Origin of the sequence: Halalkalibacter okhensis (assembly GCF_000787375.1) — a bacterium.
Lineage (GTDB): Bacteria > Bacillota > Bacilli > Bacillales > Bacillaceae_D > Halalkalibacter > Halalkalibacter okhensis.
In genome coordinates, this window is the sequence record NZ_JRJU01000007.1 from 1 (window position 1) to 57,671 (window position 57,671).

Annotated in this window: 56 protein-coding genes and 2 pseudogenes (1 of these 58 running past the window's edge); 10 read left to right on the plus strand and 48 right to left on the minus strand. The window is 37.3% G+C overall.

All coding sequences use genetic code 11. The features are described 5' to 3' along the window. Positions 1-73: 73 nt before the first annotated feature. The 4 genes from LQ50_RS24255 to LQ50_RS24260 all read right to left on the minus strand — a co-directional run bounded on the left by LQ50_RS24255 (position 74) and on the right by LQ50_RS24260 (position 4,638). Positions 74-925 carry a CsxC family protein gene (locus LQ50_RS24255; RefSeq protein ID WP_052144622.1) on the minus strand — a complete coding sequence of 284 codons (852 nt, stop codon included), beginning with the start codon at positions 923-925 and terminating at the stop codon, positions 74-76. A 303-nt stretch (positions 926-1,228) separates the two neighbouring features. Continuing rightward, positions 1,229-1,888 (minus strand): CAP domain-containing protein, encoded by a 660-nt coding sequence (locus LQ50_RS06920; RefSeq protein ID WP_034627524.1) that lies wholly within the window; start codon positions 1,886-1,888, stop codon positions 1,229-1,231. Between the two features lie 505 nt (positions 1,889-2,393). Continuing rightward, positions 2,394-4,070: a GMC family oxidoreductase gene (locus tag LQ50_RS06925; protein WP_034627525.1), complete on the minus strand. Its 1,677-nt coding sequence runs from the start codon at positions 4,068-4,070 to the stop codon at positions 2,394-2,396. Continuing rightward, positions 4,054-4,638, minus strand: coding sequence for a gluconate 2-dehydrogenase subunit 3 family protein (locus LQ50_RS24260; RefSeq protein WP_052144623.1), 585 nt, complete (start codon positions 4,636-4,638; stop codon positions 4,054-4,056). The genes LQ50_RS06925 and LQ50_RS24260 overlap by 17 nt, the downstream gene beginning before the upstream one ends. 189 nt (positions 4,639-4,827) lie before the next feature. Here LQ50_RS24260 and LQ50_RS06935 point away from each other — a divergent pair, with 189 nt between their 5' ends. Further along, the gene (locus LQ50_RS06935; protein WP_052144624.1) at positions 4,828-5,517 is read left to right on the plus strand and encodes a DUF421 domain-containing protein; all 690 of its coding nucleotides are present in this window, start codon (positions 4,828-4,830) and stop codon (positions 5,515-5,517) included. 146 nt (positions 5,518-5,663) lie between these two features. Here the strand turns inward: LQ50_RS06935 and dcd are convergent, their stop codons facing one another. The 10 genes from dcd to LQ50_RS06985 form a co-directional block, all read right to left on the minus strand. Next, entirely contained in the window at positions 5,664-6,197 is a 534-nt protein-coding gene (gene dcd, locus LQ50_RS06940) for a dCTP deaminase (RefSeq protein WP_034627527.1), read from the minus strand. Between the two features lie 18 nt (positions 6,198-6,215). After that, entirely contained in the window at positions 6,216-7,415 is a 1,200-nt protein-coding gene (locus LQ50_RS06945) for a GTP-binding protein (protein ID WP_034627528.1), read from the minus strand. A gap of 329 nt (positions 7,416-7,744) precedes the next feature. Continuing rightward, positions 7,745-8,512, minus strand: a complete 768-nt coding sequence (locus LQ50_RS06950) for an ABC transporter permease (RefSeq protein ID WP_034627530.1) — start codon at positions 8,510-8,512, stop codon at positions 7,745-7,747. A gap of 32 nt (positions 8,513-8,544) precedes the next feature. Continuing rightward, positions 8,545-9,465, minus strand: a complete 921-nt coding sequence (locus LQ50_RS06955) for an ABC transporter ATP-binding protein (protein WP_034627531.1) — start codon at positions 9,463-9,465, stop codon at positions 8,545-8,547. A gap of 33 nt (positions 9,466-9,498) precedes the next feature. Beyond that, the gene (locus LQ50_RS06960) at positions 9,499-11,487 is read right to left on the minus strand and encodes an FtsX-like permease family protein (RefSeq protein WP_034627532.1); all 1,989 of its coding nucleotides are present in this window, start codon (positions 11,485-11,487) and stop codon (positions 9,499-9,501) included. Then, positions 11,477-12,241: an ABC transporter ATP-binding protein gene (locus tag LQ50_RS06965; RefSeq protein WP_034627534.1), complete on the minus strand. Its 765-nt coding sequence runs from the start codon at positions 12,239-12,241 to the stop codon at positions 11,477-11,479. Before LQ50_RS06965 ends, LQ50_RS06960 begins: the two co-directional genes overlap by 11 nt. A gap of 83 nt (positions 12,242-12,324) precedes the next feature. Beyond that, on the minus strand, positions 12,325-13,350 hold the full coding sequence (locus tag LQ50_RS06970) for a sensor histidine kinase (RefSeq protein ID WP_034627536.1): 1,026 nt from the start codon (positions 13,348-13,350) through the stop codon (positions 12,325-12,327). After that, positions 13,343-14,044, minus strand: coding sequence for a response regulator transcription factor (locus LQ50_RS06975; RefSeq protein WP_034627538.1), 702 nt, complete (start codon positions 14,042-14,044; stop codon positions 13,343-13,345). The genes LQ50_RS06970 and LQ50_RS06975 overlap by 8 nt, the downstream gene beginning before the upstream one ends. A 294-nt stretch (positions 14,045-14,338) precedes the next feature. Beyond that, positions 14,339-15,178, minus strand: coding sequence for an aldo/keto reductase (locus LQ50_RS06980; protein ID WP_034627540.1), 840 nt, complete (start codon positions 15,176-15,178; stop codon positions 14,339-14,341). 51 nt (positions 15,179-15,229) lie between these two features. Then, positions 15,230-16,444, minus strand: a complete 1,215-nt coding sequence (locus LQ50_RS06985) for an MFS transporter (protein ID WP_034627542.1) — start codon at positions 16,442-16,444, stop codon at positions 15,230-15,232. Between the two features lie 151 nt (positions 16,445-16,595). Between LQ50_RS06985 and LQ50_RS06990 the strand changes: the two genes are divergently transcribed. Continuing rightward, positions 16,596-16,958 carry a winged helix-turn-helix transcriptional regulator gene (locus tag LQ50_RS06990; RefSeq protein ID WP_034627543.1) on the plus strand — a complete coding sequence of 121 codons (363 nt, stop codon included), beginning with the start codon at positions 16,596-16,598 and terminating at the stop codon, positions 16,956-16,958. Between the two features lie 115 nt (positions 16,959-17,073). Continuing rightward, positions 17,074-17,868 carry a zeta toxin family protein gene (locus LQ50_RS06995; RefSeq protein WP_034627544.1) on the plus strand — a complete coding sequence of 265 codons (795 nt, stop codon included), beginning with the start codon at positions 17,074-17,076 and terminating at the stop codon, positions 17,866-17,868. Positions 17,869-17,886: 18 nt separating this feature from the next. Here the strand turns inward: LQ50_RS06995 and LQ50_RS07000 are convergent, their stop codons facing one another. Then, positions 17,887-18,744 (minus strand): DUF3990 domain-containing protein, encoded by an 858-nt coding sequence (locus LQ50_RS07000; protein WP_034627547.1) that lies wholly within the window; start codon positions 18,742-18,744, stop codon positions 17,887-17,889. Between the two features lie 452 nt (positions 18,745-19,196). Continuing rightward, the gene (locus LQ50_RS07005) at positions 19,197-19,901 is read right to left on the minus strand and encodes a MerR family transcriptional regulator (protein ID WP_052144625.1); all 705 of its coding nucleotides are present in this window, start codon (positions 19,899-19,901) and stop codon (positions 19,197-19,199) included. A 143-nt stretch (positions 19,902-20,044) separates the two neighbouring features. Between LQ50_RS07005 and uvrA the strand changes: the two genes are divergently transcribed. Both uvrA and LQ50_RS07015 read left to right on the plus strand, forming a co-directional pair. Then, the gene (uvrA, locus tag LQ50_RS07010) at positions 20,045-22,513 is read left to right on the plus strand and encodes an excinuclease ABC subunit UvrA (protein WP_034627549.1); all 2,469 of its coding nucleotides are present in this window, start codon (positions 20,045-20,047) and stop codon (positions 22,511-22,513) included. A gap of 72 nt (positions 22,514-22,585) precedes the next feature. After that, the gene (locus tag LQ50_RS07015; protein ID WP_034627552.1) at positions 22,586-24,322 is read left to right on the plus strand and encodes an ABC transporter ATP-binding protein; all 1,737 of its coding nucleotides are present in this window, start codon (positions 22,586-22,588) and stop codon (positions 24,320-24,322) included. Positions 24,323-24,546: 224 nt separating this feature from the next. Here the strand turns inward: LQ50_RS07015 and LQ50_RS07020 are convergent, their stop codons facing one another. From LQ50_RS07020 to LQ50_RS07030, 3 genes are all read right to left on the minus strand, one after another. Further along, a complete protein-coding gene (locus tag LQ50_RS07020; protein WP_084138645.1) occupies positions 24,547-24,726 on the minus strand; it encodes a hypothetical protein in 180 nt (59 codons plus the stop codon). A gap of 70 nt (positions 24,727-24,796) precedes the next feature. Continuing rightward, a complete protein-coding gene (locus LQ50_RS07025; protein ID WP_052144626.1) occupies positions 24,797-25,069 on the minus strand; it encodes a hypothetical protein in 273 nt (90 codons plus the stop codon). 61 nt (positions 25,070-25,130) lie between these two features. Then, positions 25,131-25,403 carry a hypothetical protein gene (locus LQ50_RS07030; RefSeq protein ID WP_034627555.1) on the minus strand — a complete coding sequence of 91 codons (273 nt, stop codon included), beginning with the start codon at positions 25,401-25,403 and terminating at the stop codon, positions 25,131-25,133. Between the two features lie 120 nt (positions 25,404-25,523). On the opposite strand from LQ50_RS07030, the gene LQ50_RS07035 reads away from it, so the two are divergent. Beyond that, positions 25,524-25,967, plus strand: a complete 444-nt coding sequence (locus tag LQ50_RS07035; RefSeq protein ID WP_034627557.1) for a DUF5391 family protein — start codon at positions 25,524-25,526, stop codon at positions 25,965-25,967. Between the two features lie 75 nt (positions 25,968-26,042). On the opposite strand, the gene LQ50_RS07040 is transcribed toward LQ50_RS07035, so the two are convergent. The 4 genes from LQ50_RS07040 to LQ50_RS07055 all read right to left on the minus strand — a co-directional run bounded on the left by LQ50_RS07040 (position 26,043) and on the right by LQ50_RS07055 (position 28,672). Next, entirely contained in the window at positions 26,043-26,417 is a 375-nt protein-coding gene (locus LQ50_RS07040) for an SH3 domain-containing protein (RefSeq protein ID WP_052144627.1), read from the minus strand. An 82-nt stretch (positions 26,418-26,499) separates the two neighbouring features. Continuing rightward, on the minus strand, positions 26,500-26,790 hold the full coding sequence (locus tag LQ50_RS25725) for a hypothetical protein (RefSeq protein WP_052144628.1): 291 nt from the start codon (positions 26,788-26,790) through the stop codon (positions 26,500-26,502). 212 nt (positions 26,791-27,002) lie between these two features. Beyond that, a complete protein-coding gene (locus LQ50_RS07050) occupies positions 27,003-27,578 on the minus strand; it encodes a GNAT family N-acetyltransferase (RefSeq protein ID WP_034627560.1) in 576 nt (191 codons plus the stop codon). A gap of 2 nt (positions 27,579-27,580) precedes the next feature. After that, complete coding sequence (locus tag LQ50_RS07055) at positions 27,581-28,672, minus strand: NAD(P)H-dependent flavin oxidoreductase (protein WP_034627563.1); 1,092 nt, start codon at positions 28,670-28,672, stop codon at positions 27,581-27,583. A gap of 264 nt (positions 28,673-28,936) precedes the next feature. Here LQ50_RS07055 and LQ50_RS07060 point away from each other — a divergent pair, with 264 nt between their 5' ends. Both LQ50_RS07060 and LQ50_RS07065 read left to right on the plus strand, forming a co-directional pair. Beyond that, the gene (locus tag LQ50_RS07060) at positions 28,937-29,773 is read left to right on the plus strand and encodes a quinone oxidoreductase family protein (protein WP_308417917.1); all 837 of its coding nucleotides are present in this window, start codon (positions 28,937-28,939) and stop codon (positions 29,771-29,773) included. 153 nt (positions 29,774-29,926) lie between these two features. After that, a complete protein-coding gene (locus LQ50_RS07065; RefSeq protein WP_034627566.1) occupies positions 29,927-30,394 on the plus strand; it encodes a YusW family protein in 468 nt (155 codons plus the stop codon). A gap of 440 nt (positions 30,395-30,834) precedes the next feature. Here LQ50_RS07065 and LQ50_RS07075 read toward each other — a convergent pair whose 3' ends face one another. The 4 genes from LQ50_RS07075 to LQ50_RS07090 form a co-directional block, all read right to left on the minus strand. Next, positions 30,835-31,554, minus strand: a complete 720-nt coding sequence (locus tag LQ50_RS07075) for a YybI family spore inner coat protein (protein WP_034627570.1) — start codon at positions 31,552-31,554, stop codon at positions 30,835-30,837. 179 nt (positions 31,555-31,733) lie between these two features. After that, positions 31,734-32,171: a hypothetical protein gene (locus tag LQ50_RS07080; RefSeq protein WP_034627573.1), complete on the minus strand. Its 438-nt coding sequence runs from the start codon at positions 32,169-32,171 to the stop codon at positions 31,734-31,736. A gap of 141 nt (positions 32,172-32,312) precedes the next feature. Further along, positions 32,313-32,972, minus strand: a complete 660-nt coding sequence (locus tag LQ50_RS07085) for a CoA transferase subunit B (RefSeq protein ID WP_034627576.1) — start codon at positions 32,970-32,972, stop codon at positions 32,313-32,315. 27 nt (positions 32,973-32,999) lie between these two features. Beyond that, the gene (locus LQ50_RS07090; protein ID WP_034627579.1) at positions 33,000-33,689 is read right to left on the minus strand and encodes a CoA transferase subunit A; all 690 of its coding nucleotides are present in this window, start codon (positions 33,687-33,689) and stop codon (positions 33,000-33,002) included. 269 nt (positions 33,690-33,958) lie between these two features. Between LQ50_RS07090 and LQ50_RS07095 the strand changes: the two genes are divergently transcribed. Then, positions 33,959-34,852 (plus strand): LysR family transcriptional regulator, encoded by an 894-nt coding sequence (locus tag LQ50_RS07095; protein WP_034627582.1) that lies wholly within the window; start codon positions 33,959-33,961, stop codon positions 34,850-34,852. A gap of 158 nt (positions 34,853-35,010) precedes the next feature. On the opposite strand, the gene LQ50_RS07100 is transcribed toward LQ50_RS07095, so the two are convergent. The 15 genes and pseudogenes from LQ50_RS07100 to nikA form a co-directional block, all read right to left on the minus strand. After that, entirely contained in the window at positions 35,011-35,730 is a 720-nt protein-coding gene (locus LQ50_RS07100) for a LutC/YkgG family protein (RefSeq protein WP_034627585.1), read from the minus strand. Next, entirely contained in the window at positions 35,727-37,157 is a 1,431-nt protein-coding gene (locus tag LQ50_RS07105; protein ID WP_034627588.1) for a LutB/LldF family L-lactate oxidation iron-sulfur protein, read from the minus strand. The genes LQ50_RS07100 and LQ50_RS07105 overlap by 4 nt, the downstream gene beginning before the upstream one ends. A gap of 16 nt (positions 37,158-37,173) precedes the next feature. Further along, positions 37,174-37,893: a (Fe-S)-binding protein gene (locus LQ50_RS07110; RefSeq protein WP_034627590.1), complete on the minus strand. Its 720-nt coding sequence runs from the start codon at positions 37,891-37,893 to the stop codon at positions 37,174-37,176. Between the two features lie 71 nt (positions 37,894-37,964). Next, positions 37,965-38,723 carry a DeoR/GlpR family DNA-binding transcription regulator gene (locus LQ50_RS07115; protein ID WP_034627826.1) on the minus strand — a complete coding sequence of 253 codons (759 nt, stop codon included), beginning with the start codon at positions 38,721-38,723 and terminating at the stop codon, positions 37,965-37,967. A 130-nt stretch (positions 38,724-38,853) separates the two neighbouring features. Continuing rightward, positions 38,854-40,115: pseudogene (gene rhaA / locus LQ50_RS07120) on the minus strand (L-rhamnose isomerase). Then, positions 40,093-40,428 carry an FGGY-family carbohydrate kinase gene (locus LQ50_RS26415; protein ID WP_308417915.1) on the minus strand — a complete coding sequence of 112 codons (336 nt, stop codon included), beginning with the start codon at positions 40,426-40,428 and terminating at the stop codon, positions 40,093-40,095. The pseudogene rhaA and the gene LQ50_RS26415 overlap by 23 nt, the downstream one beginning before the upstream one ends. Before the next feature lie 69 nt (positions 40,429-40,497). Next, positions 40,498-41,267, minus strand: a pseudogene (locus tag LQ50_RS26420) (FGGY family carbohydrate kinase). 353 nt (positions 41,268-41,620) lie between these two features. Further along, the gene (locus LQ50_RS07130; RefSeq protein WP_034627592.1) at positions 41,621-43,690 is read right to left on the minus strand and encodes a bifunctional rhamnulose-1-phosphate aldolase/short-chain dehydrogenase; all 2,070 of its coding nucleotides are present in this window, start codon (positions 43,688-43,690) and stop codon (positions 41,621-41,623) included. Between the two features lie 397 nt (positions 43,691-44,087). Beyond that, complete coding sequence (locus LQ50_RS24880) at positions 44,088-44,240, minus strand: Fur-regulated basic protein FbpA (protein WP_202595361.1); 153 nt, start codon at positions 44,238-44,240, stop codon at positions 44,088-44,090. 316 nt (positions 44,241-44,556) lie between these two features. Beyond that, a complete protein-coding gene (locus tag LQ50_RS07135) occupies positions 44,557-45,903 on the minus strand; it encodes an MATE family efflux transporter (protein ID WP_052144629.1) in 1,347 nt (448 codons plus the stop codon). A 44-nt stretch (positions 45,904-45,947) separates the two neighbouring features. Beyond that, on the minus strand, positions 45,948-46,715 hold the full coding sequence (locus LQ50_RS07140; RefSeq protein ID WP_034627593.1) for an ABC transporter ATP-binding protein: 768 nt from the start codon (positions 46,713-46,715) through the stop codon (positions 45,948-45,950). Beyond that, positions 46,712-47,527, minus strand: a complete 816-nt coding sequence (locus LQ50_RS07145; RefSeq protein WP_070808121.1) for an ATP-binding cassette domain-containing protein — start codon at positions 47,525-47,527, stop codon at positions 46,712-46,714. Before LQ50_RS07145 ends, LQ50_RS07140 begins: the two co-directional genes overlap by 4 nt. Continuing rightward, positions 47,524-48,375 carry a nickel transporter permease gene (nikC, locus tag LQ50_RS07150; protein WP_084138649.1) on the minus strand — a complete coding sequence of 284 codons (852 nt, stop codon included), beginning with the start codon at positions 48,373-48,375 and terminating at the stop codon, positions 47,524-47,526. Before nikC ends, LQ50_RS07145 begins: the two co-directional genes overlap by 4 nt. Beyond that, on the minus strand, positions 48,375-49,322 hold the full coding sequence (nikB, locus tag LQ50_RS07155) for a nickel ABC transporter permease (RefSeq protein WP_052144630.1): 948 nt from the start codon (positions 49,320-49,322) through the stop codon (positions 48,375-48,377). Before nikB ends, nikC begins: the two co-directional genes overlap by 1 nt. Before the next feature lie 138 nt (positions 49,323-49,460). Continuing rightward, entirely contained in the window at positions 49,461-51,005 is a 1,545-nt protein-coding gene (gene nikA / locus LQ50_RS07160) for a nickel ABC transporter substrate-binding protein (protein WP_034627597.1), read from the minus strand. Between the two features lie 309 nt (positions 51,006-51,314). Here nikA and LQ50_RS24265 point away from each other — a divergent pair, with 309 nt between their 5' ends. Then, positions 51,315-51,974: a phosphatase PAP2 family protein gene (locus LQ50_RS24265; protein ID WP_052144631.1), complete on the plus strand. Its 660-nt coding sequence runs from the start codon at positions 51,315-51,317 to the stop codon at positions 51,972-51,974. Positions 51,975-52,339: 365 nt separating this feature from the next. Here the strand turns inward: LQ50_RS24265 and LQ50_RS25175 are convergent, their stop codons facing one another. The 6 genes from LQ50_RS25175 to LQ50_RS07190 all read right to left on the minus strand — a co-directional run. Beyond that, a complete protein-coding gene (locus tag LQ50_RS25175; protein WP_152608173.1) occupies positions 52,340-52,519 on the minus strand; it encodes a hypothetical protein in 180 nt (59 codons plus the stop codon). 152 nt (positions 52,520-52,671) lie between these two features. After that, complete coding sequence (locus tag LQ50_RS07170; RefSeq protein ID WP_034627598.1) at positions 52,672-54,720, minus strand: penicillin-binding transpeptidase domain-containing protein; 2,049 nt, start codon at positions 54,718-54,720, stop codon at positions 52,672-52,674. A gap of 103 nt (positions 54,721-54,823) precedes the next feature. Beyond that, positions 54,824-55,822 (minus strand): methyl-accepting chemotaxis protein, encoded by a 999-nt coding sequence (locus LQ50_RS07175; RefSeq protein WP_034627600.1) that lies wholly within the window; start codon positions 55,820-55,822, stop codon positions 54,824-54,826. A gap of 223 nt (positions 55,823-56,045) precedes the next feature. Further along, positions 56,046-56,549, minus strand: coding sequence for a hypothetical protein (locus LQ50_RS07180; protein WP_034627602.1), 504 nt, complete (start codon positions 56,547-56,549; stop codon positions 56,046-56,048). Beyond that, complete coding sequence (locus LQ50_RS07185) at positions 56,539-56,919, minus strand: hypothetical protein (protein WP_237563664.1); 381 nt, start codon at positions 56,917-56,919, stop codon at positions 56,539-56,541. Before LQ50_RS07185 ends, LQ50_RS07180 begins: the two co-directional genes overlap by 11 nt. 546 nt (positions 56,920-57,465) lie before the next feature. Beyond that, on the minus strand, positions 57,466-57,671 hold the 3' end of the coding sequence (locus LQ50_RS07190) for a TraB/GumN family protein (RefSeq protein WP_034627604.1). The gene runs 970 nt beyond the window's last position; the window shows 206 of its 1,176 coding nt (coding positions 971-1,176); its start codon lies off the right edge, out of view; its stop codon occupies positions 57,466-57,468.

Here is a 57,671-nt window from a genome sequence, read left to right on the forward strand (position 1 = left end):
TTTTATAAGTAAGCTCGTGTAGGCTCAATTGAAACAGGGTATTCCAATCAAGGAATACCCCTATATTCTTCAATTATTCAAAACTTCCTCTTAACTGTTGGTATCTAGCTTTTGCAGTTAAGCCAGTAAACCCATTATCATCGTCATCATCAGCATCTAAAGCTACTTGTTGAGTTTGTAATAATTTCAAGAAAAGTACAACTTCCATTTTCTCTGTGATCTTATCGAAACGTCCCCACTTATCAAAATCCTTTAAGAGATCCACTTCGTTAATAAATGACGCTAGAAGCTTACATTTGATTGGCTCATTAAAGAATTCAAAGTTAATTTGAGAATGTGCACAACGATTAGCACCATGTTTATCCTTCGCTAGTTCTCTTCTTTCTAAGACCGTATTTTTAATACTTGGGAATGCAAAATCGGTTGGATTCTCTAGTGCCACTGTTTGATTACAATGAATCGGCACATCGACAGAGTAGTCACGAATATAGCCGCTTCCATCCGTATACTGAATATTTTTGTGAATGAAACCAGAGACAAATAGGCTTACAAATTCTGGGCCTCTAAGTGATGGAACTGCTTTACACTGCGTTAAATATACATTCTTTCGGATGTTTTTGATTTCTTTTGCAGGTGTAGGAAGCTTAATGTGAGCCTCAACATTCGTTGCTAATTCAATTTCTGCTAAAGCGACAGGTGTATCAATAACAGGGACTTCTAATTGATTTCCTACTACTTCTAAATTAGCTGAAGTACAATCGGAAGCTGATACTTTGGCTTCGTCACCTGGTTTTGGCGAAGGACACTTTTCATGATGACCATCATGCTTTTGAGGTTTTGGTGACTTCGCGTGAGGTTTTTGCTTATGCTTTGGACTGAATAAGAAGCCACACGGGCTTTTTGTAACATGTTTCTTATTTTTCATAACCATCTCTCCTAATTTATATTATCAAAAAGGAAAAGCAGATCACCTTTTGATTTACTACTGTATATGTAAGTTAGAGAAATAAGGGTGGACGAACATAGTAGACTTTGACACATTTAAAATAGAAAGAATAAAAAACAGCCATAACCTATCAGCTAAGGCATAAATTCGATCCTTTTAACTCTCAAACCGCTTAACTCTTGTTCCGCTCCTTTCTCCTTTTCCCTCTCCTGTAGACACTCAAAAAAAGAGGACTCATCCTTGAGCCCTCTTTTATCATTTCATTGTTCTCTTCAATAATTCTTAATCCTTAAACAACTGAACAAACATTTTTCCGTAAGGACCACCATCGATAATCCCGATACCTACTTCCCCATATTCTGCATTTAGGATATTAGCTCGGTGTCCGTCAGAATTCATTAATGATTGATGGGCAGCTTCGACTGTTTGATTTCCTGCTAAGTTTTCTCCAGCTGTACGATAGCTCACATCAAATTGATTTAACATATCAAAAGGCGAACCGTATGTTGGCGATTGATGAGAGAAATATTGATGATCTATCATATCTTGTGCTTTCACTCTAGCAACTTCCGTTAGTTGTTCGTTAATTTCCAATGGAGCTAATCCACGATCCGCTCTTTCTTGATTAACTAAATCAACCATTTGCTGTTCGTCCTGTGTTAGGTTATTTTGCTCTTCTTCAGTAGAAGGATTCTTTACTTCATTTTCATTACTAGGTTCAGGTTGTACTTCTTCAACTTTGTTTTGGTCCTTTTCAACTTGGTTAAACTGGCTTACGTATGATTCATAGATTTCTTTATACCAGTTTTGTAACGATTCTTGATTAAACTCATTTACATGAATCGTTTTAACTTGAACGTTCTCACTTGCATCAACTTGTCCACTAAAACTAGTAGCAATGAATGCTGTAGCAAGACAAGCTGTGACCATTAATTTTTTCATTTCTTTCCCTCCTAAGGAATGTTTTGTTGATCGGTCGTTCTCTTAAAATGTAACATGTCCATTCTGCAATCTCATTGGTAAAAACTAGATGAATAGGAAATCTAAAAATGTTGATTTACTTTAACCCTAATGTGACAAAACTGTTGGTATAAACGCAATTCCTTCTCCATGAATGGGACAAACCTTCAAATATACAATTTCCAAATTTCATTAGTAATCGCTAATCTTATAGATTTCTTCATAGTTGGTTACAAAACTGTAAAAGAACGTACCCCGCCTTACTCTGCCAGAGCATCTGGACTTCTCTACATAACCGAAAGACCAGATAGAAAGGCCGAAGCCATTTAACGAATCGATTTAATAGAGTTTGAATAAGAACGGTGAATATAACAATGACATTACCGAATACCTTGGTTGATGGAAATTAGTTGAGATGAACGAAAAAAGGAATGTGCTAGTAGCATCACTCCTTTTTGCTGATTATTTTAAAAACTACAAGGTAGCTTTACTCAATAATTACCCGCCCTACCTTAGCTTCTGTCTTAATAAATTCTGCTACCCAGTATGCCAATGCTCCTACGGTTTCCCCAGGATTATAAGCCCCGATCGTGGGAAATGATGAAGAGCCAACAACAAAGAGATTCTCAACTTCATGAGTTTGACAGTAGCGATTGACAACTGATTTATCGGGATCCTCCCCCATTCTCGTCGTTCCACCTGCATGACTGTTTAATACCCACGGGTCCCCCATTTCACCTCCCCAAATGTGAAGTGCACCAGCCTCTTTATAAATTTCATAGGCTCGCTGACGTAAAAAGGCAAGCTGCTTTTTCGTTTGAGGATGCCAGTTGAAGGTAACTCGAGGTATTGGCAAACCAAAAGAATCTTTTACCTTAGGATCTAAATCAATATGTTTGTCGTCTTGAGGGGGTTCTGTTAAGTAGATCCGGGAGTTGTAATGGTGGGTATATGCCTTTGATAAAAACTTCTTATATTCCTCCCCCCAGTTTGGAATTCCTTCTGGAGTTGGGGCACCAGTAAATTCTATCGGTTGACCTGCAAAGCCGTGGGGATCGGCTCCAGTAATATTTCCGCCCATCACAAAATCTTCTCCATAGTCTTCTGGTGAAAAATTATCGTCTGCAAATCTGTTTACAGCCCACCTCGGAGTAGGTCCAATAAATGAGTTCATTGGTTCATCAAAGAGACCAATCAATTGCGTAATATCTCTCATATGAAAATAACGTCCTACCTGACCACCATTGTTTGCAATACCGTTTGGAAATTGTGCAGATTTTGATAAGAGCATTAAATGAGTCGATTCTAAGTAATTAGCAGCAATGATGACTATCTTCCCCGTCACATGCTGTACGTCCTTATTTTTATCAAAGTACTTTACCCCTTTTGCATGTCCGTGTTTATCAACCGTTATTTCAAATGCACGGCTATGAAAACGCAGCTCAAAATTAGGGTTCTGTCTAGCTTTACGAATTTCCGTTAGTCCAACATCGCCCTTTGCTTCTACGGTACATCCATAACTCTGACAAAAGCCACAATAACCACAAGCAAGGCGACCATCATAATCAATGGAGTTAATGGCACCTGGTACCGGAAACGGATCGTATCCCTTAGCTTTGGCTGCCGTCACAAAATGACGTGTGGCATAGCTTGGTACCGTTGGAGGCATTGGATAAGGTTTTGTTCGTGGTGGATGGTATGGATCCTTTGTATGGTCTCCGCTAACACCTATTCTCTCTTCAAATTTTTGATAGTACGGTTCCAAATCGGTATAGGATATTGGCCAATCAATGATTGCTCCATTCTCAACTTGACCAAATACACTCCTCGCTTTAAAAGTAGCAGGTTGAAACCTCCATGATTGGGCCCCCCAATGAAGATGATCACCACCTGGTCCCCATCCACTCCATCCTGTAATCACTCGTTCGGTAGGTTTGCTATTTTCAGATCTCCAGGTAAATCGCGGTTCATCCTGGGGACCCCACAACACTTTATTCCGAATAGGGAATTTCAATTCATCCATTGAGTATTCATCGGAACCAATGTCTGGTCCTCGTTCTAGTGAGATGACATATAGACCAGCATCTGTAAGCTCCCTTGCTAAAATTCCTCCCGCACAACCGCAACCGACAATAACGACATCTGCATCAGTTTTTTTGCCCATTGTTTTTCCTAACATCTCCTCTCAAGCTAACGATATCGTCGGTTTCCCAATTCTTACTTGTGTGGGTAATTGGATGAAACCTGGAACCTGGGTAGTCTATTATCTTCCAGCCGATCATTTTATGATTTCCTCCATACTTAGGATCTGCAAACATCCCTTGCATGGTATGCTCCCTTAAGAGATCAAAAAATTCAGTGCCTTCTAACTCTTGTAGAATGGCAGTTCTTTTTTTCTTAGAAAGCTTTTTAAATGACTTGCCATACTTTTTTTTCGAAAGTTGCTTCAATGTATCTAGCCCTTCTTCATAGGTTGTAAGATCCTGGCGATTGTCCGCTTTCAATGATTGTAAAATAAACCGTGCCACTCCCGCTTGTTTGGCACCAGGAAAAATCGTGTTAACAGCTTCAAGAAGAATGGGTATAAATTCTTTCTTAAATTCAGGTACTTGACAGCCAGCTCTTTGATGTCGAATTAATTCATCCCATTCCTTTTCTGTGTAACAGATTTGCGCTCTGCCATCTAATGGCCGAGAGCGGATATATGCTGCTCTCATTTTTTTCTTTGCCATTAACACTTCCTCCTCATAGAAAGTAATTACAACTCATTTTACTTTAAGAGGCTTATCCTTATTACTATCAATTACAGAAATCTGCACTGCCTGCTATCCTGCACTTAGATTGGAATACTTTGGGCCATTCTGGTTAAATTAAAATATCTCCTATAAAACGATTGAACATAAAAGGTGGTACATATAGAAATGACATTATATGAAATGCTTATACGCACAACCATTGGATTTATCATTCTTTATGTATTATGTCGTATGTTAAACAAAAAACTAATTGCTCAAATGACGTTCTTTGATTTTGTTGCAGGGATCACAATTGGATCGGTTGTGGCAAGTTCTATGCTCATGAAAGATGTTCCTGTTTTAATTGGGATGTTCGGGCTGATTTTATTTTGTTTTTATACATTTCTGAGCAGTCTTGGTGCGATTAAAAGTTTACTTGGGAGAAAAGTATTAGAGGATGAACCTACTTATTTAATTAAAAATGGACAGGTCTGTGAGGAGGGACTTAAAAAAGTAAGATTAACGATGGACAGCCTGTTGACCGGTTTAAGAAAGAAAGGTTTTTTTTATATTGATCAAGTTGAAACTGCATTCTTGGAGACAGATGGGACCATAACGGCTTTAGCTAAGCCTCCGTATTTAAGTGCGATGCAAAAGGATGTTTTTAATATTCAAGCAAGTCGAGGGACAGCCCAAGCTTTTATTATTGATGGGCAAATCCTTTCAACGAGCTTAAAGCTATTAGGAAAAGATACGACTTGGGTTAGACAAGTATTGCAAGCCAATAACATTGCAAATATACAGGATGTATTTTTTGCGCAAATTGATGAGCAAGGGAATCTTTATATCGATAAAAAAAGTGATAGCGCATTCTGATTTTCTTATAATCCTTAATAAACCTATTCTTGCAAATTCGACTGCAATGTTCTTAAGGAGTAGCCGTATCATGGCTACTCCTTGAGTTTTTACTTATTTGAAGAAGATCTTCCCTTATAAGGTGCAACAAGTTCTAATTCCATCCCTCACATTATTTCTTTAAAGATTTCACTTGATGTAGCTCCCTTTTGATTCAGGTATTTCCCTTTGTAAGGTTCAGCTTCTTCGTTCAGCTCAGCCATAACAAGCTGACAAATCCTACGACCTACAGGCAATTCGATTGGTAGGCGATTAGCATTGAATAGTTCAAGTGTAATCTCCCCTTTAAAACCTGGGTCAACCCAACCTGCGTTCTGAATAAATAATCCTAGCCTCCCTATTGAACTTCTCCCCTCTACAAAAGCCGTAACATTATTAGGCAAGCGAACCGTTTCAACTGTGGTTGCTAAAATAAATGTTTGAGCTGGAAGGATAATCTTTCCATTATTGGGCGTGATTCTTCGATAAGCAGCAGGCTCACAAAGGGTAATTAAACTCTCATTGTAATCATCAATCGTCACAAAATGACTTCCTAATCGTAAATCTACCGAAGCTGGCTGAATCTGTTCATTCGTAAGAGGAGAGATTTCTAACTCATTATTTTTGATTTTTGATAAAATACTTTTCCCTGATAAAATCAAATGACTCCCTTCCTCCTTTTAAGCCTTTTGTAAATTCCAATTAAACGGATCCTCTAACTGTTTCCAGTCAGTTGTGAATTCAGTATCTGTTAATAAACAACCATCTAATTCCTTTGTAATCTCATCCTGATTTAGATCCGTTCCTATGAATACTAACTTTGTGTGTCGATCACCAGATTCCACATCCCAATCTTGAAGCAAATGAGGGTTTTCCTTTAGAATTTTCTTTTGTTCAGCAGCTGGTAGACTCGCTACCCAGTAAGAAACAGGTTCAATCGCAACGGAAGGACCTGCTTGCGACATTAAGAGTGCTAAATTATTTCTTGTCGCGCACCAAGCAATCCCTTTTGCTCTGACTACATTTTTGGGCATTGAGTGTATCCAATTGTTAAATCGAATCGAGTGAAATGGCTCCCTTCTCATATACACAAACGAAGAAATCCCATATTCTTCAGTCTCAGGAGTATGCTGTGCATGTCCTTGAGTTAATTCACGAATCCATCCCGCTGAACTACTTGCTTCTTCAAAGTTAAATAATTTTGTATTTACTATTTCTTGCGGGTCTACCTCTGCGTGGATAGAGCGAATGAGCTTTGCTTGTGGTTGCAAGGTTCTTAAGACTTGTTCTAGCTTTTGTAATTCTTCTTCTGAGACAAGATCACATTTATTTACTATTAATACATCACAAAATTCAATTTGATCGATAAGTAAATCAGATATTTCTCTTTGGTCTTCTTCGCCTAATGCTTCCTTTCGATCAAGCAAGCTATCCCCAGAACGGAAATCATGCCAAAAACGATACGCATCTACTACCGTTACCATTGTGTCCAAACGACAAAACTTCGTTAAATCTATATTTAACTCCTCATCTATATAGGAAAATGTTTGAGCAACTGGAGTAGGTTCACTAATACCCGTTGATTCAATCACAATATAATCAATATTGCCTGCTAGTGCTAACTTCTCAACTTCAATTAACAAGTCTTCTCTAAGTGTGCAACAAATACAACCGTTAGACATTTCTACTAGCTTCTCTTCTGTTCTAGATAATTCTCCTCCCTGTTTAACTAAATCTGCATCAATGTTAACCTCACTCATGTCATTGACTATAACTGCCACTTTTAGTCCTTCGCGATTTTTCAAAATATGGTTAAGTAAGGTCGTTTTACCAGAACCTAAATAGCCGCTTAATACGGTTACGGGAATCGTTTTATTCATAAATACCTCCTACTCATTCTTCCTATTTTTAATATAAACAATAGAATTTCATAAACCGTTTTAATCTAGTGTTTAACAACACAAAAGAACACGTTCACATGGCGGATGAATCTGCATGTTATAACAGGAAAGTCCGAAATAAATCGTAATGATTACGATTAACACCATTTTAAGTGGCTACTACTCATTTGTCAAAATTTATTTCTCCATACCTTATAAAAATGGAGATCACAGCTAAATAGAACATGTACTAACTCACACAAATAGGGGGTGCCTCAAAAGGTCAAAATCGGACCTTTGAGGCACCCCTTAAACGAGTAATCAATTAATTATACATTTACATCTCTTTTTGAAAAAGTAAAAATAGACACTATGAAAAATACAGTCATATGAATAGTTAAGTTAACAAGGGAGAAATAGACAGTCATCCCTTCAAATAACGGTCTACCGTAAAAATACTGTGCTAAATTTGTATTTGCAAATAAAATATATTTTCCCGCTTCAATATGATAATGCGACAACAATTCTAATAATAACGGAATAGACATTAATAAAAAGATTGACATTGAAATAGAAAAAGTACTACTTCTCGTAACAATAGATATCATCATCACAAAGGTACAAACTACCACTATTTCAATAAAACCAAATCCATAATTCAAGATGATGCGTACGATAAAAGCAGGATCCAATGTTAATATAGTACTAAAAAAGAATGCCCCACCGAACAATACAGACGTGAATAAATGAACGCAAACCACTAATACGATAAACAACAGAACAGCAACATATTTAGCTAAGAGTATTTTCAGACGCGTTGCAGGACGAATTAATACAAGCTTGATTGTCCCTGAAGAAAACTCACTAGAAACAAGATCCCCAGCAATAATTATACAAAGAAAATTTAACACAAATAGAATATACGTACTAATATTTAAATGATCCCAAAAGGTGAAATTTGTATCGAAAAAAATAAACCTCATGGCCATTGCTACTAGAAGATTCATAACTACTAACAAACCAATTAAGACCCATGATCTCGGACGCTTATATATCTTAATATTTTCAGTGAATACAAGATCGAAAAAGTAGTTCATCACTAACCCCTTACTTCCCTTTACTCATTTACTTATTGCTTTTGTAGACGCGATAGGAATGCTTTCTCTAATGATATTTTTTTCTTTTCAATACCGACAACACTGATTTGGTGTTCTATTAAAAACCGATTCACGTTTGCTACGTCATAAATGGATGAGTGAATTAAAAATCCGTCTGAGACAATTTCAAGTATTTGATCATGCTGAGGAAGAAGCGTTATAATTTCTTTCAGTTTGTCTTTTTCGATAACTTTAAATTGATAAATATCCCCAGTACCACTATCACTTTTCAGCTCTTCAAGATTGCAATCACTAACTAACATTCCATTATCAAGAATGAGGACACTGTCACAAATCATTTCAATCTCGGCTAACAAGTGACTCGAAATCAAAATCGCCGTCCCATTATTTGCGAGCATTTTTAAGTGTTTCCTAAGGTCTTGTATACCCGAAGGATCGAGTCCATTTGTTGGTTCATCCAACAAAAGAATCGCAGGACGATGTAGCATGGCTTGAGCTAAACCTAACCTTTGTAGCATCCCAAGGGAGTATGTTCTAACCAAGTCATGAATATAATCAGTCATCCCTAATAAATCAATCACTTCTTCTACTCTACTTTCGGGTGTATCAGGTGCCATTCGATAAAAAATTTGTAAATTATCATAACCGGATAAATAGTCATAGAGCTCTGGATTTTCTATGACTGCTCCCACTTTGCCAATGGCTTTTTCAAAATTCCTGTGAATGTCATTACCCTCAATCTTAATGGTACCTACTGTCGGTCTTAATAACCCAACTAACATTTTCAAAATAGTTGTTTTTCCTGATCCGTTCGGTCCTAATAACCCTTTTATTTCTCCTCTTTCCAACTGAAAAGAAATATCTTTAACTACACAATCTCCTCCGATGTTTTTAGATACGTTTGTAACCTCTAAAATCGCGTCTCGTTTCATACATACAACTCCTTCTCTATGCCTTTAGGAGGTTTATTCAATGGCTTTTCGATAAGTTACCCTAAGCCAAGAATAGTAAATACCTGTAAGTAAAATATATAGTCCGATCACCTTTGTTCCATTTATGAAAATGGTTGAATTAAGTAACTCCATCTCCACAACGTTGTACAAATTGATCACTATACTTAAACTTAACCCAATAAGGCTTCCAATGACTATTGGCAGGACAATGACCATTTTCAGTTTTTTATTTACATACGATTTGATTTCTGTTGAGGTGATGCCAACCGTTCTTAACAACTTTATTTTTTGCTGATCTGATAAAACATCAGAGAATGCTTTAAAATAAAGGAGCACCCATACCGTTACGACAAATAAAACACTAATGAACGACATGATAAAAAGTGCGAAGCCCGAAACTTCTTTCGTATGATGATACCGGTCATATTTAGAATGCACGATGTAAGGTTGAATGTAACGCTCTCGAATGGTTTGTACTGCTTCTTCATTCAACTTCTCCACGACACCTAGTGCAGCTTCCATTTCTGACTTCAGCTCAGCAACAAAGTCTCCACTTTCTAACCATTCATTAAATTTAAATATATGGATTGAACCTAGCTCATAACTTAATGCATCATTTTTTATTCTTTTCATATCCTCCTCATTCAGTACAATGAGAATAGGCTGTGAAAAAACATAGCGATCAAATAACTTTTTTTGCAGTGTTCCTTGATTAGACAACGTGTATTGATTTTGAGCGTTTTCCAAGATGAGGGAATCATCAAAATAGGTAACTGTTTCATTATCAGATTGATTGAAGTCGATAATGACAGCTTGTCCTTTGTCTACCTTCATTTCTGTATTCAGCAATAAATTTACTTCTTCTACTGAACTTGCTATCACGTGCTTATTCGTTCGCCATGGAGTATGATTCATATCTGCAGCATACAGGTAAACAATATTCAGACTATGCTTCTCAGTTAATTGTTCTCCTTCATTTACTAATAAAGGCTCAATATCCATATGATCTAGCAATTGTATAGCTTCATAGTCTTTCATCACTACATCATACAATTGCTCATTGTCTGCAATGGTATAGCTTTGATGAAAAAGGGTATACGAAAGGGTGGAGAAAAAAACAATCCCGATACTTAATAGACAAACCATAAAGATAACCGCACGATTTTGAGAAAATTTACTTGCGAATTCAGATATGGGTAAGATGTTTTTATAAAATAGTTTTTCCTTACAGTTATAAAACATATAAATAAGAGCGACCAAATGACTAAGCAGTAGATAAACTCCTATAACACAACAAACAATAGATATAAGGATAACTTCCCTCATCCTAACAACATTCGAAAAATCATTTGTGTACATATATAGATAGGTTAAAGAACCAATTATAATGACGAGTCCAAGCAAAGCAGCCAACAAATTTCCATCTCGCTTCATTTCCTTGACTCGATTGTTCTTCAAAAGTTTCGTCACATCATACCTTTTCATCTTCATTAATGTTAAACTGACGATCAAGATATAAATAGGAAAAAAACAAATGGCTGTCCATAAAAAACTACCAAATGTTAAAGAAAAGCGAATATCCTCAATGGCTAAGATCGTAGTAGTAATCATAAAAAATAAACGAGAAAAGACACTACCGCTAATTAATGAAATGATCAGACTGCCAAGAAATATAAAACTATTTTCCCATATGATGATTTTTTTTAAGTCTTTATGAAGTAAACCGTAAGAAAGAAGAATACCAAATTCTTTCGTTCTACTTTTAAAAAACTGTTGAAACGAATACGTAATAATAAATAGAGAAAATATACATGAAATAACTCCTGCAATTTGAACAATTTGCCGGGTACCAGATGACGCTTGCTCGTTAAAATCCGGCGCAAACCAAATCGCTGTAAATAGAAAGAACACCGTCATGGAAAAGCTCACACAGAAAAAATAAGAAAGGTATTTACGAAAATTAAACAAAATCAACTTGAGGATGAATTGATTATATGTCATAGTCATCCTCCTCTAACACAGCTAAGTTGTCCAAAATATGTTTGATGAAATGATCTTTTGATTCTTTTTTATATACTTGAGTTCTTATTGTTCCATCCTTTAAAAATAACACTTTATCACTATAACTTGCTGCAATAGGATCATGTGTGACTAATAAAATGGTTGTGTTATGCTTTTTATTCGTTTCTTCTAAAAACCCTAATACCGCTTTGGAAGATTTAGAATCCAAATTCCCTGTAGGCTCATCAGCAAAGATAACAGATGTCTCATTGATTAACGCACGGCACACGGCTGCTCGTTGTTGCTGGCCACCTGAAACTTGATAGGGGTACTTATATTTGATTGATAAAATACCAAGACGTTCCATTAACTCGTCAGCTTTTTCGTTCATTGAAGTCTGTTCTTCTCGATTTAAAATCATTGGCAGCATAATATTCTGTTGAATCGTCAAGCTATCAAGTAAATTAAATTCTTGAAAAATATAGCCTATGTGAGAACGTCTAAATATGGCTAATTCATCACCTGTCATCCCATTAATGTTAGAGCCTTGAATGAATACTTCTCCAGATGATGGCTGATCAAAACCACTTAAGACATTAAGCAATGAAGACTTCCCACTTCCTGATGGCCCCATAATAGCAATAAACTCCCCTTGTTCTAATTCGATATTAAATTGATCCAAGGCGACTGTTTGCGCAAATTTTTCCCCTTCGCCATATACTTTTTTAATGTTCATTGCCTTTACTATACTCATACTTATCTCCTCATCTATTAGAAATGTAATGTTATTATATAAAGGCAATAGGTTCGAAACAATGACACGAACTTACGTTAACATTACAATTTTGTAAGGTAAGTTAACGTTACTTTTGTCCCTTTATGAACTTTTGAGGAAATACGAATCTTATGGTTCATTCTCTCCGCTATATTTTTGCATAGATAAAGGCCGATTCCAGATGCATTCCTTATTTTCCTCCCATTTTCTCCAGTAAAAAATGGTTCATAAACTCGCTTCAAATCATTTTCAGGAATCCCCATACCTGTATCTTCAATCATCAAGTGTACTCGATCTTCCTCACACTTGATCTGAAAAGAAATTTGTCTTTCTCCTGATTTAAGGGCTGTATATTTAATCGCATTCGAAATAATTTGATCTAACATCATTTTATTCCATTTTTTATCTGTCAAAACAGCGACTGCTTCTTGACTAATATTCCACTGTGGAAACACTTGATTATAAATGAACTGGTCTTTTTTTAGGTTTATAAGCTCACGCAACTGTTGAAGCAAATCGGTTTCTTCTATTGAAAAATCATGTTGAAAATAATCTAGTCGTAAATAATGTAGGGCTTGGTCAAGATGTTCATTAATTACTTGATTCTCTTTGTTAATCTTTTCAATTATTTCTTGAGCGTTTGTATTTTCATTTTGACTATATTGGACCATTAGATCAATCACTGAGGTAGGTGTTTTCATATTATGGATCATTTGTGATATGACTCTATATTTGTTTTCATTTTGGCTTTCCAATTTATTTACCTTTGCGAGTGACCTTTCCTCCAGTTTCTTAATATTCTCAATAACCATTCGTTGTTCTTCATTAAGATGTCCCTCATTTATAGAGCCATTATCAAATCTTCCTTTTTTATTCTTAATTAGATGATAAAACGTCATGTACCGGTACAATCGAATCGTCATAAAAATAATGTAAACAAACGTTACAAGTAGCCATGGATACATCATTTCGGTTTGTTGTCCGGTTTGTAACCAAAAGAAAGCCATAACAAGTCCTGAGCTGCAGTAAAGTGCAAACGTAAACAGGATGTGATCTTTAATAAAGTTGATCATGATTTTTCTATTCATTCATTTTCTCCAGATCTGCTGTAACAAATTTATACCCATACCCTCTCTTTGTATGGATTACTTCTTTCATTCCAATATCATTCAACTTATTTTTTATTCTCGAAATATTGACATTCAGTGTATTGTTATCAATAAACGAAACATCGTCCCAGAGCTCTCTTAATAATTTCTCTCGAGCGACAAGCTCATTCGGCTTTTCAGCTAAATACTTTAATATCTTATATTCGTTCTTCGTTAATTCAATCTCAATACCTCCATTGGACACCGCAAATGAATGATAATCTAAGGTGAAATTTCCGATGGTAATCTTACTTTTTTCAGGAGTAAATGCTCCGTAAGCACGTCTGATACTCGCTTTGATCTTGGAATGTAGGACTTCTATGCTAAATGGTTTGATTATATAATCATCCGCCCCTAGTTCCATTCCTAAAATTTGATCTAAATCGTTATTTCTTGCAGAAATCATAATAATGGGGACCGTACTTTCTTTTCTTAAATTTTTACAAATATGAAAACCATCCACATAAGGTAAATTGATATCTAACAAAACAATATCTGCTTTTAGTTCCAACAATTGTTCAACAACCTGCTCGAAATCTCTAATAACAACGACCTCGCACTCATAGTTCATTAACATGGTTGAAATCATTGAGCTTAGTTCAGAATCATCTTCTACTAACGCAATTTTATACAACTTTCCCAACTCCTATCCCTCACAACTAAAACCATTTGTAACTCCTTCATACCTGTTACAAACCTAGAATCAAAAGTATAATCGATTAGCGAATAGTTAGATTTTATCATTTTCTATTCCAGTCACAAGTTAGCTTACCATAGAATTATTTAGTCGGGAGGGAACCCATTTTTTGTCAGTGAGAATATTTATTTCACAAAAAGCCTTCTATGAGGGAATCAAAGAAGGCTTACGGCGTGCGAATCATGCTAACTTGCAGCTTTTATATGACAAACGCGAATTTAAATTTTTCGATTAAAAGTCAAAATTATCCGGGTCTGGACCTACTCGTTTGTTCTGATTCAGTTGATCAATCTGATCCATTTCCTCTCTAGTCAACTCAAAGTCATAGAGGTTTGAGTTAGAAATAATCCGATGCTCTTTCGTAGATTTAGGAATAATGACTACTTTATTTTGTAGGTTCCACCGGAGAATTACTTGAGCAGTTGACTTCTTGTATTTTTCTGCAATAGATAGTAGGACTTCATTTTCTAATATTTCCCCTTGCATCAATGGAGACCATGCCTCTAATTGAATTCCTTTGCCTTCGCAAAATTGCAGTAATTCTTTATTTGTTAATCTTGGGTGACGTTCTACTTGATTTACCATTGGCAGAATGGTTGCTGTTTTCATTAGTTCATCTATGTGATGAATTTGGAAGTTACTTACACCAATTGCCTTTACTTTCCCTTCTATATAAAGTGATTCTAATGCTCTCCACGCCTCTTTATATTTGTTCTCAACAGGCCAATGGATCAAGTAAAGATCTAAATAATCTAAACCTAGCTTAGTTAAACTTTCATTAAATGCCTTAAGAGTCGTCTCATAGCCCAAATCAGCGTTCCATACTTTTGATGTAATAAATAAGTCTTCTCTCTTTATGCCGGCTTCCTTTATTCCTGCTAGTAAACCTTCTCCTACACCTTGTTCATTTCCATAAATAGAAGCCGTATCAATACTGCGGTATCCTTGAACAATTGCTGCCTTAACTGCGTTGATAAGTTCAGGTCCTTCTTCTACTTTAAATACGCCAAGTCCTAGCCAAGGCATGTCAATTCCGTTTTGTAGTGTAGTTGTATCTTGTAAATGTTTCATTTGAAATTCCTCCAATGATCTATTATTCATGTCATATTTAAAATTAGTTTCTTAGCAAGCTTTCTCTAGCTGCTTTTCTACCGTAGCCTGATCTTTCTTTTCTAGTCTCACACTCCAAATCGTTAGAAAGACGGCTAATGAAACCATCACTCCCCCAATCCACCCTGTATGGATGAGACCAACCGAATCGGCAATGATCCCGCCTACGTATGAACCAATTGCAATTCCAGCATTAAATGCTGCAATATTTATAGCTGAAGCAACATCTACAGCACCTGGGACAAATCGTTCTGCTAGCATAACTACATAAACTTGGAGACCCGGTACATTCATAAATGCAAATAGTCCCATAATCGTAATAGTTACCAAACTAGCTATTTTAAATGGAGCGGTAAATGTAAGTGTAAACAGAATCATAGCCTGGATCACAAACATATATAATAATGACTGTATTGGATTTTTATTCGCTAATTTCCCACCTACTATATTTCCAATCGCAATGGCTACCCCATAGACTAGTAAAATGAGCGCTATCGTACTTGATTTAAAGCCGGTTACCTCTTGCAATAATGGTGATAGATAAGTAAAGACGACGAAAGTCCCTCCATAACCTAAAGCCGTAATGGCAAAAACTAACAACAACCGGCCATTTCTGATGAGTTTTACTTGATCAGAAATGGTTGAGCGTACTCCTTTTTTCAATCCTGCTGGAACTAACAGACTAACGGCAATTAAAGCAACGATACCAATTATGACAATCGTAAGAAATGCCACTCTCCAACCAAATTGTTGACCAAGAAATGTTCCAAACGGTACCCCTGTAACAATAGCAACCGTTAATCCTGTAAACATCATCGAAATGGCTCCAGCTCGTTTATTCTCTGGAACCAAGCTAGCTGCAATGGTTGATCCAATGGACATAAACACCCCATGTGCAAATGCAGATAAGACTCGAGCAAACAATAAAACACCGATACTTGTCGCACTTGCTGCAATACTATTTCCTATGATAAAAACAACCATAATCCAAATCAAAAGTCCTTTTCTAGACATGGTAGAAGTCAACGATGTTAGGATGGGGGCACCCAAAGTAACTCCAAGAGCATATACAGAAACCGTAAGCCCTGCCGTTTTAACAGATATATCCAGATCTTCTGAAATCAAGGGTAATAACCCCACACTTATAAACTCTGTAGTCCCTATCGCAAAAGCACTTATAGCTAAAGCAAGTAACCCCAAAAAACTCCTCTTTTTTTCTAATGGCACGATCTTCCCTCCTATTATGTGGTAATTGTTTGCCGGCAAATGTTATTATGATCTATAAATATCAAATTAAAAAGTACGTACTTTAAAGTACTATAGGTACTCTAAAGTTCTATAGGAACTAAAAAGTACCTATAAATAGGAGGAATTATAAATGAATAAAAAGAAATACAATATTTCAGTAGAGGCTACCTTAGAAGTAATTGGAGGAAAGTGGAAATGCGTCATTCTCTGCCACCTAACTCATGGAAAAAAGCGGACAAGTGAATTAAAACGATTGATGCCAAACATCACTCAAAAAATGTTAACTCAGCAATTACGAGAACTTGAAGAAGATGGGGTCATCAATCGAATCGTTTATAATCAAATACCGCCAAAAGTAGAATATGAGTTAAGTGAATATGGAAAGAGTCTAGAACACATATTAGATTCCTTATGTGCGTGGGGAGAAACTCATATCATCAAAGTATACGGTGACAAATCTGAAGTTTTAGAGGAGAATATCCTGAATAATTGAAGGTGGGATTGCAATAGGATAGACTGTTTCTTTAATAAACCTCTATGATGAGATTATTGCTTACTAACTCTGACACTTTATCCAAAGCTGAATAAAGTAAAGGGAGGAGGTTAGTATGATTCGCACATATATTTATTTGAAGAATTTATGGAAGAAAGCATTGAGACATGATTATGTACGCTCTAATAACGGTAATTGGAAAACCAATTTTCATTCAGATTTAATTAAACGCTATACAAAAAAAGCTCAAACAGCCAAAAAAGGACAAAGGCCCATAGCGATCTTAATAGGAGGTGGCACAGCTTCCGGCAAGTCCTCCTTAAGAAAATCGGTAACCCCTGCTCTCATTAAAAGCAAGAATATACAAACAATAGCAATAGACCCTGACGATATTAAAGAACAACTTCCACATTATCACAAGCTCAAAAAACACAAACCTAATCATGCAGCAGCACTTGTCCATAAAGAGTCTCGTAAGATTTGCCAAAAGGTTTTAAGTGAACTGATCAACCAACGCAAGCACCTTATTTATGAAGAAACGATGGCTAGAACAAATAAATATATGGAACTCGTAAAAAGTCTAAAAGCAGCTAACTATGAGATCTATGTTTATATTGTTGATGTTCCATTGAAAACAGCAAAAAAACGAGCCGACCAGCGTGCGAAATTAACAGGCCGGCACGTTCCACATTCAATCATAGAAAGGACCCATAAGCTTGTCCCAAGGACCTTTGAGTTAATAAAGGAATATTGTGATGAGTATAGGATCTACGATACGACTAAAGAATTACGATTAATTGCCTCCAACGATTTTCTGGATGAAAAGAAATACGCATTATTCCTAGCAAAGGGCCGAAAGAACAGAAACGATTCACCGTCTATAAGAATCCAATATAGAAGAGGGTCCTGATAAAGGACAAATTTCTGCTCAAGACCCTCTGCCGCTTTGTTTCCCATACACATGTGATTCATATTCTTGATACCACAATGTGTCGTTACCTTTTAATATCGAATACGCCCAAAATGTAGGTGGTTCATTAAGTAACAATTGATTAAATTGTGCCTTAGAAAAGATCCACGACTTTTCCACTTGATTCTGAGCTTCTTTTTTGGACATGTCCCCTAATTTCAGCAATTCCATTGTGATATTCTTTTTAAGTTTCCTTTGCATGACTTGCTCACTAATCACATATGGTTGCCAAAAGCTATGCACTCTTCCCCTTGCCACATTCACCGGAATGATTCTCGGATTCGATAAGCAGTGAATTGCCTTTTCGCTGTTCAATGATAATTGATCTTTCGCTCTTGATAAGAGGATTTGGTGTGAATTCGTTTTATGCTTTTTCCCCACTGGTCCATATACAAAATCATATTTATGTGCTTTTCCACTACGACAATCGTTTACAAACTTTCTCCACTTCTTATGAGATAATGGCCATTTTGAGTGTTGTGGCAAAGGAAAATATTTTCCATTTAAGTCTTTTAATTTATTTATATCAATATCATAGAACAAGTAAGCAGCTTTTTTTGTATCGGGGTGGTTGAAATAATTGGAAATATTCATGTTCAATCGATCAATTAATCCTCGATAGACCTGGGGGTGTTCCGCTCTAACTAATGCCCAATTTTTTGCTTGCTCACGATTACATGTCACGTAAAATCCTGGTCCAAAGTCCGTTAATCTCCTTTGAATATCTAACCAAATGCCATGTTTGAGAATGATTTTTGCCGCAAATAAATTGGTTCCATGAAATACTCGCGCTGTTGCCGGAAATACATCCTCCACTTCCCTCACCTCTATTCCCTTTACTCTATTCAAAAGCACTCACAGGGTTTACTTCTTCCTTCACCTGAATTGGATTTGATTGGATTGGATTGGATTTAAGCCATAGAGGAAGAGACGTCTTTATTTAATACTAGTTTCCATTCACAAAAGATCCTGACATTTCCAAGGGTTAATTTATTTCTTCACCAAATCTGCTTGAGCCTTATGTAGATTGCCTTTGAAGACCTTTTTCATCTTCTCCCCTTCAAGTTGGGTTCTTCATTGCTCTTCTGAAGACCTTTTAACACCTCTCCCTTTCAAGTTGGGTTCTTCATTGCTCTTCTGAAGACCTTTTAACACCTCTCCCTTTCAAGTTGGGTTCTTCATTGCTCTTCTGAAGACCTTTTAATACCTCTTCCTTTCATGTTGGGTTCTTCACACGACTACAACAAGTCAGTAACGTCATATGTAAATCACTTATTCCCTTCCACTACTTCACATAAATGAAATAAAGCACTCATCCCGCGTAACTGCTCCTTGACTAAATAGTCTAAGTGCATGAGAGATTCCCTTGTTATTTTTATGGCTGCTTGTAGATCATGCGTATCCATTTCATTCAGTACCTCTCGCACGATATCAAGTGAATAGACGGCCGTTTGAAGCGTTTGGATCACTAGAAGTTTTCTTAAATCATTTTTTGTATAGAGACGATATCCATTCTCTGCGTCTCGCTTTGGCTCAATTAAACCTTCTTTCTCCCAATGTCTTAAAGTTGAATTAGGTACTCCCGTTGCCTCTGCTGCTTCACCAATTGAATAGAATTGTTTTTTGCGAGTCAACTGATTTAGCACCTCCACACTTTCCTGTTCAAGTACTTTCAGGGCTTGTTCAGCCTTCTTTTTATCCTTAAATAACTTGGCTTGTACTTCACTAACTTTCCATAATGCCTCTGTTATTTGTTTGCTCTGAATAAATGGCATGATCTCTCGTACGAGACTCATTCCAAATCCTGAATTCATGGCACGAATACATTTAAAATAGGCTACATGCTCATTCGTATATATTCGGTAACCATTTTCTTTTCGCTCCACTTTCGGAACCAATCCCCACGCCTCATAATGACGTAGAGCACTTGTACTGACACCTAATTCATTAGCAATATCGATTGGTTTAATCACGACAACACCCCTAATTATATTGTAAAACCTTAAAGTTATATGACGGAATTTATCTATTATATCAATCAAAATTAAATAAAACATTATCATTTGCATTAATGTTATAGAATTTAGTAGTAAGAATAATTTTAGGAGGGATTTTCTTGAATCATTTTATTGAAATTAACGGTGCCAGGGAGCACAACTTAAAAAACCTCTCGCTGAAAATACCGAAAAATAAGCTTGTTGTATTAACCGGCCCTTCAGGTTCTGGAAAATCAACGTTAGCTTTAGATACATTGCAAAAAGAATGTCAGCGACAATATATGGAGTCGATGGGGATGACAACAGACGCCATCAGCAAACCAAAAGTAGAATCCATTATTGGATTATCTCCATCCATTAGTATCAGTCAGCACATTACAAATCGCAATCCTCGTTCTACTGTTGGAACGACAACTGACATGTACACGTACTTGCGCGTTATTTATGAGAAGTTAGGAGAATATCCTTGCCCCAAGTGCAACGAATTCATTCAACCACATGTTGATAAAGAAGAATACAATGATGAAACTGGATTTAAACAATTCATAGACTGCCCAAATTGTCATCATCGTATGGAAAAAATAACACGCAGTCATTTTTCCTTTAACAAACCTGAAGGTGCTTGTCCAACATGTGATGGTCTTGGCAATGTATCAGAGCTTCATCTTGAATCCGTCTTTAATGAAGAACTAAGTTTAAACGAAAATTGTGTAAGCATTTGGAAAGGACAATTCATTGATTATCAGCTTTCTATTTTAAAAGCTGCCGCTAAGTATTACGACATTTCTCTCGATCTACATTTGCCTCTTAAAGAATTTACAACCATTCAACGAACTCTGTTGTATTACGGAGTTGAAAGTGAAGAATTCAAATCAAGCTTTCCAAATATAAAAGCTCCCAAAACCGTTAGCCAAGGGAAATTTGAAGGAGTCGTTACTGGAATTTGGAGAAGGTACAAAGAAAAAGGTGGTCAATCAGGGGAAGCGAGTCTATTTTTCACTAAATGTTGTCCCGATTGTTCTGGTGAACGGTTAAATGAAAGAAGTCGTCAAGTGTTAGTAGCGGGTACCTCTATTACAAGTCTCACTAAATGGTCCCTTGATGATATGCTTATCTGGATTCAGAAGCTTGAACGAAATAATTCTACCGAAAACCTTCAAGTCGTAGAAACTCTTTTATACGATTTAAAAACGAAAATAAGAAGGATTGTCCATGTTGGTTTAGGATATTTGTCATTAGATCGACAAACGATTACACTTTCAGGTGGCGAAGCGCAACGACTTAGACTGGCTACCATTTTAGGGTCAGGCTTAACAGGTGTCCTCTATATTTTAGATGAACCTACATCCGGCTTACATCCTAAAGACACTCATGGATTGCTTCAAGTCATGAAAGAACTTAGGGATTTAGGAAATACCGTCCTAGTCATAGAACATGATGAAGACATGATGCGAGGTGCAGATCATATCATCGACATTGGCCCAGGTGCCGGCAAATACGGTGGAACGGTTGTTGGGCAAGGAACCGCGGAACAAATCATGCAACAAGAGACGTCCATTACAGGAAGATTTTTGCAAAGAGCTCCATCCATTCATTCTGTCCGAAGACCTGGTAATGGAAAATCTTTAACCGTTTATAACGCAACGAAACACAACCTAAAAAATATAACGGTCTCCTTCCCTCTAGGGATGTTCATTTCTGTCACAGGCGTATCCGGTTCAGGAAAGTCCTCTTTAGTTTTTGATGTTCTTTCTTCTGGAATAAAAGGTGTTAGGGATGGTTGTGATCATATCACTGGGTTTGAATCGATTGAAAACGTCATTACTGTCGATCAATCACCTTTAACACGAATGCAACGATCAAATATCGCAACCTATACAGACGCTTTCACTTTGATTCGAAACTTATTTGCTAGTCTACCAGAAGCGAAAGCAAACGATCTTAAGCCAAAAGACTTTTCCTTTAACACACAAGGTGGCAGATGTGAGCATTGTCAAGGTCTTGGATTTGTTATGACAAATATGCACTTCTTACCCGATGTGGAGGTAACCTGCCCAGTATGCATGGGTAAACGCTTTAAGGAATTCATACTTGAAATCACCTTTAAAGGAAATACGATCTCATCGATACTCGACTTAACGATTGAAGAAAGTCGTACTTTATTTAGCGATGTGAAAAAGATCGGACCAATTATTGACCTGTTGTGTGACGTGGGGTTAGGATATTTAAGCTGGGGTCAATCCGTCACGACCTTATCTGGAGGTGAAGGTCAACGTCTGAGGCTCGCTAAAGAATTGTACAAGCAAAAGTCGAATCACACCCTCTATCTACTTGACGAACCAACAACCGGATTACATCCATCCGATATAGATAACCTTCTTCTCCTATTAAATCGACTTGTCGATGCAGGAAATACAGTCATTGTCGTGGAGCATACATTGGAGGTGATCCGATCTTCCGATTGGGTTATTGACATCGGCCCAGACGGAGGTGAAATGGGAGGACAAATTGTTGCACAAGGTACACCAGAACAAATTGCCCTGATAGATAAATCACATACCGGTAGATTCCTAAAAAGATCTTCATAAATTTGCAACTTCCCTGCTTCTGGTTCGTATGAATCAGAAGCGATACTACTTCATTTAAAGGAGTCCCTACTTATGGAAAAAGGAAATAAACAAATGCTTAAGCCATTCTTATCCCTTATACTTTCAACGAAAATACCAAAACTTGCACTCACCTTTGGACTAGTTGGTAGTTTAATCACAACCATCGTTGGACTTACCATTCCCCTTTTAACGAGAGAATTAGTCGATGGTTTCTCGATTGAATCTCTTAACATGACTCTGATTGCAATCATCATTATCGTCTTCATTTTACAAGCGGCGATTGAGGGGTTTTCCTTGTATGCCCTTGCGTATGTAGGACAAAAAATTGTCGCAGCCTTACGAGAGAAAATGTGGTTCAAACTTATTCGACTTCCCGTTCATTACTTTGATAAAAGCAAAAGTGGAGAAACCGTTAGTCGTGTAGTCAATGATACTGGAATTGTCAAAGACTTAATCTCCCAACATTTCCCTCAATTTATTGGTGGAATTATTACGATTATTGGTGCTGTAATTATCTTATTTATCATGGATTGGAAAATGACTTTATTAATGTTTATTGCCGTTCCCATTACGGTGCTTTTTATGGTTCCACTTGGGAACAGAATGTCAAAAATATCACGCAATCTCCAAGATGAAACAGCAAATTTCACAGGAAGTGTTCAGCAAACCTTAAGTGAAATTCGCTTAATGAAAGCATCCAATGCTGAAAAAACAGAAGAAAATAAAGGATTAGCGGGTATTAACAAGCTATTTTCCTACGGTTTAAAAGAAGGACGGATCTTTGCTCTTATTGCACCACTAATGTATTTAGTCGTTATGGTTGTCATTGTTATCATAATTGGATACGGTGGTATTCGAGTAACTGAAGGAACCATGACGACGGGATCTCTCGTAGCTTTCTTACTTTATCTTTTCCAAATTGTATTCCCGATTACTTCCTTTGCCATGTTTTTCACTCAGCTGCAAAAGGCTCAAGGGGCCACGGAAAGAATCATTGAAATTCTCGATATCGATGTAGAAGAAGGACAAGAAGGAAAAGAGCTAGATATATCCAATCAAGAGATTTTTGTCGATAATGTCTCCTTTTCCTACAATGACGAGGAGCCCGTTATCAAAGATGTATCCTTTAACGTCCTTCCAGGAACCATGGTTGCATTTGCAGGACCGAGTGGTGGTGGAAAAACAACGATGTTTGGTTTGCTTGAACGCTTTTACGAACCAACGAAAGGTGACATCTTGATCGGACATACCTCGATAAGAGAGCTATCTATGCACTCATGGAGAAAACAAATTGGCTATGTATCTCAAGATAGTCCGATGATGGTAGGAACGATCCGAGATAATTTATGCTATGGCTTAGAAGACCGCAAAGACATTGATGATGAACGATTGTGGGAAGTGGCGAAAATGGCCTATGCAGACCATTTTATCAAGGAGTTCCCAAAAGGCCTTGATACTGAGGTTGGTGAACGTGGAATCAAGCTTTCTGGTGGACAAAGGCAACGTATCGCTATTGCACGTGCGTTCCTAAGAAATCCAAAAATCTTAATGATGGATGAAGCAACCGCCAGTTTGGATAGCCAATCAGAAGGAATTGTCCAACAAGCTTTAACAAGACTCATGGAAGGCCGAACCACATTTGTCATCGCACATCGTTTATCTACAATCGTCAATGCCGATCAGATTATCTTTATTGAAAAAGGGCAAATCACTGGGACGGGTACACACCAAGAGCTAGTCCAATCTCATGAGCTCTATCGTGAGTTTGCTGAACAACAATTAACATAAATTAAATATTATGTTTCCTTCCTATTAACCTTTTGCTAACTATAAGAGGTGCCTCAAAAGGTCTATTTTATGCTTTTTGAGACACCTCTAAATATTCTATTTAAATAAAATCGAACGTCTTCACTTAAGATCTTCATTGAACGTCTATCGGAGAAAAAATATAAAATAAACACTAAAGCCTGTATCATCATTAAAACAATACGACGATACAGGCTTTTTCTTGTTTACTTTTCCCTATAAAAATTTGCAACAATAAACAAAAGCACTCCTACGATGATCAATGGAATTGAAAAGGCAGGGTAAGGTTCAGGAATCCCTTCTACTAGCGCTAGTGCCATTCCGACGGCATTAATCCATATGCCAATATATACTAAGTTTCTCCCCTTTTTAGTATGCTTTTTCAATTTGATCCTCCATTTCTCTTACGAACATGATCGCTATCAATTCCTTTCGCCTGTATAAATTTTGAAGCAATCATACAGATCCATAACTAGAACGTTTTTTTAAACCAAACAAGATCGCGAAGCAAACGATTGTTAAAAAGAAGAAAGTCACAAAATAGATCAGCGGATTTCCTACGACCCCAAAAGCAACTTCATTTTGTAAATAATTCGTATTTTCATAACTCGCGAGTATATCAGGCATATATGTTACCGTTTGATAATATCCAAAAGCCATTACACCTAGAAAATAAAGTAAATGAATGATGACAGATAGAGACAGTGACCAAATCATTACTTTTTTCAATTACATCCCTTCCTTTCTTGCTTTATATCCAGTTCAAACAAGCTTCATATATTCGTATCCGTTATTGTTGACGTTCAAAGGAATCAAAAGTCTCAAGCCACTTAAAGGTTTTGTTCTCTTCATCCCATTCAAAAACAGTAATCTCTCCCCAAGAAGAATAGATCACAATCTTGTTATCACCTAAAGGGATAATTCGACCTTCATTTGAATACGTTTCAATTTGCTGCGGAAAATCTGGATAATATGAACCAGAATCCGAGCAATTTCCTAACACAAGTAATAGTAAACATATGAATATACCAATTAAAATTCCACGATTAGGGTTATCTTTCATCTTTACTCCTTTCAAACTTGTTGTTGCAATAAAACCGCATTAGTCTTCTTTAAAATTGTAACGACATCATCAATATATGCTATATTGTATATGGTAAAAAAATACAATGGAGGTAACAAGGTGCAAACGAAAAATAACTTTAGCGCTATCTTATTAACATCGCTATCCGCTTTGCTATTCTGTGCTTTAATCGTTGTAGGGTCTCTTTCACCACTTGCCAATTTAGGAGCTAACGCAAACCAATTTGGTGATTTAGGGATGTGGTTAGCCATCGCAATGGTGATTTTGTGTTATAGCCTACCCACCATTCTTTATTTTTTAAGTGTAAGCGCGATGAAAGTAATGATGACCATTTTTTGTGCTCTCGGTATAATCATTCACACGTTCATTATTTTAGTCCTATCTGTTATGACCTTTATTCATGTTAGTTTGACACCGACTATTTTAGGAATATTTGGGTTATCTTTCGCTTCTATTCTTCTCAATTTCATCTGGCTTTTTGTCGTTTTTGGAAAGCTACCAAAAAGGGTAAATAGGTCTACTATTAGTGGCGAGCGATTGTAACTATTATTACTGTTAAAACGCTAAAACTAGTATGCAAGTGTCTGTTTTTGTATCCTTGTATACTAGTTAAGAAAATCATTTGTCTTCTAGTATGTTTTCTAATGGTACCCAACCTTCTTCTAAGGTTACGATTTTTCTGACCCAAGCCCATCCATTGATTTCTTTTAATTTCAGTAATTTTTCACCCACCTCAACGTTCAGTTCTTTTGCAACATAATCCTCTAGCATAACCGCTTGCTTTCCTTGCTTATTAATCAATTGTTCTGGCACCCATCCTTCTGAACAAAAATCAAGAGTGAAACAATAGATCCAGTTCTTCCACTCTTCATTGTCTTTATATGTTTTACCTACGATGATTGGTTGCCCTTTTGAAAGAGTAATTGGATTAGGATAGTTACTTTTATGTCGTTTGATGACTTCATAAACAAGATTATTTTTATTCATATCCATACAGATAACCTCACTCACGTTTAGTAATAAGCTATAAAAAACAAAGATCTAGTGATTTACACTCTAATAAACCTCACTCACGTTAGCTTATGTTTTTATTTACGGTAATTCCTTTATAGATAATATAAATAAATAAAGCGCTGATTAAGATAAGTCTAATAACAGAAGAATTAACTAGAATAATAGTTAGGAAAAAGAAGCCAACAACCGATCCAAATTTAGTAAGAGCAATGGCTTCTTTAGAAAACTCTGGCTCCTCATTATACCTCCACCTATTTCCAAATAGCATTGCTTCTTCTGTGTCAAAATATGCCCAAATAAGGAAACCATAGATTGGAACAAATAATATAAATAATATGAGAGTCTCAGCCACGGGACATCCTCCTAATTGTCGTCTTCACTATTCATACGATTGAACAATAGTTATCGTTTCAAAAACCTTATCACAAGTAGAATTTTTCCTTTCTTCAATGAACAAATATACATTATATTCCATTGTAACAAAAATACATTATACAGTCTCGCTGATTACTCCTTTATAAAAAATATAAGCGTCCCCACTGTTGTTGTAGGAACGCCCTCTTTTCAATCACTTACTTGCAGTTTCACACTAGCATAGATGCACGTATCTCTTAGCTCTTTTCCATCTGCTGACATGTCATCATTTTTTAAAATCCCTTCCAAAGTAAATCCTAATCGTTCAGGTACCTTACGACTTTTGTCGTTTTTTGAATCACACCGTATTTCTAACCTACATGCTTTTAACTCTCGAAAAGCAAAATGAGCAATTTCTTGCACAGCTTCGGATATATACCCATTCCCACTATATCGAGAGTCAATCCAATATCCAATTTCAAACTTAGGAACGTCCCAATTGATTCGGTGTAACCCAGATGAACCTATAAATTCACCTGTATCTTTGAGAAAAATAAGCAATCGTAAATCCTCACGCTGTAGAAATTTCACATAGGCATCTCGTATATTAATTTCTGTCTCTTGTTCAGATGGTTCCTTCTGTGCAAATGGCAACCAAGGTTGGAGTTCTTTTATCGATGCTTGAATCGCATCAAAAACTACTTTGCCATCTCCAGGTTTTGGCATACGTATAAGTAATCTTTCACTTGTAAACTCTGTAGGAAAATCAATTAATAACGGATTCATCTTTACTCACCAACTTTATTTTGATTACGAATCGTATTTGCTTCATCTATCATTTTTTTTATCAATGATTTAACTGTTTGCTTTTTAGCCAACCTTGGGCTTTGTCCAGACCACAGAGACAGGAAATCTTTATTATTTTGTAACGAGGATGCTGTTCTGATGTCTTTCGTTAGCGTGTTTTGAACAGGGAAGTTCGGTAAAGATGCTTCATGTTGCTGCATTTGTAAAATAAACTTATTTTGTACCCCTCTTGCCCATTTTCCAGAAAAAGAACGTGTTAACACAACTTGATCTTCACTTGAATTGAGGATTTCTTCTTTATGTATGTCAGTAGCTCCACTTTCGATACAAGTCAAAAATGCCGTACCCATTTGTACTCCTCTAGCTCCCAAACAAATAGAAGCCATTAGTCCTCGTCCATCCATAATTCCTCCAGCAGCAACAACAGGAATGGTTACACAATCGACCACTTGAGGGATCAACGACATTAAACCAACTAAACTTTCTTGAGAGGTATTCATAAAAGTTCCCCTATGTCCACCAGCCTCACTGCCTTGCACGACAACAAAATCCATTCCATTTTCTTCGTTTTCAACTGCTTCTTTTACAGTAGTAGCCGTTCCCATTAGAATGATATTCTGTTGTCTTAATTGATCGATTACTTCTTTAGATGGAAGACCGAATGTGAAGGAACAAACAGGAACTTTTTCATCGATGACCACCTTCATTTGCTCATGAAACGTCTCTAATTCATCCGTGAACTTTGGGATTTCAAAGCTTTCTATAGCTTGTAAATCTAATTGTTCTCGGATTGGCTGTAAGCACTTGATCGCTCCATTTATTTCGGCATCGCTAGTTTCAAATTCACTTGGGACAAAAAGATTAACGCCGAAACTATTGGATGTTAACTCTTTGACTTCCCTAATTTGTTCTCGCAATTGATTAGGACTCAAATAACCTGCCCCTATCATCCCTAGTACTCCGCAATTTGACGCCTCTGCAACGAATGTTGCCGTTGTTATTCCTCCTGCCATTGGTGCTTGGATAATTGGATATTTTATATTCAACAGCTCAGTCATTTTATTATTGAGCATCACTACACCTCAAATTGAGTATTCATTTACAAACAATAATTCTAGACAAAACGAACAAATCCCTTCTCATTCACCTAATCTGTTAGAATTATGGTATTTTATAATTGTAATCTATAACAAAGGAGGGAATATAATGAAAGCCGTTATTCAAGAGGAATTTGGAGGACCAGAAGTTTTACATTTACCGAAATTCCTAAACCACAAGTAACTCATCAAGATGAAATACTCATTAAAGCATCTTATACAAGTGTCAATTATGCTGATATTAAATCACGTAATGGCCATAAAAAGAAGGGGAGCTTCCCTATGGTTTTAGGACTAGATGTCGCTGGCATCGTAGAAGAAGCTCCGCGCGATTCTTACCTCAAAAAAGGCGACCGAGTCATTGCTTTTCCAAAATTCGGATCAAACTCTGAATATGTTATTGCTAGTGAACCTTTAGTTTTTAAAGTGCCTCATAGTCTATCATTAAAGAATGCAGCCGCAATCCCTACGGTTTCCATCCTCTCATACATGCTGCTACATGAAATTGCACAAGTGAAAACAACAGATACAATTGTCGTTCATAGCGCAGCGGGCGGGGTCGGTTCTATGCTTGTACAGTTGGCGAAATTAGCCGGAGTTCTTACTATATTTGCTACTGTCGGGAGCTTAAATAAAAAACAGTTTGTCGAAGACCTTGGAGCAGATTTCGTGTACTCCTACGAAGGCTTTTCTGAAAAAGTTCTTCGTGAAACTAATAATCATGGAGCAAATATTATATTTGATTCTGTAGCAGGTACAGTAAGTGAAAAAAGCTTAGAGTGTCTGGCATTATATGGGACACTCGTCCAGTTTGGAAATAGTAGTGGGTCTGTTGGAACGTTTAAAACTAGTGACCTACACAGTAGTTGCCGAAATATTAAAGGCTTTAGTCTAGGAACAACTAGAACACATGACCCAAAACGATTGGCACCCGCTGCAGCAAAAGTATTAAGCTTATTCGCAGAAAACAAGCTTTCAATTCCAATCGCAGCAATGTTTGATTTGAAACATGTTGCAATGGCCCATCAACTGATGGAAAGTAGAAAACATACAGGGAAAATATTGATTAAAATTTAAATTTCTGAAAATCACATTTTTCTTTTAATCCTTCCTCTAGCAATGGGAGGGAAACACGCCGTAAGGAAAGAACGAAAAATGGATAAAATAGTGAAAATAAGGACACTATTAGCTATGTATCGTATTTTCATTCAAAAATTGAGGTGCAAATTGATGAAAACAGTCTTACCAGTCCTATCACTTACTATCATTATCACTTCACTATTAGTAGGTTGTGGTACGAATGAAGGAACCGTCGAAGAACCAGTAGGTGATAATCCTCAAGCTCCTATCGATCAAGAAACAGATGCAATAGAGGACATTGAAAAGATTGAAGAATTTGAACTAGAAATCGACTATGTTAATAATGATGAGCTTGACATGGATTATAAGAACAGAAATGGTTCTACCGCTGCTGAAGTAGAACGAAAAACAGCTGATGGAAAAGAAGAGATAAAAGGGGATGAGGCATTAGCAGAGATGGAAAACCTCATTCAGCAACTCACACTACATCCAAATACAACACCAGAAGAAGCTCTTGAACAAGTATTAACTTCTCTTAATATCCAAAGAGACGACATTAGAAAATTGGAGCTTGAAGTCGACTTTACTACTGGTGAAAAACTAAAAGCAAATATGTAATAAGAGACACCCCTTTTTGAGAAATATTTAAAAGGATTTTTGCCTTTTTATATTTCTAAATGGGGTGTCTCTTTCCGTTTTCCAACGATAAAATTCCAACTAACAACAATAGTACGGATAAGGGTAAGGATACGGGCGATATGGTGGATAGACCGGGTATGGCGGATATGGGTATCCATACCATGGTCGGGGAGCTAATAATGCTCCAGCTGCCACTCCCGTTAAGAATGGTAGTCCGAATGGGAGAAACCTTTCATTTCTACCATAAAAAGCATGGGTGTTCCTAGTATAATTATTTGGGATCACGTTCATCTTCCTCACTAATTTTTTAGTCATTACACTAAAAGAATATGCCTCACCTTCAACAAATTCTTGGGTGTTCGTTTAGTTTTTTTAAAGTTTTGTGATAAATGCTGATTGATTTTCTTCAAAGAGCTAGGTTATTTTCCCGCTCCAAAAATCGCGACGTATTGATCTTGCAAGACAATGCGATCGACTTGCCATCTTAGAGTGTTCATAACATACCCTAACGAATCTGCATTATATCTTCCCGCTATTTTTTGATAAGCTAATAACTCATAGACTCCATTTAAATCCATGTCAACAGGGTATAATCCACTTAAAGGGTTCACAAAACCGTTAATTGGACTTTTCAACTTGCCTTTGTGATCATATATTTCATTTAAATAATTCGGATCCCTTAAAGACAGATCGATCAAGTACGTTTCATTCGTAGTTTCACTGAATACATTAACTTTATAAAAATCTTGGTAAGTAACCACATATTTGAATATCTCATTATATACATTGGAATCAAAAAGCAATTGAGCCTGGTTATTTACAAAAGAATAAAGAAAATGATACATAATCCCACCGCTGCCACCCGTTGCAATACTGATGAAAATGTCATCTATACCATCCCCTGTGAACTCTCCTAAAAATAAAGAAGGATCATACCCTGTATTCTCAGGTAAAGGAACTGTAGTCATCCTCCCTGAGCTTCCATCTTGGACAACCAATGTTATATTTTGCACAAATGGACTTTCTGGTGTCTTATTCCCAGTTAAGTACACTGTATCCATAACACCATCTCCAGTTACATCTCCCCTAGCACTAGTAATGACCTCTTGCTGATTCATATTAGACCTATAATTGTACATAAAATACCCCTTTTTACTTATGCTTTTACCCTATCCTATGGGCTTTGATAAATATTGCTACCAAAAAGGCAATCGTCATTTTTTATCCCTACGAAAAGACACTAAAAAAGGTAAGGTCCCCCTTTTTTAGTGTCCTCATAATTCTAATTATACAAAATCACATGAATCGTATACCGTTATTAAGAACATGTAAATGAGCTGATTTCTCTTAAGCTAATTCCAAAGTATACCCACCTAAATCCATTCCATCTAAAACCAGATACGGATCTTCTTCCTACAAAGGTTGGATAGAACCAAAACTGCTGACGATTTCTTAACCATACATACGTAAATCTAAATAGGCATCTTCTAATGCTACCTGGGTCAATGGCAAATGCTTCTACTTGTTGCGTTTGAGCTGGAACAAAGGATGGTGGAGGACTAGTTGGCGGACCCGCTTCTGGACCTGGGCCTGGGCCTGGAGGCGGTCCTGGCGGTGGGAAGCTCGGTCCTCCTCCAGTTGGTGGGAACATAGGACCAAAAAACCTTGAATCAATGGTTCCTTGTTGTTGTGGATAGAAATGTGCCGTCTGACCAGTTGCATGGTTAGACCACATTTGTTGATGATTAAAATGCATCCATAGCACTCCTTTTCTTTTTAGGCATACACCATCATATTCAATACCCGCTAGGCATCAACTTGTACACAAAAAATGTGTATTTACCCAAAAAGAAAAGGGCAGCAAATGAAATCACATTGCTGCACCCACCAAATCTATCTAGTTTTGCTTAGATAATACTTTATCCGAAATGATTAATTGCGGTTCGGTAGAATTTTGAATATCCTCAATTGTATATCCTTCTACGACTTCAATTAACTCTAAACCGTTACCAGTCACATCAATCACAGCACGGTCTGTAATAATTCGATTCACAACACTTTGACCCGTCAATGGCAAAGAGCATTTTTTCAATATCTTCGGTTGGCCCGCTTTATTTACGTGTTCCATTATAACGACTACTTTTTTAGCACCGTGAACTAAATCCATGGCACCACCCATCCCTTTAATCATCTTTCCAGGGATCATCCAGTTTGCCAAGTCGCCGTTTTCTGCCACTTCCATTCCACCTAAAATCGCTAAATCAATATGGCCTCCACGAATCATCGCAAATGACTCAGCATTGCTAAAATAACTTGCTCCTGGAATCGCAGTTACCGTTTCTTTCCCTGCATTAATTAAATCTGGATCAACCTCACCCTCGGTTGGGTAAGGTCCAATTCCTAATAAACCATTTTCTGATTGCAAAAAGATGTTTTTGTTCTCAGAAATGTAATTAGCAACCATCGTCGGCATCCCAATTCCTAAATTAACGTAAAAGCCGTCCTGTATCTCTTTTTCTGCTCTTTTTGCGATTTGAATTCTAACATTTTTACTCATCGTTTCTCCTCCAATTTCATTAAATATTTAGGCTTGCACCGTTAAACGCTCAATTCGTTTTTCTTGTTTTCCGACAATCAGACCTTGAACGTAAATACTTGGAGTATGAATTTCGTCTGGATCTAATTCACCTACTTCGACAATCTCTTCTACCTCGGCAATCGTTACTTTTCCAGCGGCCGCCATCATTGGGTTAAAGTTTTGTGCTGTTTTTCGATACACTAAGTTCCCAAGCTTATCTGCTTTCCACGCTCGAACTAAACTCACATCCGCTTTAAAGGCTTCTTCTAATAAATATTCTTTTCCATTAAATACTCTAGTTTCTCTTCCTTCTGCAATCGGTGTTCCCACACCAGCCGGGGTATAAAAGGCCGGAATGCCTGCTCCGCCAGCACGAATTTTTTCAGCTAGAGATCCTTGAGGGACAAGTTGCACTTCTAATTCGCCACTAAGCACTTGTCTTTCAAATTCCTTATTTTCACCAACATAAGAGGCAATCATTTTTTTAATTTGCTTATTACTTAAAAGCAGGCCAAGACCCCAATCATCTACCCCACAGTTATTTGAAATCACCGTTAAGTCTTTCACATTTTTTTCACGAACAGCCTTGATGAGGTTTTCTGGTATTCCAACAAGTCCAAATCCCCCAACCATTATTGTCATGCCGTCTTTAATTTCCACCACTGCTTCTTCAAAACTGGTATATAATTTTTTCATTCTTTTCCCCTCTTCCTATGGTTTCTTTCATTAATTAATGGTGACGTCTAGCCCACGCCGAAACAAAGCCATTTTTCATTTAAGAACGAGATTTTGATAACGCTTACAACAATTACCTTATTTATATGCTTTTTCTCGTTCCTCCTTCACCGAAACATTATTTGAATTTTCCAATTTCCCTTAACTAAAGTTTACACCAATCTATTTTATGAGTAAAATAAATAAAAGGAATAAATTTTATTTCAATTTCGAATAAACGAGGGATCGCCTTGGAATTAAAAGATTTAAGGTACTTTATAGAAGTCGTTAATTATGGAAGCTTTACGAAAGCGGCAGCCAATACCTATATCTCACAGCCTACATTAAGTAAATCATTAAAAAAATTAGAATCAGAACTCAAAGTCGAGCTATTTGAGCGCTCTACAAGAAAATTAAAATTAACAGATGCCGGTGAGATTGTCTACAATCAAGGTGGTAAAATATTAGACGCTACGAAAGAACTTACGACGTTATTAGACGATTTAATGAATTTACCGACTGGAAAAATAAAAATAGGCATTCCCCCATTAATAGGAACCCTCTTTTTCCCTGCCATTGCACAAAACTTTGGGAAAGCTTATCCAGACGTAACACTAGAGTTAGTCGAGTTGGGAGCAAAACGGATTGAACATTTAGTTGAAGAGGGACAAGTCGATGTTGGCATCATTGTTTTGCCGATAGAAAACAATAAATTCGATATTCTCCCCTTTATAAAAGAAGAATTTATGCTCTATACCCATATCCATCACCCTTTAGCAAATAAAGAAGCTGTTACTATCCAACAGCTAGCAGAGGAAAATTTTATTCTATTTAACCGGGAATTTGCCTTACATGAACTCATTATTGAACATTGTAAGAAGGCAGGCTTTCAACCGAATATTGCTTACGAGAGTTCACAATGGGATTTAATAGCGGAACTAGTAAGTGCCAAGCTTGGAATTACTCTGTTACCTAAATCAATTTATGCAAAGATGGATCCAAAAGCTATCAAAATTACGCCATTGCAGGAGCCTCCGATGTGGGAGCTAGGTGTGATTACGAGGAAGGAGCGTTATCAGTCTTATGCAGTGAGGACGCTGCTTGCGTTTTTAACAGAAGATGAACTTTTATTAAATAAGTCATAACAGGACCTAAGACTTACCTTTCAGTTAAAAGTTCAATTAGTCACTGCATATACTTTTCCCTATCCGCTCACATCAAAGTTTAAACATTAAAGGATAATACGAAAACTTTTACGTATTATCCTTTATCTATAGGTACTTATTATTGTTAGCCTTTATACTTATTTATCCTCAACAATCAAATAATAAGCCTTAACCGGTCCGTGTACCCCTACAACTAGGTTCATTTCAATATCTGCACTATTACTAGGCCCAGAGATAAAATTTATACAAGATGGAACCGTTCCGTGCTCCTTTTGCAGTTTGTGAATATAACTAGTCGCTTGTGTCATCCGTGGTACGATCGTGCTCTTTGGAATAATCGCAATATAAAAGGTTGGCAGTAAACTAACTGATCGGCCCTTTCCCTTATCACTTAATAAAACGACGGTTCCAGACTCGGCTAATGTCATATCTGCAAATGTAATACCGATATCAGCTCTTTCAGCCATTTTCACATTCTCATCTGCAAGACTAGGATCCCATGCATGCACATTGATCCCTTTAGAGGAAGCTTGTTCAAAGTAATGATCCACTCCATACTCCTGGAATCTTGGATCATCCCAGCTTACAATTGACTTAGCGTCCCAGTCATCTACTACTCTTTCTAAAACCTCTTGAAGAGATTCGGTCGTCACTACTTCTACTTGTGTATGAATGTTCTTGCATTGTTCTTTTAATCTTTCAACCAATTGATCCTGGCTTAATCCTTTAAACACATCATGCTGTGGTTGATGCTTCCACTTCGGTGTGGCGACAGGGTTGCTTTTTCTTTCACGTCCTAGACTTTTCGCTATTTGGTCTAGAAAACGATCTTTATTTTGAATGCTTCCGGTTGTCATGACTTGTCGCCGCCTTTCTCACGTTTTTTGTACCATTCTCTAAAGCTCTGTTTACTTGGCTCAGGAAAATCACGAATATCCGTCCACGGCTTAATTGGTCCGGGACCTTTTTTGATTTTTCCTTCACTTACAAGGGGACCCATCATCGTTGGGGCAGCTTTTGAACCAAGGTTGAAAAGCTTTGGTGAACTGGCAGCTAAGGAAAAACCTTTCATGGCAAGCTTTTCGCTAAAGCCTGCTCTTCCTTGCTCTTCGACAATGTTCCTGCGATGTTTGATGAGTAAATCATGTAGAGGTATTTTCACAGGACATGCTTCCGTACATGCACCGCATAAACTAGACGCATAAGGCAATTCCTTGTAATCATCATAACCGCCAAGTAATGGCGAAAGCACAGCACCAATTGGTCCGGGATAGATCGAACCATACGAATGGCCACCCACATGACGATAAATAGGACAAACATTAATACAGGCTGCACAACGAATGCATTGCAAGACTGACTGAAATTCTGTCCCTAGAATATCCGAACGGCCATTATCGACAATAACTAGATGAAATTCATCTGGACCATCAACATCGCCCTCTTCTTTAGGTCCCGTTAATCCAGTTATATAACTTGTTAATTTTTGTCCAACTGCACTTCGGCAAAGCATACTAACTAAAACATCTAACTCTTCCCAAGTAGGCACGATCCTTTCCATGCCCATCACCGTAATTTGCGTTTTAGGCAAGGTTGTTGCAAGCCTAGCATTCCCTTCATTTGTCACAAGCAAAATGGCACCTGATTCTGCAACGGCAAAGTTACAGCCAGTAATTCCAATATCTGCAGATAAGAATTCGCCACGTAATTGTTCTCTAGCAAACCAAGCGAGTTCCTCTGGCTTAGAAGATTTTGAGTAGCCTTTTTTGTCTTCAAAAGTTTCCCTTATTTGGTCCTTATTTTTGTGTAAGGCAGGAGCAACAATATGAGACGGTGGATCATGGTCATCAATTTGAAGGATGTATTCCCCTAAGTCAGATTCTATGACTTCACAACCAGCTGCTTCTAACGCTTCATTCATGCTGATCTCTTCAGTTACCATTGATTTTGATTTGATGACCTTTTTGGCTTCCTTTTGCTTGGCAACCTTTGTAATATATTCATTTGCTTCTTCCGCTGTTTGCGCAAAAAAGACATGTCCTCCTCTTTTCATCACCTTTTCGGAAAGTTGATCTAAATAATAGTCTAGGTTCTCTAACGTATGTTGACGTATCTCTTCAGATAATGAGCGCCACTCTTCCCAATTTCCTAACTCTTCCTGTGCATCTAGTTTTCTACCTTTTAATCTTTCCTGTGCAGAAACCATCGCAGTTCGCATAAAATCATTTTTAATTCCCTTGTCGACTCGATCAAAAAATTGATCCTCACTGATTTTCATAGACACTAGCAATCACCACCTTTTATTGTTTGCTATTTAATACTTGCGCGATATGCATGACTTTAATAGGCTTTCCCTGACGTTCAATTCTTCCGCCAATATTCATCAAACAGCCACAATCGGCTCCAATTAATACTTCTGCTTCCGTTTCTTCGATATGCTCAATTTTCTCATTGACCATCTGCTCTGAAATCGGCATCATCTTTACTGAAAACGTTCCTCCGAAGCCACAGCATGTCTCTTTATTTGGAAGACTAGCAAACTCTAATCCTTCTACATTTTTTAATAATTTCATAGGAGCATCCTTTACCCCTAAAAGTCGTGTCATATGGCAAGATGTATGGTAGGTTGCTTTCTTATTGAAAATAGCTCCAATATCATCTTTCTTTAACACATCTACAAGAAATTGCGTAAATTCAAACGTCTTTGTCGCTAAAGTAACCGCTTTTTCTTTCCATATTGGATCATCTTCAAACAAATGACTATACTCATGAATCATAGCCCCACAAGAACCCGAGGGAGTCACTACATAGTCCGCATGCTCAAATGTTCGAATCATATGTTTGGCAACGTCCTTCGTTTCTTTATGATAACCACTGTTATATGCCGGTTGGCCACAGCATGTCTGCGCTTGAGGAAAATCAACGTTACAGCCATTTTTCTCAAGAATTTCAATAACATCCTTACCGACACCTGGGTAAAACACATCAGCTAAGCATGTTACAAATAAAGATACTTTCATTGTTCTCCCCTCATTTCAGAGATTTAGTGAGGTTATCTACAAAGGTAATCATTACCTTTTGCCATAAACCCTTACGAGCGAATCATTCGAATTCCTAGACCGTGAAATTCTTCAATCTGCTCTTGATCTGTATTAGAATCAGTAATTATTGTATGAATTGCATTGATCGTCCCCACTCGTGAAAAAGCCTGCTTTCCAAACTTTGTGTGATCTGCTAGCAAATATATTTCATCAGATATGTCAATCATTTTCTGCTTTACTAATGCTTGCATTTCATTTGAATCGCTAATTCCACGTTTCGTGTGTATACCTTGGCAAGAAATAAATGCCTTGTTCACATGATAATATTCCAATGCATTATTCGTTTGCGGTCCAACAAATGATAAGGACCTCGGTAACATCGTACCGCCTACCATAATGACGGATACCTTTTCTCGATTTGCTAACTCCGTTGCAACTTTCATCGAATTCGTTAACACTGTTACGGGAAGGTCAGGTAATCTTTTTGCCATGTACCAAGCTGTTGTGCTCGCATCTAAAATAATCCGATCATTTACTGATACATACTTAACGGCTTCCTCGGCTACCGCCAACTTTTCTTTCACATTTCGTACTTCTCTTTCAAAGTACGGATCTTCAATTTCATTTTCCTTTATGCTAACGGCACCGCCATGACTACGTTGAAGCTTCCCTTCACTTTCGAGCTTCTCAAGATCACGACGAATCGTCTCTTCTGTTACTTTAAATACCTGACTTAATTCAGAGACACGGATACTGCCTTTTCCATTCACTAATTCTGTAATCTTCTCATGCCTCTCAGCTACGAGCATCTCATCATCTCCCATAATGCTGTTTTCACCATTTGTGTTCTGTATTCGGTATAAATTTTATCATTATTTATATCCAGAAGTAAAAGTGCAGTCAGGCCTTTTTCCATTTCAAGCCTGACTGCACCGTCAATTAGTTTCGATTCGATAGAACCTTCTCTTCGTATTCGCCACATCGTTTAACCATTGTTCTTTTACAGGGACATTCATTTGTTCACAGTAGTAGTTCCAGATCGCTCCAAATGGATATGTTTTACATTCTTCTAACAGAGCAAGTCTCTTTGTATAATCACCATTCTCCTGCATTTCTTTCAGCTGGTCGTTTGGCATGAGCATGGCAAATAATAGGGCTTTCACCATATTGCGCGTCCCAATTGTCCAAGCTGCAATACGGTTAATGCTTGCATCAAAGAAATCTAAACCTATCATTACTTGATCAAGTGCATCATTTCGAACGATTTCTAGGGCGATTTCTTTTAATTCATCATCGAAAGTCACGACATGGTCGCTATCCCATCGAACAGGTCTAGATACATGAAGAGCTAGTTTTTCATTAATTAATAACTTCGCAGAGATTTTATTCGATACCATTTCTGTTGGATGATAATGACCTGTATCAAGTAAGCAGAGCTTATTATTTTTTAACGCATAGCTTAAATAAAATTCATGCGAACCGACCACAAACGATTCTTAACCAATTCCAAACAACTTGCTTTCTACTGCATCAACGTTATAAGCTTCATCTATATCTACAGCAAAGATCTCATCAAGAGATTCTTTCAGTCGTTTTCTCGGTGTAAGCCGATCACTAGGAATATCTTTGAATCCATCTGGAATCCAAATATTTGTTAACAAGGAGTTCCTAGTTCCTTTCCAAAATACTCACCGATCTTTCTACTAGCAATACAATGATCAATCCAGTACTTTCGATTCTCTGGATCAGGATGGGTAAGAGTTAATCCGTCAGCTGCTTTTTCATGTGAGAATTAAGTTGGATTAAAATCTATACCGAGACCATGTTCTTTTGCCCATGCGATCCATTTTTCAAAATGCTTTGGCTCTAATTGATCTCTTTCTACAACCTCACCATCTGTCTCAGCATAAATCGCATGTAAGTTAATACGATGCTTACCAGGGATAAGAGATAATGCTTTTTCAAGATCCATACGAAGCTCTTCAGGAGTTGTTGATTTGCCCGGATAGTTTCCTGTTACATCAATTCCACCTGATAAATCTCCTTTATTAACTTCAAATCCACCAACATCATCACCTTGCCAACAATGGACGGAAATAGTAACCCTTTTTCCTTTTCAGCTTTTTAAAAACCTCTTCTACATTAATGCCCCACTGCTCATATTCTTTTTTAGCTAGTTCAAACTGATCCTTGACGCTCATCATAAGCCTCCTCATTTTCATTATAACTTTTTACGTATTTTTTCACTTCAAAGGATTGGTTGATCATAGTTCTCGCTTCATCAATATCCTGAATTTCACCTAATGCAATCAACTGTGCAATGAGGTTTCCGATCGCGGTTGCTTCGACTGGACCGGCGTAAACGTCTTTGTCCGTAACTTCTGCAATTAATTGATTAAGGAGTTCATTTTGACAACCGCCACCTATAACATTAATGCTGCTAAATTCTTTTTCGAAAATGTCCTCGATTTCTTCTACCGCTTTTTTGTAGCTACTCGCAAGACTTTCAAACACACATTTAGCCACTTCGCCTGGCAGTTTGGGAACTTGTTGCCCGGTCCCCCTACAATAATTTTGAATTTCTTAAATTAGAGTGTCTGGTTTTAAAAACCTCTGATCATCCACGTTCACCGTTGAAGTAAATGATGTCACATTACGAGACAATTCAACTAATTCAGCAAAAGAATATTTATTATGATAGTTACGTCTTACTTCCTGAATCATCCACAGACCCATAATATTTTTTAAGAAACGAAATTGATAATCCATTCCACCTTCATTTGTGAAATTGTAATCTAACGCTTTTGTTACACAGATTGGAAAATAATTTTCGATACCTATCAAAGACCAAGTACCAGAACTAATGTAGATCGTGTCCTCTACTTTTGGAACAGCTAGTACTGCTGAACCTGTATCATGCGTTGCCGGAAGAATTACATTTAAATCAAAGCCGAATTCTTCAACTAACTCTTCTCTCAAACTACCGAGTGTCTCCTTTGGCACTTTGACTTCTTGAAACATATCGAAATTTAACCCTAATGTATGGATGATTTCTTTATCCCATTTCTTCGTAAAAGCATTGATTAATTGAGTCGAAGTCGCATTGGTGTACTCATTCGCTTTTTCGCCAGTTAGTAAAAAATGTAGAACGATTTTGCTTTTTCTAGCACTTCAGAATGCTGCTTCTTTAATGCATACAATTGGTAGATCGTATTGAATTTTTGAAATTGAATTCCAGTCTCTAAATACAAACGTTCTTTCATCAGTAATTCTGTTACTTCCTCCATGAGCCCATCCGTCCTAGGATCACGGTAGGAAACAGCATCCGTAAATGGTTGGTCATTTTCATCCAATAAAACAAAATCAACTGCCCATGTATCGATCCCAATACTAACAGGTCTAACCCCTAAGTCATTGCATTTTTAATGCCCGTCTTTATTTCTGCAAACAGCGCTTCAATATCCCAACAAAAGTGCCCATTTTTTTCAATAATGCGATTATCAAAACGATGTATCTCCTTCAAATGTATTTGACCTTCATTTAGGTCTCAAAGAATAAGCCTTCCACTTGAAGCTCCAATATCAACAGCCAAGCTATACTTCTTCATCCGGCACCTCCTAAAAGCGTAAGCGCTTCCTTACACTCTTACATAAAACATCCAACCCCAGTTTTTAGCAACTTACTACCAGGGTCAGAATTTAATAGATTAACGGGTGAATGCGGCAGGCACACCACCGTCAACTGTAATCATACAACCTGTTGTCTTCACTGCTTTTGACGATGAGAAGAATAAAATAGATTCAGCAATATCTTTTGGATAAATATTTTCAAGTAACGTCGTACGCTTACGATAGTGTTCTTCTAATTGATCTGGCTCAATTCCATAGGCGGCTGCACGTTCTTCACGCCAACTCGATCCCCAAATTGCCGAACCTTGAAGAACTGCATCTGGAAGAACAGAGTTCACACGGATTCCAAACTCTCCACCTTCAGCCGCAATACATCTTGCTAGATGTGTCTCAAGCGCTTTAACTGAACTATATGCAGACGCATTCTTCCCAGCATAGACAGAGTTTTTTGATCCGATAAAGACCATGCTTCCACCTAATGCTTGATCTTTCATTAGTTTGAATGCTTCGCGGGCAACTAGGAAATACCCTGTTCCAAGTACATTCATATTTAAGTTCCATTCCTTTAGTGTTGTTTCATCAAACGGACTTGAGGTTGCAAGACCAGCATTATTAACAATAATATCGACACCACCGTACGTAAGTGCAGCTTGTTCAAATGCAGCTTGAACTTGCTCTTCACTTGTTACATCCATCTTTACCGCAATAGCTCGGCTTTCCCCGTATTGCTCATTAATGTCTGCAGCAACTTTCTTTGCACCTTCAAGGTTTAAATCTGCAAGAACAACATGAGCTCCTTCTGCTACAAACTGACGGCACGTTTCACTTCCAATTCCACCTGCTCCTCCTGTGACAAATGCTACTTTTCTAGAAAATTCTGCTTCTTTTGGAGCTAATGATAGTTTGTAAAGCTCAAGCGGCCAGTACTCAATATTATAAGATTCATTTTCATTTAAAGACACAAAGTTTCCAAGAGTTGTCGAACCTTTCATAACCGCAATGGCACGATGGTAAAGAGCACCACTAACGTTGGCCATTGTCGCATTTTTACCAGAATTCACCATCCCAATTCCAGGAATTAAAATTATTCGTGGTGCTGGCTCGAACATAACATCACCTTCATTTTTGTTACGTTCAAAATACGCCTTATACTCTTCTTTAAATGTCTCAACACCTGTCTTAATTCCTTCCACCAATTGATCAACATCCTTTGTTGAAGGATCCCAATCTATATATAACGGCTTCATCTTTGTGTGTACTAAGTGATCCGGACAAGCGGCCCCCACTTGTGAAAGTTCAGAAGCATCTATGCTATTAACAAACTCTAGTACATCCTCTGCATGATCGTATGTTAAAAGCATTTTCTTTTCATCACTTACCGCTCCACGAATGACTGGCATCACTTTCGCTAAAATACTCTTTTGATCTTCTACAGTTAATGAGTCATATTTCTTGCCACCAAATGTAGCGTTTTCATCAACACGTGCGTTAATATATTCTTCCGCTTCATTAATTACGGAAATCGTTTTGTCATAACTCTCTTTAGCCGTTTCACCCCATACTACTAAACCGTGCTTTTCCATTAAAACAAGATCTGCATTTGGGTTATTCTGAACACCTTCAGCAATCATTTTCGAGAGTGTAAATCCTGGTCGTACGTACGGAACCCAAACGAAACGGTCACCAAAAATTTCTTTAGCAATCTCTTTTCCGTTATCTGCACAACAAATGCTGATGATCGCATCTGGATGTGTGTGGTCGACATGATTAAATGGTAGGAAAGCATGAAGCAATGTTTCAATCGAAGCACGTGGATGTTTGCTATCAATCATACAATGACCCAAGTATTCTACCATTTCTTCATCAGACATTTCATCACGTTCGATTAATGGACGAATATCTTCTAAATTTAAGCCTGTGAAATTCTTTGCTTGCATGGTCGCAAGGTCAGACCCGCTCCCCTTTACCCACATTACTTCAATATCGCGGCCACGGAAATCTTTTTCAATCGTTTTCATTGATGTGTTCCCACCGCCCCAGTTACAAACGGCACGATCTGATCCTATTAAATTAGAACGATATACAAGTTCACTAAGTCCAGCAGTTAATGTAGTAGCTTTTTCTTCATTCCATAAATTCTGTACCATAATTACCTCCGGCGAAATCTTTATTTTCTTCTGAAATAAATATAACACCTTTGTTTTCTTTTGTATATACTTTTGTTTTGTTTTGTTATTTGGATTTTAAAAGAAAAGCAAGCTAGTCCTTTAGAGCTTACAAAAACAAAGAACTTCACTATAAATAAACATTTGTGTCATCATCATACATGACCGCCTCCTTTTTATGATTTATTTGTTTTTGTTTGTGTTTTTTTCGGTTTAAATTAACCAAAACTATTAACTAAATATTTTGTTTTAATTTGACAAAAAAGCTAAGAAAGTCTGTACCTATTATATAAGTACAGACTTTTGCGAGTTATATATCATATAAAGTAACAATCGAGGTGCATTTACTTACTAGAGGCTATAACTCTACTCATTATTATTAAACCTTCTCACTGACTCTACTATATTCACTTTCCAATTCACTTAAAGTTAATTCGTATAATTGACGATTATCAGATGATTTATAAGCTCGCTTGTTTAATAACTGTTGAATAATCTGTTCTTTGCGATCTAGCTTCAACGCATCGTCCATCCTATCTTTCCTCCTTTTAGGAAAACAATTCCTACCCTTCATCTTCCCAACGTTACATTAACACCATAATAATTGATAATGATTATCAAAGTCAATAGTCGAAAGGAAGGTTTTGTAAATAGTATGTCCAATGGTTTTCATATGCAAAATAAGCCGTAATAACCAATTTCAGTTATGAACAAACTGGTTACTACGGCTTACATTTAATTTAACCTAATGATACCCATGCGCCCCCGATTCTTCTTGTAATGTTTGCAGTTTTTTTAAACACAAAAAGACGCAACGATTAAAGTATACGTCTAAAAGTAGATATTAATTAAAAATGACTTCGAGATAACTTTGGTACATACAACGATAAAAAGAAAGAACGAGCCAAGCTAAACAAAACAAAAGCTAGCCAAATTCCATGTTGCTGATAAAGAGGGACAAATAACCAAATAGCTACCAAAAATATGCTCAAGGCTATCGCTATCGAATCTCTAATCGATTTTGCCTCTGTTGCACCTGAAAAAATCCCCTCCAATTGCAGGCCCCAAAAACCAACAAATGGAAAAATGAGCAACCATATCAAGAGATCGCTAGCCACCATTCTTACATCTACTATCGTAGTGAAAAATGAGATGATTTCTGGACCTAATAAGAAAATAAAGAAAAATAATAGAAAAGCCGATACAAAACCCCATTGTGCAGATAATACATACGCACGCTTATAAAGGGACAGACTCCCTCCTCCTATTGCTCGCCCAACAAGGATACTTGAAGCATTCGCAAACCCACCAAATAAATAGGCCATAATATAATGAATTTGCAATAAAATAGCATTGGCTGCTAACGTGACTTCGCCCATGTTAGCACCTTTTGCAGTAAAAACTCCAGTCATTATTAATAAACATACCGTTCGTAAAAATAAGTCTCTATTTACTTTTAACATCTTAATCACTTGTGTAGACTGCAGGATCATTTGCATGTTAATTTGAGCAATCTTTTCTCTATTTGCATAGACAATAAACCAAGCTCCCAATATAACAGCACTGACTTCAGATATTAAAGTGGCATACGCTACTCCGCTAACCCCCATCCCTAATCCTAGAACAAATACGATATCTAAAATAATATTTAATACATTCATCGTTATTTGGGTCGCTAAAGCTAATCGAACCTTCCCCATTCCAATGAGCCAACCAATCATTACATAGCTTAATAAAATAAATGGTGCACTCCAAATTCGAATCGAGAAATAGGTAGCGGCAAATCCAGACACGTTTTCGCTACCACCAAGTAAACGCAATGCTAATTGTAAAATAGGTTGCTGCAAAAGGATAAATATCAACCCAAAAAGCACGGCCATGATCATGGGTCGTAAAAAGGATAAGAGAATCTCATTTTGATCTTTTGCTCCTTCTGCCTGAGCAGTGAACCCACTTGTACTTACACGAAGAAAGCCAAGAAGCCAATACATCGTATTAAAAATGACGGCTCCTATCGCTACTCCACCGAGCGAAGCAGGATCAGGAATTTGTCCAACTACAGCCGTGTCAACTGCACCGAGTATCGGCGTTGAGATACCAGAGATAATAAGAGGGACCGCCAATACTAAATACTCTTTATGAGTGAACGTCTTTGTTTTCTTTCCTTCTAATGATGAAGATGTTGCTAGGTTCATATATTTCTCCTTTTCCTTCATTCATCCCTTACATTCGCTTTATTTTAGATTGCTGCTGCCTGTATTAATGCTTTCGTATATGGATGACGTTCTTCATGATAGATGTCTGACAACTGAAATTGGTCGACAATCGAACCACTTTTTAAAACAATCAACCTCTCACATAAAAATGATACGGCCCTAATATCATGAGAGATAAAGAGAATGGTCATGTTTGATTTTTGCTGTAGCTCTTTTAGCAAACGCAAAATTTGAACTTGAACTGTAACATCTAAGCTTGCTGTAGGTTCATCACAAACAAGGAGGGAAGGTTCAATACTGATGGCTCTTGCAATACTTACACGTTGTTTTTGCCCACCACTTAACTCATCTGGATAACGATCGACCATTTCTTTATCTAATCCGACCAATTCAAGAAGCTCTTCTGCCATTTCTTTTCTTGAGAGGGACCCTTCAGAAAAGAAGGAAGGTGTAACTTCCTTAAAATTGTCTAATGGCTCTAGTAAGCTTTTCCAAATCGGCAACTTAGGATTTAACGTACTTGTTGCATCTTGAAAAACCATTTGAACACTTTTTCGATATTGCCTTAAGTCGGAACGCTTCCTCGGGGCGATTGCTCTGTCATTAAACCTAATTTTGCCTTCTTTATACGTGTCCAATCCTAATAAAATCCTTGCTAACGTGCTTTTTCCACTTCCACTTTCCCCTACAATGCCGATACATTCTCCTTCGTTAACTTGAAACGTCACTTGCTTCAAAGCTTGAATACGTTTTGCATATTGTTTGGAAAGTCCTTCTACAACTAAACTCATACAGGTATCACTCTCTCTGTTACTAATGGCTCTTCCGGAAGTGCCAATAAACAAGAACATAGTTTTTTAGTATAGGGGTGCGTGTGATGACAACGAATTTGTTCTGGCAACCCTTCCTCAACGATTTCCCCTTGATTCATAACATACATACGATCTGTCCGTTTATAAGCTTGGGCCAAATCATGTGTAATCATTAATACTGCACAATCCGTTTCTGTACGAGCTTGATCAATATAATCCAACACCTTTTCACCATTCATCACATCCAATGCCGTTGTCATTTCATCACAGATTAATAGTGAAGGTTTGAGCGCAATAGCCATTGCAATCGAAGCCCGTTGTACTTGTCCGCCACTTAGTTGAAATGGATAACTACGATAGACTCGTTTTGAATCTAAACCCATTTCTTCAAGAACATGTAAAGCTAAGTTTGCTGCCTCTTTCTTCCGTAGTTGTTGATGTGTACAAATCGTTTCAACCAACTGTTTCCCAATTTTGATATATGGTGTAAAGCTCCCACGATAATCTTGAAAAATGATTCCAATCTCTTTTCCTAGAAGACTTCGATGTTGCTCGTTTGTCATTGTTAGTAGGTCTTTGTTTTGAAACATGATATGTCCAGTTACATTCATTTCAGATGGAATAAGCCCCATGATCGTTTTCGCCGTCAGGCTTTTTCCACTCCCGCTTTCGCCAATAAGACCCACAATTTCCCCTTTATTCACCTCAATATTTACTTTGCTTAATAGTGTTTTTTCTTCAGATATAATCTTTATTTGCATATCTTTCATTGATAATAGAGACTCGCTCACAAACCATGCCTCCCTTTTCGAATATCAAAATAACGTTTCAATCCATCTCCAAGTAAGTTACAACATAATACAGTTAACATAATAGCCAGACCTGGAAAGATCATTAAAGAAGGGACAACTTGAAAGTATCCTCGTCCATCGTTAAGCATCGCTCCCCATTCCGGCAAAGGAGGCTGTGCTCCAAGACCAATATAGGACAAAGCTGAAATAAGTAATATTACTTTACCAACGTCAATGGCTGCCATAACAATTATGTCTGGCATGACTTGTGGCAACAAGTGCATACGAATCGTTTTCAAAGAACTTGAATAGGATACTTTGGAAACGAGCACATACTCTTTCTCATTTTCTGCAAGAACTAAACTACGAACAACTCGCGCATAAACAATCCATCTTACTAAAACAATGGCAATGATGATGTTCGTTAAACTCGGTCCTAACATACCAGCAATAGCAATAGCTAAGATAAAATCAGGAAAAGCTAAAATTCCGTCTATGATTCGCATAAAAAAAGCATCTATTCTTCCACCAATATAGCCAGAGAGAAGGCCAATTGGAACCCCGATACATACGGCCATAAAAATGGCAAACATCCCTAGTCCAATCGTGAGCTTAGCACCATAAATGATTCTAGAAAAAACATCTCGACCTAGTTGATCTGTTCCAAGAAGGTGTGCCGCAGATATTCCTTGCAGTCTATTACTCATATCAATTTGAAATGGATCATAAGGAATAAAGACGCCCCCAAATAACATAACCGCTGTAAGGAAAATGGCAAGAATAATCCCTATGCTCATATTTACATTTCGAAAAATACGAGTTGTTCTTCTCCTCATTGCTGCTTCCATTAAACGACCTCCTTCCCTTGTTTTATTTGCGGATTAATAATTAAATACATAATATCTACAATCAAATTGGTTACCACAACTAAACATCCTACGATGATGATATATCCTTGTATAACCGGATAATCACGCTGCATCACAGCATTGACAATCAACTCACCCATACCTGGCCAGGAAAAGAGAATCTCAATAACTGTGATTCCTCCTAACAAACTGCCAACACTCAATCCAAACATCGTAACCAACGGAATAAGACTTCCTCTAAGGGCATGAACAAGAAGAATTCTTCTCCTTTTTAACCCTCTTGCTTTTGCTGCTTCAATATACGAGCTCTGCAATGTAGCAATCAGCCGTTCTCGTAATAAGCGAATATACATTGGCGCCATAGCGATTCCTAGAGTAATAGATGGCAACACAAAGTGAGCTAGCGTTCCTGTACCCATAACAGGTAAAATACTAAATTTTAATGAAAACAAATAAATGAATAGCAACCCTAACCAAAAACTAGGAACAGAAGCGCCGACCATTGCTATCCATCTACTAACGTAATCTTGCCAACGTCCTTCATATACAGCGCCAAGCACTCCTAATGGAACGGAAATGAGAAAAAGAGCGATCATGCCTCCTACTGTTAAAGCCAATGTTGCTGGCAACCTACTCAAAATCATATCGAGCACTGGCCTTTTAGCAATGATCGATTCTCCTAAATCAAATTTCGCAACACTTAAAATCCACTGACCATACTGCACGAGAATTGGTTGATCAAACCCATATTCTTTCATGACTCTCTCTTCATCCACTGTCGTTGATATCACATCATCCACTTTTAAAATAGCTCTTATCGGATCACCCGGTGTCATTTTCATCAACAAAAACGTAATAAATGAGAGAACTAAGACCATGATCATTAGTTGAATAAATCGTGCACCAATCATGGATATTATTCTCATCGTACTCACCTTCCAATCATCGTTATACCTTGAAAGGACACTGCCAAAAGGCTATCCTCCTTTTTCAGTGTCCTTTATTTGTAATATATAAAAAGGTTGTTATCTCTTTGAGAGATCCTTTTTAGCTTTCAATTCTTGTTATTCTACATCCATTGTATTAGTAATTAGGTAATACTCCTCAGCACCTGGGCTCCAGTTTTTAACACGCTCATTTACTCCTACAATAATGTGAGGATATAAAATGAATGATTGTGGAACTTCTTCCTGAATGATTTCGACAGCTTGCTTTTGCAAAGCAATTCGTTCATCTAGGTCAGCTGTTACATTTAGCTGTTTTGTAAGTTCATTTAACTTAGGAATATTGATTTGCCCCGGATTCAAAGATCCTTCTGGCAAATAAGCAACATTAAAGAAATATCCACCGTCGCCTCTTGGAGCTGTTAAATTAGAATACGTCACTAAATCCCATTCATCTTGTTGATCCCATAAATAACTATCAATATTTTCAACTGTTACAATATTTATCTCTATCCCAATACTCGCTGCTTCTGCCTGCAAGTATTGCGCCATTAACGGCAATTCAGGTCTTCCTTGGAACGTTGCCAATGTTAATGTTAGTGTCTCTCCGTCTTTTTCTAATTTGCCATTATCATTTTTTTCATATCCTGCCTCTTTCAGTAACCATTCTGCTTGTGCTGGATCATAGCTTTCTGGCTCACCTTCACTTGCAAATGCAAAGTCAGGATTGAACGGTCCATTTGCGGCTGTGGCATGGCCATTCATGATTTCATTCACCGCAACAGGACGGTTCACTAATAGATCAAGTGCTTTTCGAACATTGACGTCTTTAAGGGCAGGTTTTGCTGCATTATAAAGAATGAAATGAACACGTAAGCTTGAAACCGACTCAACGAGAAGGTTGTCACTTGCCTCAATTGGATCGAGTGCCTCAGGAGGCAAATGATAAGCAATGTCGGCTTCGCCCGATTGAAGAGCAAGAGCTCGTACATTTCCATCCGAGTTAAACTTGACTGTTACTTCCTCTAAATTTGCTGCCCCGTCCCAATAGTCATCGTATCTTTCTAGATTTATTTCTGCTTCAGAAGTAAAATCAACTACTTGAAATGGTCCTGTTGCGATTGGTTGTTCACCTATATTTTCTGCATCAACCTTAATAATTGAAGCATTTGTATGTACCAATTCAGAAAGAAACGCTGGATATGGTTCTGTCGTAGTAAATGTAACCTCTTGTCCAGTTGCTTCTATTGACTCAATGTTCAAATTGGACGCGAGTGCTTCATTGACTTCCATCACTCGTTCAAAGGATGCTTTTACAGCTTCACCATCCACAGCAGTACCATCATGGAAGGTCACTCCATCTCTAATCTTAAATGTCCAAGTTCTCTCATCGATTTGTTCCCAAGATTCAGCTAACCATGGCTTAATTTCTAAATGATCGTCAACTTTCACTAATGTTTCTGCAATTCCTGCACGTACACCCATCCAGTCTTGGTGAGGGTCTATCGTTGTTGAAGCGAAACTAAACAATAACGTTACTGACTTATCTCCTGCTATTTCACTTTCCTCTTGAGAACTAGTTGTCTCTTCTGGATTACTACATCCCACAGCAATAACTAATAAAATAACAAAAACAACATAAAATACGGATTGCTTACTTAACACGTCTCCACTCCCTTTTCGTGTTACTATCTTTCAAGATTCGTTTGAATGACAAAATCAACCTCACTAATAGCAACACTCAAATCGTAATGATTATTATTCCTAATTAAATTTACTTCAGCCTATCAAGGGCTGTCAATAACAAATCGTAATAATTACGAAATAAAGAATAGAATTAGGTAGTATTTTATTCTTTACATCTGCTATCAACTTGAAAAATTCTAACTTTCTTCAACATCTTTGATCTTTCAGCCAACAATTTGTGATGATACAATAGAAGCTTATTAGACAATATAGAAAGAGTGACAACTTATGATTGAACGAAAGAAACACCCCTTTTTTATTGCAACAGGTTGTTTATTGTTATTTATTCTAATTTCAGTTCTGTCCTCCTTTAACCAGTTGGTAAATTTTGATCAGACGATCATTTCAGCTTTAACAGATGGAATCTCTCCTCTTTTCCTTGCAATCATGACAGGAATCACGAAATTTGGTTCTGGTGAGGTCATGTTGATTTTAACTGTTGCCATTGGATTTCTATTATTCATTAGAAAAATGTGGGGATATGCCATTTTTTTGTTTACATTGATGTTTGGAGGGATTGCATTAAACTTTATACTAAAGATTCTGTTTCAACGCGAAAGACCAGGTGAAATGAGTGTCATTGAGGTATTTGGCTACTCGTTAGAAATTGCTTCCTATAGCTTTCCTAGTGGTCATACCATGCGAAGTGTGATATTCTTTTCATTTTTAAGCTATTTCTGTATTAGGATCATAAGAAACTCTTTTGCAAAAGCATCGGTTACCATCCTTTTCATTTCCATGATAATCTTGGTAGCGTTAAGCCGAATTATAACTGGCGCTCATTTCCCTTCTGATATTCTCGCAGCTGGAACGATTTCTATTGCCTGGTTTTACTTTTGTTTACTAGTTCTACGCATTTTATTTAAAGATAAACTTTCCATTACGTAAGCTTTTGTATGATTTACTAATTGTAAATATCATCTATCTTTATACCTATGTCTCCCTACTTAAACGATAAAAAGCAGTTCCCACTTTAAAACGGGACTGCTTTTTATTCTAAAAATGATCAAAAAGTCCTCCTCTCCTTTATTATAAATACTCCCTACTATGGAAAGTATAAACATTGACTATTTCATAAAGGAATGATCCTATGTATAAGGACAGACTGTTAACTATTATTTGGATGGGAATAGGGAGTGCCTTATTGACGTCTATATTCAGCAGCATTATTATTGGTTCCATACTTGCTTTGAATCAAAAATTAAATCGATTATTGAAATACTAACCACTGTTCAGGCGCCCTCATGGCGCCATTACTTATGAACCAATGGCCGGTAGTCCATACAGCATTTTGTACAGCCATTCCACGAAAATACCTTTCTTTGCTTATTAATACAAGACACACATAGCAACCGCTCACAATAGGGACACTCTTTCCCATTTGTTCTCACTTGATCCATAGATCCGCAATCGGCACAACGTGTTATTGCCATATTACCCTCCTCCTCCATACAAGAGTATGGGAAGTGACAAGTACTTAGACCTATAATTTCAGAAAACAAATCAGCCTATAAATTGCAAAAGAAAATACACAGAAAGATTTTATCTTCCTGTGTAAATGAATATTGTAGACCAATCTTCCTCTTTATTCTTCCATTTCTGCCCAAAATCTATTGGCCATATCAACAACCGTACTACTTCCAAGGCCCTCAACCATTAAGGTAACAAGGAGATCCTGATGGGTCGCATCTACACTTGTATACCATCCGATCTCGTCTCCTTCCGTACCTTGGGCATCTTTGATTTCCGCTGTTCCTGTTTTTCCAGCTAACATACGAGAATGTCCACTATTTTCTCTGTACGCTGTCCCATTTGGCTCATTCACGACTGCAAGCAATGTATCAAAGATCGTCTCTGCTGTACTTGCTTCAATAACATGTTCTTTCCATGGTCTAGAGTCACTATCCATAAAAAGAATTGGCTGAACGATTGTCCCCTCATTCACAAACATAGTATAAAGACTACTTAAATGAACAGGATTCATTTGGACTTCTCCTTGTCCGTAGCCTGTGTCAGCTAACAGAATTTCATTATCAAGTCCTCCATTTGCAACTTGTGAATCATGTAATGGATACTCAAATGAAAACTCCTCTGAAAATCCAAATGTTTCAGCCCAGTCCAACATTCGTTCCGCACCAATTTCTAAAGATTTCTGAGCAAAATAAATATTATCCGAATACTTCATCGCTGTTTCTAAATTCACATCTGAAACTCCTGGATTCACCCGAGTAACGCGATAATTTCCCCAACTGCTATCGGCTCTCCATTGTTCCCCATCGATGTGTACTACTTCATTTGGATCAAGCACGCCTTCTTCCAATCCAATTGCAGCCGTGAGCGGTTTAAAAACAGAACCAGGAGAAAACGTGCGGTTGAAACGAATTAGGTTCACGTTCCGTTCGTCTTCAATCCAAGCTGTTCGTTCTGGAGACTTTGTACCCAAATACACTTCATTAGGGTTAAACACGGGTCGACTGACAAGGGCCAATACTTCTCCTTTGACCGGATCCATAACAACACCAGAAGCAGCCTCATCCCCTATTGAATCATATAATTTTTGTTGGATATTCACATCAATCGTTAAAGTTAAATCTTCCCCGTCTTGTGGTTCTGTTTTCATTAGTACATCCCGCGTCTCGCCGCTTGCATCTTCAACGCGAACTTCAAAACCTACTTCACCACGGAGTTGCTCTTCATAAGCTGTTTCTAAACCTAACCGACCAATATACTTTCCAGCTCCATAACCTGGCCAATCCTCCCGTTCTAGGTCTTCTGCATTTACTTCTCGAAGGTCACCAATCAAATGTGCCGTTAAATGGGCATATCGGTATTCACGTCCAGGCCTTCTCTCCATAACAACACCTGGTATAGTAGCTTCAGCAATTTCTTCAATACGTCCATCATTTAAAGGAACATCCATTACCGGCGCGAGCCAATCTGGGTTAGAATCTCTATACACTACGGCGAGCTCTGCTACTTCATCCGGTTCAAGACCAAGAATAGTAGCAAGTTGTTTTGCCTCTGTCTCTAAGTCCTTTATTTTTTCATACTGAAAACCAATGCGATGAAATTGACCGTTAATTGCAAGTGGCTCTCCATTCCGATCATAAATCTGTCCACGATTTTCTGGTGTTACTATTTGATAGACAATTTTATCATCAATTGATTGAAAGCTTTCAAAGAGATGATCCGGTTTCCAATTTACAAACCAATCATCTATCTCTTCACCTTCTTCATTTGTTTGTATCTCTCTTACCACTTGGACTTCAGAATCATATGTAATTGCACCAGCTAAGGTCTCTATTTCGACTGTAACTGGATAAGTAAGGTCGCTTACCTCATCCCAATCCATCTCTTCTTCATTAATGTCTGTTGTTTCATAATTCACCTGAATACGAGAAACGTCCATTTGCTCATGAATTTCGGCGTATTTTTCAGCAAACGACACACTCCCATTTGACACTTCTTCTTGAGAAGCTAATGAGAGAAAGTCAGTTAACTCATTATACTGCTGATTTTCCCAAGCATAAGTATACGCTTTTACTGCTGCTTCAGGATCTGGTTGATCTGAAGAACATCCGCTTATTAAAATACTTATAGCCGCAACGACCATAATCTGAAACTTTTTTTTCATTAGTACCCCCTACATATAAGTTAATCTAACATTAGTCTAATCGTTTCAAAACCCATTTGCTACCATTAAGAACTAGCTTCAAAGTATCCTCCTGGTTAAGGAATTAAACAATTGACTCTGCAACGATAACAGACCAACCTTTGCCTTTATAAGCATTGTAGCCTTCTGTTAAGCAATACGCATAGATCTGATTATTTTCAGTAATGTAACCGCGAGTTTCTTTCCCCGATAAGACCGTATTAACTGCCTTCAAATGAGTCAATTTCGTTTTCAATATCCCTGTTCTATCTTTAGAAGCGATGATATAACCCTCCTGGTTAACCACATAAAGCTGACTTTTTTCATCCATTTTTACTTTGTCTATAATATCGTATATGAACTCCCAATTAAATCTTGTTGTAAATACTCCAATAACTTCACCTGCATCATTATGGACCGGGCTAGAATACCCCATCGTATACCCACCTACAACCGAAGAATGATACATATCTGTTACATATACAGTATTTTTTTCTACGGTCTCTTTAAACCATTCACGATCGGCCATGTTTCTTCCGACTTGATCTTGATTTTGAGAAGCTACAATAATATTGCCTGATAGATCCAAGACGAAAAGGTCAAAGTATACTTCATATATTTTATAGATATTATTCATAAACGCTTGCGCCGTTCTTTTAGATTCTACTGTTGGATTAACAAGACAATCTTTTATTGCATCAAATGTTGCCCATGCTTGAACATCACAGTTTCGTTCAAATAAATTACGATCAATCTTATCAATTGTGTCAAATGCCATATCGACCGTTCGAACAGCGATAATTTCATTTGCTTTGTTTTGAATACTTTTTATAAGGGTTTCGCTTTCCTTGCTTGCGTTTAAACTTTCTTCTGCAAACTTTTTAATTTCAGTTGCAACCACAGCAAAGCCTCTCCCTGCTTCTCCAGCTCGGGCAGCTTCAATACCTGAATTAAGTGCCAAAATATTTGATTTAGTAGAAATATCTTGGATTTTCTTCATGACCCCTTGCATTTTTTGATTATCTTGTTTTAACTCTCCCATTAATAACGAAACATTCAGACTGTTATCTTTTGTTTTCTCCACTACCTACAACCCCTTTTTCTATCTACTTATGAAAGAACCACTTTTGTAAGAAGCCTATCTGTCAGATTCGTTTTCTCTTGTAGTTCTTCTTTACAGTGATTTTCTTACTAGAAATTATATCATATTCTTCCAGCTAGCAATCGACAATGTTTTCGTTTTTCTAGGTAATAGAAAAGACGAAAAAAGAGATACCTAGCCTAAGCTTGGTATCTCCAAAGAAACATTATTTAAAAATCGTTGAGATTACTTGATCTAATGACATTTCACTATCAATTTCAAACGTACCAGGACGTAATGCATTAGCAAGCCCACGATTTTCTACTTCATTATAGAATGCCATAGAGCTTTCGATAATGTCTGCACGTACGAGTGCATCGCCTACATCAATACTTGTCATCCCAGATGAGACGGTTAAAATCAACTTCGTGCGATACTCTACCGATTCATTTGTCTCTGCTGTTTCTTCATTCCCTTGTTCAACTGCCATATTTGCTTCCGCTTCATCATAAGCTTCAGCTCTTACATGGTCAAGTTGTTCATGCCACTCTTCTTCTGTGTAAACAAAATACCCTTGAGCTGCCAATGAGCTCTGCATTTCATCTATAGATATCTTCTCTTCTGCTTGTGTCTGGGCTGCATCACTTGTCCCGAAAAAATAAACGGCACCACAAACGCTTGCTGCAATAAGTAGCCCTCCGGCAAAGCTCCGTAGTGAGTTAGCTGTCATTAGCTACTTTTCTCCTTTCATCCTCTAAATAAGGAGTAAGCAAAAGTCTTACTTCATTTTCAGTTAATTCTGTCTCTGTAGCAATCCCTTCCATTGAATAGCCGCGCTTATGTAAGTCTAATACTTCACGCATCAAAATTCTTTGTTTGGGAGAAACAGATTGTTTCCCTTTTTCATTTTCAGAGATTTCAGCATCCAACTCAAATTCACGCATTTTCTTCTGTAACTGATACACTTCTTCCATGATCGAAATAGAAAACTGTTCCAATTCTTGTTTTGCGGCTTTTTGAGATTGCTTAGTTTTAGAAAACGACAAAATGAGCAACAAAATGGCTGCACCAAACAGTATGGCTAACGCCCATTCCATCATAATAGAATCCTCCCTTTTACGAATCTATTTTCTTACAAGTCTTTATTATACTATGATTATCTCAAAAATTCGATTCAAAACAAGAAATTACGACAATGGTCAGGAGTTTGTAACAAAAATGTAATAAAACAAGCAGGTTCTCCTAACTAAATGCTTAATTTATCAGATTTATTGTATTTTTATCTAAAAAACGAGACATGCAAGGAGGATCCTCATTCCGTTAATAAGGATAAAAACGCTTCTTACAGGAGTGAGGTGGATCCTGGTTCCGCTAAAGTCTTAAAGCCATTGAATATTAAGGTCAGCAAGGTAAAATAACGGAATGAGGATCCAAAAATCCATTCAAAGCAAGACTTTTCAGTAGCATAGCGGAATCAGGATCCGCCAAAAAACCTAAGCATACCAGTTGTCCACAGTCGATAGTTTAATAAACCGAGTGGCTCAGCTTATTAAAAAGACATAAAGCAACGCTCAGAGTTTTCACACTCTGAGCGTTTCCTATTGCTGATTTGGTTGCAGAATCGAACTAAAAACACGGTGTCCGTCCTATGAACCTAATATATTTTGTATAAACATACGAACAACATCGGCACCACCAACAATCGAACCTAATGTGCTACCTAAATTTGCCAAGACAACCACAAGCAAAATTCGAGTTACAGAGTTGCTCCAAAACCCTTTAACTGTAAATACATCGTCTGATAGATTTTCGAAATCTCCTACTTTTGGTTTACGTATATAGGCTTCCACAA

What these genes read in the sequence shown, in the direction of transcription:
- LQ50_RS07130 (WP_034627592.1), bottom strand. Translation starts at nt 43,690, where the DNA reads ATGGTACAGAATTTATGGAATGAAGAAAAAGCTACTACATTAACTGCT.
- LQ50_RS06990 (WP_034627543.1), top strand. Translation starts at nt 16,596, where the DNA reads ATGAATAAAAAGAAATACAATATTTCAGTAGAGGCTACCTTAGAAGTA.
- LQ50_RS07055 (WP_034627563.1), bottom strand. Translation starts at nt 28,672, where the DNA reads ATGCTCAATAATAAAATGACTGAGCTGTTGAATATAAAATATCCAATT.
- nikC (WP_084138649.1), bottom strand. Translation starts at nt 48,375, where the DNA reads ATGGAAGCAGCAATGAGGAGAAGAACAACTCGTATTTTTCGAAATGTA.
- LQ50_RS07040 (WP_052144627.1), bottom strand. Translation starts at nt 26,417, where the DNA reads ATGGATATGAATAAAAATAATCTTGTTTATGAAGTCATCAAACGACAT.
- nikB (WP_052144630.1), bottom strand. Translation starts at nt 49,322, where the DNA reads ATGAGAATAATATCCATGATTGGTGCACGATTTATTCAACTAATGATC.
- LQ50_RS06920 (WP_034627524.1), bottom strand. Translation starts at nt 1,888, where the DNA reads ATGAAAAAATTAATGGTCACAGCTTGTCTTGCTACAGCATTCATTGCT.
- LQ50_RS25175 (WP_152608173.1), bottom strand. Translation starts at nt 52,519, where the DNA reads ATGGCAATAACACGTTGTGCCGATTGCGGATCTATGGATCAAGTGAGA.
- LQ50_RS07090 (WP_034627579.1), bottom strand. Translation starts at nt 33,689, where the DNA reads ATGAAAAAATTATATACCAGTTTTGAAGAAGCAGTGGTGGAAATTAAA.
- LQ50_RS07115 (WP_034627826.1), bottom strand. Translation starts at nt 38,723, where the DNA reads ATGCTCGTAGCTGAGAGGCATGAGAAGATTACAGAATTAGTGAATGGA.
- LQ50_RS06960 (WP_034627532.1), bottom strand. Translation starts at nt 11,487, where the DNA reads ATGACATATAATCAATTCATCCTCAAGTTGATTTTGTTTAATTTTCGT.
- LQ50_RS06945 (WP_034627528.1), bottom strand. Translation starts at nt 7,415, where the DNA reads ATGAATAAAACGATTCCCGTAACCGTATTAAGCGGCTATTTAGGTTCT.
- LQ50_RS24265 (WP_052144631.1), top strand. Translation starts at nt 51,315, where the DNA reads ATGATTGAACGAAAGAAACACCCCTTTTTTATTGCAACAGGTTGTTTA.
- LQ50_RS07135 (WP_052144629.1), bottom strand. Translation starts at nt 45,903, where the DNA reads ATGAACCTAGCAACATCTTCATCATTAGAAGGAAAGAAAACAAAGACG.
- LQ50_RS07015 (WP_034627552.1), top strand. Translation starts at nt 22,586, where the DNA reads ATGGAAAAAGGAAATAAACAAATGCTTAAGCCATTCTTATCCCTTATA.
- LQ50_RS06980 (WP_034627540.1), bottom strand. Translation starts at nt 15,178, where the DNA reads ATGAAACATTTACAAGATACAACTACACTACAAAACGGAATTGACATG.
- LQ50_RS07110 (WP_034627590.1), bottom strand. Translation starts at nt 37,893, where the DNA reads ATGAAAGTATCTTTATTTGTAACATGCTTAGCTGATGTGTTTTACCCA.
- LQ50_RS07140 (WP_034627593.1), bottom strand. Translation starts at nt 46,715, where the DNA reads ATGAGTTTAGTTGTAGAAGGACTTTCCAAACAATATGCAAAACGTATT.
- LQ50_RS07170 (WP_034627598.1), bottom strand. Translation starts at nt 54,720, where the DNA reads ATGAAAAAAAAGTTTCAGATTATGGTCGTTGCGGCTATAAGTATTTTA.
- LQ50_RS06965 (WP_034627534.1), bottom strand. Translation starts at nt 12,241, where the DNA reads ATGAGTATAGTAAAGGCAATGAACATTAAAAAAGTATATGGCGAAGGG.
- LQ50_RS06950 (WP_034627530.1), bottom strand. Translation starts at nt 8,512, where the DNA reads ATGAACTACTTTTTCGATCTTGTATTCACTGAAAATATTAAGATATAT.
- LQ50_RS07050 (WP_034627560.1), bottom strand. Translation starts at nt 27,578, where the DNA reads ATGAATCCGTTATTAATTGATTTTCCTACAGAGTTTACAAGTGAAAGA.
- LQ50_RS07080 (WP_034627573.1), bottom strand. Translation starts at nt 32,171, where the DNA reads ATGCATTTTAATCATCAACAAATGTGGTCTAACCATGCAACTGGTCAG.
- LQ50_RS07085 (WP_034627576.1), bottom strand. Translation starts at nt 32,972, where the DNA reads ATGAGTAAAAATGTTAGAATTCAAATCGCAAAAAGAGCAGAAAAAGAG.
- LQ50_RS24260 (WP_052144623.1), bottom strand. Translation starts at nt 4,638, where the DNA reads ATGGCAAAGAAAAAAATGAGAGCAGCATATATCCGCTCTCGGCCATTA.
- LQ50_RS24880 (WP_202595361.1), bottom strand. Translation starts at nt 44,240, where the DNA reads ATGGACGATGCGTTGAAGCTAGATCGCAAAGAACAGATTATTCAACAG.
- LQ50_RS24255 (WP_052144622.1), bottom strand. Translation starts at nt 925, where the DNA reads ATGAAAAATAAGAAACATGTTACAAAAAGCCCGTGTGGCTTCTTATTC.
- LQ50_RS06925 (WP_034627525.1), bottom strand. Translation starts at nt 4,070, where the DNA reads ATGGGCAAAAAAACTGATGCAGATGTCGTTATTGTCGGTTGCGGTTGT.
- LQ50_RS06970 (WP_034627536.1), bottom strand. Translation starts at nt 13,350, where the DNA reads ATGAATAGAAAAATCATGATCAACTTTATTAAAGATCACATCCTGTTT.
- LQ50_RS07185 (WP_237563664.1), bottom strand. Translation starts at nt 56,919, where the DNA reads ATGATGGAATGGGCGTTAGCCATACTGTTTGGTGCAGCCATTTTGTTG.
- LQ50_RS06935 (WP_052144624.1), top strand. Translation starts at nt 4,828, where the DNA reads ATGACATTATATGAAATGCTTATACGCACAACCATTGGATTTATCATT.
- LQ50_RS06995 (WP_034627544.1), top strand. Translation starts at nt 17,074, where the DNA reads ATGATTCGCACATATATTTATTTGAAGAATTTATGGAAGAAAGCATTG.
- LQ50_RS07100 (WP_034627585.1), bottom strand. Translation starts at nt 35,730, where the DNA reads ATGACAACCGGAAGCATTCAAAATAAAGATCGTTTTCTAGACCAAATA.
- LQ50_RS07075 (WP_034627570.1), bottom strand. Translation starts at nt 31,554, where the DNA reads ATGTACAATTATAGGTCTAATATGAATCAGCAAGAGGTCATTACTAGT.
- LQ50_RS06955 (WP_034627531.1), bottom strand. Translation starts at nt 9,465, where the DNA reads ATGAAACGAGACGCGATTTTAGAGGTTACAAACGTATCTAAAAACATC.
- LQ50_RS07065 (WP_034627566.1), top strand. Translation starts at nt 29,927, where the DNA reads ATGAAAACAGTCTTACCAGTCCTATCACTTACTATCATTATCACTTCA.
- LQ50_RS07180 (WP_034627602.1), bottom strand. Translation starts at nt 56,549, where the DNA reads ATGACAGCTAACTCACTACGGAGCTTTGCCGGAGGGCTACTTATTGCA.
- LQ50_RS07030 (WP_034627555.1), bottom strand. Translation starts at nt 25,403, where the DNA reads ATGAAAGATAACCCTAATCGTGGAATTTTAATTGGTATATTCATATGT.